The following is a 57,671-nucleotide window of genomic DNA, read 5'->3' as shown; positions in this document are numbered from 1 at the left end:
ATTATTGTTCCGCTTTATGACCTAAGTGATTATACCACCTTATTTTTACAGGTAGTTTTAGGTATGGGGGTTATCTTCCTTTTCCCGATTCTGATCTATTTCCTTACCAGCATCGGAATTCTTACTCCAGCATTTATGAAGACATACCGTCGCCACGCTATTGTTTTGATTATGGTAGTTGCTGCGATCATTACACCTGCAGACGTTTTAAGTATGCTGATGGCTGCATTCCCACTCCTTATTTTGTATGAATTCAGTATCATGATGTGTACATTCACATATAAGAGGGTACAGAAAAGCAACGGAAATCTTCCGGCAGTACAGAAATAATTTAAATTAATCAACTATCATAAAAAAGAGCTGGTTTTCAATTGTGAAAACCAGCTCTTTTTTATGATATGATGCCAAATATGTCCTGTATTTTTTTCTTTGATTATCAAAATTAATTAAAAAAAATTTCTTAAATAAGAATAATTAAGATTATTAATTTCTAAATTGAATTAAAATTAAAAATTAAATACTTTTAATGAATTTTTCATATTTAATTAATTAACTTTATCCGAAATTCACAAAACCAAATCAATTTAATATATTATTTTATGAAAAAGAAAATTATTTTCGTCTTTGCTTTAGCAATTGGGCTAACGAGTTTACAGGCGCAGCGTTGGGAACCCGTATCCCAAAAGATTACTCCAATAAGGAAAGAAGTTAATGTTATTTACGCTTACAAATTTGATCTTAATTCACTGAGAGAGCTTTTAAAAAATGCTCCGGAAGCTGGAAAAGGCAGTCCGGTAGTAATTTCTTTACCTACTACTGAAGGAAGAGTCGAAAGATTCTCGGTATATAGCTCGCCTGTTGTTGAAAAATCAATGGCAGAGAGATACCAGCTGGGAGCTTATTCTGGTGTAGGCCTGGATAATCCTAACAAACAGGTTAGATTCAGTACAGCACCTAACGATTTCCAATCTATGCTTTTTGATACCCAAACAGGTAAATATGAGTTTATAGAACCTATTAATAAAGAAAAGGATGTATTTGGGGTTTTCTTTAAATCTAACAAAGTATCAGACGGCAGTCCGTTTGAATGTAAAGTAACAGAGTCTGAGCAATCAAAAAAGGAAATGAAAAAGCTGCTCAATTCCAAGAGCGTTTTGGAAAAAGCCGGAAGTCAAAAAAAAAGTAATGATCAGAAATACAGAACCTATAGATTAGCAGTTTCTGTTAATGGTGAATATACCCAATTGGCAGGAGGAGTTCCGGGGGCAGCAACCCGTATTAATGCTACTATAAACAGAGTAAATGGTGTATATGAAAAGGATCTGGGAATTCATTTGATTGTACAGGATTTACCGCAACTGATTTTTACGGATCCTGCAACGGACCCTTATTCAGATGTTGTCCAAAATCCTAACGGTTCTTATTCTGCACCTAACGCATGGAACCTGCAGGTTCAGCAAACTTTAACAAATACTGCCGGTGTAGGGAATGGCGCTTATGATGTTGGCCATTTTTTCGGACATAGAGGTGGTGGCGGATCAGCGGGTGATATCGGAAACGTATGTAGAAATCCCGCCAATAATAGCGATGCCACTTCAAAAGGAGCAGGGATCACCTCTCCAAGTATAAATGATCAACCTTTTGGTGATACTTTTGATATTGATTATGTAGCCCACGAGCTGGGACATCAGTTTGGAGGACGTCATACGATGTCTGTGGTTCATCCTCAGACAGACCGCCCAATAGAACCTGGGTCAGGATCTACCATTATGGGGTACGCCGGAATTACTGCAGCAAATGTTCAAATGAATTCTGACGCTTATTTCCATGTACTCAATATTGAACAAATACAACAATATGTAAACTCTCAAAACTGTGCTATTACCACTCCGGTTGCCAATACTCCACCGGTAATACAGCCAATTCCTACGAAAACAATTCCTAAGGGAACCGCTTTCGTCCTGACTGCCAGCGCTGCTGATACTCAAAATGATCCTATGACCTATACCTGGGAACAATATGATATCGCAACTACTAAATTTAATAATGTAGATGCCAATCGTACTAATGGGGCAAACTTCAGATCGCTGATGCCTACCAATTCTCCAACACGTTACTTCCCAAAGCTGTCCAGTGTTCTTAATGGAAACCTTACCAATGCCCAAGACTGGGAAACAGTGTCTAATGTAAGCAGGGAAATGAACTTTAAAGTAACTGTAAGGGATAATAATCCTGATGTTACTCAACAGCAGACTCAGAGCAGTTTAGTCAAAATAAATGTAGGGAATGACGGGCCATTTAAACTAACTTCATCTACAGTATATAATAATACACCCGGAGCCGTTACCTGGGATGTAGCGAACACAAATAATACTACTTATAATGTAGCAAACGTTAAAATAGATTATACAACAGATAATGGAAATACATGGACAGTTATTGCAGCATCAACACCTAATGACGCAGTAGAACCCTATTCTTTCTCAACTCTTGCGGCAGGTACCAATGTAAAGATAAGAGTAAGTGCTATTGATAATGTATTTTATGCTATTGGCAATGCTACTGTTTCAGCAGCTTCCGCCTGCTCTTCAACCGCACCAACGGGAGTTTCTGTTTCAGGGATAACAAAATCTTCTGCAACTGTCAGCTGGCCTGCGGTACAAGGAGCTACTTATTCTTTACAATACAGAAAAACAGGAAGCACGATATGGACTACAACTCCGGTTACTACAAATTCTTATCCTATCACAGGATTAGAAGAAGCCACGCAGTATGAAGTACAAGTAGCCAATGTCTGCGGGTCTGCAGCGGGAACTTATTCTACATCTGTTAATTTCACAACACTTTCGTTTAGTGTATGTGCTGTTTCTTCAGATCCTTCGGACGAATTCATATCCAATGTTACCGTAACTCCTATTGGTATGGCAGCTGTTTCGAATAACAGTGCCGCATCAGCTTACACCAATTACACTACGGATGCTACAAAACTAATTACTCTTAAAAAAGGTTCTTCGGGTAACATCATCAGCATAGCAAAACAATGGTCAGGTACTAAATACAATGAAGGAGTAACGGCATGGATAGATTTCAATAAAGATGGCGTATTCTCAAGCTCTGAACAGATCTATACGAGTGTACCTAACAAAATAACTCCTGTCTCAGGATCATTCTCTGTTCCTAATGATGCATATACCGGAGGAAATGTCATCATGAGAGTAATGATGGCTTACAGCACTCAGCCTGTAGATGCCTGCACCAGCCCGGAATATGGTGAAACTGAAGACTATCCTATCCTTATACAGGATGCCCTTGGTACAAAAGATTTAACTCAAAACAACAGCACCATTCAGATTTTCCCTAACCCGGCAACTGATGTTCTGAATGTCCTTAAAGTTTCATCTAAAGCCCAGTTTATCATTACTAATACAGCAGGGCAAACTGTAATGAATGGTCAGATTACAGACAATAAAATTTCTGTTTCAAAACTGATTACGGGAGCTTATATCATTTCAATTGACGATAAAGGAACCACTATAAACCTGAAATTCATCAAAAAATAAAACCATCAAAGTTTTACAGCCCGGCAATGACCGGGCTTTTTTTATATCTTCTTAAAATCTGTACTTAATTTGAGCTCCGGTACGCTGCTATTAATTTAATTTTATACTTTTGAAAAGATTATTAATAAAAGTTTAAATGAAAAAGTTGTCATATACGCTCTTATTTGCATCAGGACTGGTTTTCGGACAGTTCTTTGAAAAGGGTAAGGTTTTCACCAAACAGGATACTTTAAAGGGCTCCAATACTGAGTTCAGAAATTTTTGGGATGTCAAAAAATATGATCTTTCCGTAGAACCGGATTTTGAGCAGAAAAGCATTAAAGGAAATAATATAATCAGCTTTGAGATTATAAAAGATGTTACCAATCCTGTTTTCCAGATAGACCTTCAACAGCCGATGAAAGCTGATAAGGTGGAAGGAAATTTTCCTGTTGCCAATTATAAACAGGACGGAGATTTCATTTTTGTTACAGCGAATAAAAAATTCAAAAAAGGCGAAAAATATACTATCAATGTTACTTATTCCGGAAAACCTACGATTGCTAAAAACGCCCCATGGGACGGAGGCTGGGTCTTTACTAAGGATGAAAAAGGAAATCCATGGATGACTGCTGCTGACGAAGGAATAGGTGCTTCCATATGGCTTCCTACCAAAGATATCTGGAGCGATGAACCTGATAACGGAATTATTATGAAAATTATCACACCTAATGATCTGGTAGGTGTGGGTAACGGCAGACTAACTGATAAAAAAACAACCGGCAGTAAAACTACTTATACCTGGGAGGTTAAAAATCCTATCAACGCCTACTCCATTATCCCGAGTATAGGAAAATATGTAAATTTTAAAGATATATTTGAGGGTGAAAAAGGAAAACTGGACCTGGATTATTGGGTACTTGACTATAATCTGGACAAGGCAAAAAAACAATTTCAGCAGGTAAAACCTATGCTCTCAGCTTTTGAATACTGGTTTGGTCCGTATCCGTTTTATGAAGATTCATACAAACTTGTAGAGTCTCCTCACCTTGGCATGGAACATCAGAGCAATGTAGCCTATGGAAACAAATATCAGAACGGCTATCTTGGAAGAGATCTTTCAGGGACAGGAGTTGGATTAAAATGGGATTTCATTATTATTCATGAAAGTGGCCATGAATGGTTCGCCAATAATATTACCGCAAAAGACCAGGCTGATATGTGGATCCATGAAAGTTTCACCAACTATTCCGAGACTCTTTTCACGGAAAAATATATGGACAAAAAATCTGCTGAAATCTATGTTCAGGGGATCAGGAAATTGATAGACAATGACGTTCCTATTATTGGCCAATACGGAGTAAGAAATGAAGGCAGCGGAGATATGTATCCAAAGGGAGCCAACATGATTCACACCATAAGACAGGTCATCAATAATGATGAAAAATTCAGACAGATTTTAAGAGGCTTGAATAAAGATTTTTATCATCAGACGGTTACCACCCAGCAGATTGAGAATTATATTTCATCAAAATCAGGCATTGATTTCTCAACTGTTTTTGATCAGTATCTGAGAACGATAAAAATACCAACTCTTGAGTATACTCAAAATGGTGATACTTTAAAATTCCGTTATACAGATGTGGTGAAAAACCTGAAGTTACCTGTAATCATTAATGGTGATCAAACGATTAATCCTACGGAAGAATGGCAGACTGTGAAGCTTAAAAAGAGTACTCCGATTGAGCTAAACCCTAACTATTATATTAATTATTACAATAATAAATAAAAGAAAAAGGCAAATTTGCACATCAGCAGATTTGCCTTTTCACTTTTTACTTTAAAATTTTAAGAAAAGTTTAATACTTCTTCCGTAACAAAATGACAAAAAGAGCAACTATTTAACTATTAATGTAAACCTAATGAGAAAAACAGTACTTAGTCTCGGTATTTTTGCTTCTTTTTTAGCAAATGCTCAGTCTATAAAAACAACCATTGATCTAGTCAATGTAAAAGATGATAAAGTAGCCGTTACCATGGAGTTTCCGAAAATGAAATCAGGAGATGTTAAATTTCATTTCCCCAAAACAGTTCCGGGTACTTATTCTGTAGACGACTATGGAAGATTCATCGAAGGGATCAAATTTTACGATAATAAAGGCAAAGAACTTACTTTCACTAAAGTAAATGACAATACCTATTCACTGAAAAACGCTCAGGGGCTTTCCAAGATCTCTTATCTTGTGAATGACAGCTTTGATGATGAGCTTGATACATCAAAACATAAAGCAGTATTTTCTCCATCAGGAACTGATATTGAAGCCGGGAAAGTATACATGATCAATACCCACGGATTTATCGGCTATATTGATAATATGCAGGATGTTCCTTATCAGCTGATTGTTCAAAAACCAACAGATTTCTACGGAACAACAGCATTGGTAGACCAGGACAAATCTGATGCTACAGATACCTATACCCTTGCGAACTACGCTAAGGTAACAGATTCACCACTGATGTATACAAAACCGGATTATATTACCTTCAATGCAGGAGGAATGGATCTTGTACTGGGTGTATATTCTCCAACAGGAAAATACAAAGCTGCAGATTTCAAAGAGAATCTGGAAAAAATGGTGGTTGCTCAGAAGAAATTCCTGGGTGATATGAATACCAATAAAAAGTATGCAATCATGCTTTATCTTTCCGGAGGAGACGGACCTAGAGTAAAAGGTTTCGGAGCACTGGAACATCATGAATCTACAAGCGTAGTACTTCCGGAAGCAATGCCGAAAGATGCTATTGACAATACCATTACAGATGTGGTTTCCCACGAGTTTTTCCATACTGTAAATCCTCTGAAAACACATTCTGAAGAGATTCACTATTTCGATTATGCAGATCCGAAGATGTCTCAGCACTTATGGATGTATGAAGGTGGAACGGAGTATTTTGCCAATCTTTTCCAAATTCAGCAAGGTCTTATCAATAAAGATCAGTTCCTTCAAAGAATTGGTGAGAAGATTGCCAACTCTAAAAGCTATGACGACACAATGCCATTCACGGTAATGAGCAAAAATGTATTGGTAGAGCCTTATAAAGATCAGTACAGAAATGTGTATGAAAAAGGAGCTCTTTTGGCAATGTGTCTAGATATTGAGCTTAGAAAACTTTCCAACGGAGAGATGGGATACCGTGATATGATCAGAAAACTGTCTCAGAGATTTGGGGAAAACAAGCCTTTCAAAGATGATAAGCTGATTGACGAGTTGGTAACAGTAACCGGATATCCTCAGGTGAAAGATTTCTATAACAAATATATTGCAGGAAACCAGCCAACGCCTTATGCACAATATCTGAGTATGGTAGGTATAGATCTTAAAAAGCAGGAAAGCCAGCCTCTTTTCTGGTTCATCAAAGACCCGAATCAGACAGGGTTTGATGAAAAGACCAATGCTTTTGCTTTCGATGATCATTCAGCTCTGTCTCCATTTGCAAAAAGTATAGGATTTAAAATCACAGACCAGGTACTTGCTTTGGATGGGAAAACAGTAGACATTAAAAAGGTACAGGATTTTATCGGGTATACCCGAACCATCAAAGACGGACAGGATGTTACGGTAACTATTTTAAGAGATAATGCCGGTAAAAAAGAAAAAATGACTCTGAAAGGAAAGGCTATTCTGGATAAAATGACAATGGAAACCCCTTCATTTAAGGCGAATCCAACTCCGGAAGAACTGAAACTACAGACACAGTGGCTCACTGGTAAAAAATAATAAGAAAAGCGGGGAAAGTTTCCCCGCTTTTTGCTTTATTCAATTTGAGCTTTTATACAAACCTAAGATTACTTGGTACAAACCTAACAGGTTTTGAAAACCTGTTAGGTTTCCCATTTGTCTTAATTTCAACGAGAATCAATCCCCCTTTCTGATTGTTATTCTAAAGGTACTTCCTTTTCCTACTTCAGTCTGGGAAATTTTGATATCTCCGTTATGATATTCATGAATTACTCTTCTCGCCAATGACAGTCCTAATCCCCAGCCTCTTTTTTTAGTAGAATATCCGGGATTGAATGCATTCCTTGCCTGCTGCTTTGTCATTCCGCTTCCATTGTCTTTCACTTCGATCAGAATATTTTTGTTCCTTTCAAAAACAGACATTGTAATAGCTCCTTCTCCTTTCATGGCATCCACAGCATTTTTTACCAGATTTTCAATCACCCAGCTCATCAGAATTTTATTATGTGGAACCAAAACTGTGTAAGTAGGAAGATTCAGTGTAAAATTGATTTTTCTGGAAATTCTAGTTTTTAAATAATCATAATTCTCCTGAATCGTTTCATTGAAATTTCTGTCATTCAGTTCAGGAACAGAACCTATTTTTGAGAATCGTTCTGAGATCGTCCTGAGTCTTTCGATGTCTTTTTCTATTTCATGCACCCCTTCCGATTCGGGATTATCCAGCTTCATAATTTCCATCCACCCAATCATGGAAGATAGAGGGGTTCCGATCTGATGAGCCGTTTCTTTAGCCAGACCTGCCCAAAGATATCCCTCATCCGTCTTTTTGATTGTCCTGAAAAACCAGAAAGAAAAACCAAAATACAGTAAGATAAACAATCCTAAAATATAAGGCGAATACCGAAGATTATTAAGCATACGTGAGTTGTCATAGTAGACAAACTGATTATTTCCATCCGGTACTTTGATCTCAATAGGATCATAATTTTTCTCCATATTCCGGATCACGTCCTGAAGTTTTTCAGGATTTTTTATGGTAGCTTCAGGGATATTTCTGTAGTATCCGAGATCAAGAATCGGGTTTTTGTACTTATCTGTTACAATGAAAGGAATGGTATTATTGATATTAAGGATATCGGGCAGCAGATCCAGAACATCCGTATCCGGAGTCTTTACCTCCTGCTGTATTCTTATCGCTTTGGAAAGAAGACTGATCCTTTTGATCTCCTCTTTTCTGAGAAAATTAATGAGTGATGTTGAAGCCACTACAATAGCAATAACCAAAATAGTCATGACAACAAAAATAATCCAGTTATTCAATCTGGTAAGTATGGATTTTCTCAAAGTTATTTTATTTTAAAACATTCAGAATTTTCTGTAGTTCTGCATTTCCACTTCCTTGGTAGTTGTTGATAATGATCGAAAATACATACTTTTTGCCATCTTTTGCGGTGTGGTATCCTGCAAAAGATTTGGTATCTCTCATCGTTCCGCTTTTCATCTTCATTCCATTTTCCTGTACCGGGAATCCATCATAGTACGCTTCAAACCAGGATTGTTTTTTAGCATATAAAAGTGCCTGTACTTCAGCTTTTGCCGCCACATAATTTTGTGGTGAAAGTCCGCTTCCGTCTGCGAAATTGATCATATTAGGATTGATTCCTTTTGATTTCCAGAATTCTTTCAGATAGGTTACCCCGCTTTTAAAACTTGGATTTCCTTTTTTCTCTTTTCCTAAGGTCTTAATCAATGTTTCTCCATACAGATTGATGCTTTTCCTTAAAAACCAATAGACAATCTTATCCAGAGTCGGAGACTGATAAGTCAAAAGAATATTATTTTTGGGTGCTTCCAATACCTGCTTTCCTTCTATTTCAAGCTGTGAATTTGTAATTGCTTTTCCTGAAATCTCAATTCCCGATTCTTTCAGCCATTGCTTTACTTCTGCTGCCAGCTGTAAAGGTGGATTAGGAGTAGAACCGGAAACTGTAACCGTTTTTCCTGCTGGAAGCATCCCGTTAATTAACGCTACATCAGAATGAGGTGCGGTGAAGATAAGACTCTGATCAGAACTGCCACCAGCTTTCAGATCATTCAGCCATTTCACTCCTTCCAAAGGATAAGAAAAGTTTTTAAAATCTGTTCCGTTAATATTGATGTCAAACTGGTTTTCTTTCCAGTTGATTCCCCAGACACCCGCTCCGTAATAATTTCCAAGATCATCCCACGGCCAGCCTCCGGGAATCGTCTGATGGTCAAAATAAGAATCATCAATCACCAGATCTCCTGATATTTTTGTAATTCCTGAATTTTTAATTGCCTCAATCAGCTTCTTTTTAAAATTTTCAGGTTTATAGGAATCATACCTCCAGCTTCCCAGGGTAGGATCACCATTGGAACTGATGAAAAGGTTTCCGTTCAGCGTTCCTCCGGATATGTTTCCGGAATAGCTTGAAGTGGTTGTAAAAGTATAATTTTTACCTAAAGTTTCCAGTGCGGCACCAGCGGTAAAAATTTTCTGTGTAGAAGCAGTAGAAAGCCCTTTACTTCCCTGATACTCGTATATGAAGTTGCCATTTTCATCTGAAACATAAAATGATAAGCTGGAAGAAACCGTTCCTGAAGAATCCATAAGATCCTTAGTTACTTTATCTAGTTTCTGTGCAATATTCTGCGCAGCAACCATCTGTACAGAGAGTGTGAGAACAGCAAATGTTTTTTTCATTAAATTGTTTATTTGGGTCTAAATCAAATATTCATATACAGTTCACAACCCGTATATGAACCTTTTTTATTGTTTAAAATTCTAATCAAATATAGTTAAAATAAAAACTTTTCATATTCTCTGAGGTCATCGGAACTGAAAAGAATCTGATGGTCAGGAGATTTTTCAAACGACCGGTCATGTTTAAAATATTTCTCGTAGTCATCTTCATCTATGAAAATGTCCATCTGACATTCTTTTATATAGTTTGATTTTTCTCCGTAATCTTCAATAAAATATCCGGAATCATTCCACGACTCATTATGACAACGCAGACAATTTCTTTGATGCACAGCCTTATATCCACATATTTCGCAATCCTGTAAGTCTTGAAATAATGTTGAAATTTCACTTCTTCTGTCTTCCGGAAAAAACGAAAGAGGAATTGTTTTTAAAAGCAGATAATAATTAGGCTCCTGCCATGAAAAATAAAATTCTTCTTCTTGATTAGTATAAAGACATAATTTCTGAAGGTCATATTCAACCTCGGCTTTGATAATATTTTTAATATTCAGAACTGTGTTATTATTTCTTCTGATATTCTGTTTGTTATTAATTTCAATAACAGGCTGCTGTTCCAGAAAATGGCTCAAGCATAATGTTGTCTGCCAGGAACCTATTGTTCTTATTTTACCTTCACTCCCACAGATTTCACAAGTCTTCACAGATAATTCTGAATATTTGTCTTTGATAATTTTAAGCTTGTTATTAAGTGCTTCATCCTCAGAATACGTGTAGCACCTCAACCCACCGAATTTTTCCTTTCCAAAAACACGGTGTTCCCTATTCCAGCCTGCAATGGCAAATTCAAAGAGCAGTTTCCGGATCAGGCTATCCCATCCGGTACTGTTTACTGAAAAATTGGTCAGATTACGTTCTACAAAATGATTAATTTCTTCTTTGTTCATTAAAGAGTACTTCCTGCTTCTATTTCGTAAGGTTCTTTACCTTTCTCAAAAATTCTTGTCAGTTCACTTCCTTCTACTGTAATTGAATCTGCTGTTCTTCTGATCCAGTTTCCTTCTCTAAGGCCTACTACTTTAATATCGTTTTGGGTAAGGAACTCCTGAATACGGGTTTCTCTGGTTTCTCCATTATGCTTCAAATCCGGGTTAGGATCAAGATAGTGCGGATTGATATTGAAAGGAACCAGCCCCATACAGTCAAAACTTGGAGGATATACGATCGGCATGTCATTCGTCGTTTTCATATTCTGACCTCCAATATTACTTCCTGCACTGCATCCAAGATATGCTTTTCCTCCTGATACATTTTCTTTTAAAACAGACATCAACCCTTCTTCATGTAATGTTTTAACCAATAAAAAGGTATTTCCACCACCGGTAAAGTATCCTTTTGCCTGATGAATGGCTTCTTTTTTATCTTCAAATTCATGAAGTCCTTTTACTTTTATATCAATGGTTTCAAAGAAAGAACGTGCTTTTGCTGTATAATCATCATGAGAAATTCCGCCTGGTCTTGCGAAAGGAATAAACACAATTTCGTCAACTCCTTTATAGAGTTGGATTAATTCTTCTCTTAAGTATTCCAGATATTCTCCACCAAAAAGAGTGGATGTTGAAGCTAATATGATATTCATACCACGAAATTATATGTATTAATAAAAAATGAATGACAAAGATAACCTCAAAGATGAACGAATCAAAAATTAAACTAAAAAAAACACGTTTCCCGTTAATATTTTCTAAAAAACCTTAAAGCTTCTAAAATTTAAGATTTTATGGAATTATTATTGAATTTTAGATTTCCGAATTTAAAATATAAGATTATGAAAATGAGTACAATTAATAGTAGAAATCTATTTTTAGGTTTGATACTGGCAGGAAGTGTAAGTCTTGTAAACGCGCAAACGACTCAACCGGAAACTTCGGCAGCAACGAGTCAAACAAGCAATCCAACAATTGATGGTCTTAAAAAACAGATTGAGGCCAATCCAAAGGATACTGAATCCTTAGCAAAATTAGCAGCAGCTTATCAGGAAGCATCAGACTGGCCGAATGCCATCGATACCTGGAAGAAAATCTCTGCTTTATTACCGGACTGGGCTCCATCATATTACAGTCAGGCTTATGCTTATCAGTCTGCAAAAGATGATGCCAATGCAAAACTGGCTTATGAAAAGTATATTGCAACCGTAAAACCGGAAGAGGTAGAGCAAAATAAGAAAAATCTGGCCTATGCCTATTTCTATATTGCCTTTGCAGAACAACAGACAGATCCTAATAAGGCGAAAGAACATATTGCCAAATCTTTACAGTATGACCCTAGCAATCAGGACGCCGTGAAGCTTAGCAAAGCTTTAAATTCTTAGTAAAAAAAGAAAATGCCGGAAAAATTTTCCGGCATTTTTTGTTTATATCTAACTTAATTTAACGCAAAGATTTATTTACCATTTATTTTAAGGGAGCTAAGAAATGCAACATTGTCGCTGAAAAAGCTTTATGGAGAATGCACTTCCTTGAAAAATACTGAATAATACTATTTACTCTAACTCTTCTTCTTTATTCAATCATCTTTCCAAAAAAATCTGTTTCACCATGCAAATGCCTGATGATTTTCTCAATATTCCGCTGGATGCTGGCTTCGGTTTTTAAATTGTTGATATAGCGAACCAGTTCGAGCCTTCTTGAAGGAATCAGATTTTCGAAATTTTCTGTTGCCAGAGGACTTTCTTTAATTGCTTTTTCCAGATGGGGATGAATAGAAATACTTCTGTCTGAATCATCATATTCCAATACAACGTCAATAATTTCTCCAATTCTCTTCGGGGAATTTTTCAACATTATGAGGTTGACATACAGCCTCCATTCTCCCAGATATTTCATCAGGTTTTGTTTAAATTCCTTTCCGTTCACTGTTCCTTTTACCGGAATCGGACTTTTATTTCTTCCTGATTCATCAAAAATCCTCTCCAAAATCTCTTCCGGAACAAATACAAAAGGATTAATCCCGATGATTTCCAATGTGGCTGTAAAACTGTTGCTTTTCATGGAGAATATATTAGGTGTTAGGTGTTAGGTGTTAGGTGTTAGGTGTTAGGTGTTAGTACAAAATTAACTATTTGGTTTAAGATCAGCATAAAATTTATTTTTTTCATCCTCTATAACGCTCCCACTCTCTCACCCTCAATGCCCCCTCTCACTCTATCACTCTCAAACCCTCAAACTCTACCACCCCGTAACTCAAAATTCATATCCCAGAACCCAATTAATTCCCTATCTTTGTATCAATAAATCTATTTAACAAAATGAAATTTTTTATTGACACAGCTAATTTAGAGCAAATCAAGGAAGCGAGAGATCTTGGAATTTTAGATGGTGTAACAACCAATCCTTCGTTAATGGCAAAGGAAGGTATCCAGGGGGCTGAAGCAATCAAAAACCATTACAAAACGATCTGCGAACTTGTAGACGGAGATATTTCTGCGGAAGTTCTTTCTACAACGTATGAAGAAATGATTAAAGAAGGAGACGAGTTGGCTGCTATTCACCCTAATATCGTTGTAAAGATTCCAATGATTAAAGACGGAATCAAAGCTTTAAAATATTTTTCTGATAAAGGAATCAAAACTAACTGTACATTGATCTTCTCTGCAGGCCAGGCACTTTTGGCAGCAAAAGCAGGAGCTACTTATGTATCTCCATTCTTAGGAAGATTGGATGACATTTCTACAGACGGTCTTAACCTTATTCAGGAAATCAGATTGATTTTCGATAATTATATGTTTGAAACTGAAATTTTAGCAGCTTCTATCCGTCACTCAATGCATATCATTGACTGTGCTAAAATCGGAGCGGATGTTATTACATCTCCACTGCCTCCGATCTTGAGCTTACTAAAGCACCCACTTACAGACAGCGGATTGGCTCAGTTCATTGCAGATTCTCAGAAATTAGCATAATAACTGATTCTTATTCAGATATAAAAAATCCCGGAACAATGTTTCGGGATTTTATTTTTATTTCAGCAGATCCAGCTCAAGAATATTATTTTGCTTTTTCAGATCATTCTTCCTTTTTATTTCTTTCTCTTTTTGTGCTTTATCTGCAGGAATCAATTTCCCTGACTCATCTATTTCCTGCATTTCAATGCCCTGAGCCAGCATCTGTTTTTCACTTTTCATAGGATCGGCAAGGTAGTCTTTAAAAGCTTTTTTATATTTTGTTTCATTCACTGTAACGAGAGCATTAAATCGTTCTTTTTCTTTGGTACTTTTCCATTCATAGCCTTCAGGAAGTTTTTTATTTCCTTTTAATTCAAATGAATGGGTATGGGAAGCGTCTTCAAGCTTTACAATTAATCCTGGAAGTCCATGAAATTTATATGGACCATCTTGAATGGGGAGATCTGTTGTAAACCAGGCTGTCCATTTTCTTCCGGCGAAATTACATATTGCTTTTTGTACTTTAAATCCACCAATCTCTGCTTTATCTGAATATATTTTCCATTCTTGTTTTCTGCCATCCTGTATCATATATTCATCAGCAGCAAGATTATTGAAAAAATTCACTGCATAATCCGGATACATTTTTTCAACACTATAGTTTATTTTACCTTTGAATTTGATCCCTGAAAAATCTAATTCTTTAACTCCCATCTGCAGCTGTTTTTCCATAGCAGATGTCATAAGGGAATCTGACTCAAAAGAATCTTTACTGTAAAATTTTGAACCTTTTGATGCAACATCTAAAAGCATAATTTCAACTTCCGGTTTATCTTTAGCCGTAGAATCCAGGGTATATTTGTATTCATACATAAATCTTTGATTCTGGGCACAAGTGGTTACAGCCAAAATAAGACTCAATAAAATGATCAGTTTTCTCATGGTTAGTTGGATATAGTTTTTTAATTCTGTTCTGTAATTTTTTTAACAACTTTACACGGATTTCCCACTGCAACTACATCATCCGGAATATCTTTTGTAACAACACTTCCTGCACCAATCACCGAGTTATTTCCGATAGAAACTCCGGGAAGCACAACAACATTTCCGCCCAGCCAAACATTATCTCCTACTTTGATCGGATGCGCATATTCAAGACCTTCGTTTCTTTGTTTAGCATCAAGCGGATGGCCTGCTGTATAAAAACTACAATTGGGACCTATAAAGACATTATCACCAAATTCTACTCTGGCACAATCTAAAATAACAAGGTTATGATTGGCATAGAAGTTCTCTCCTGCTTTGATATTGTATCCGTAATCACACCAGAAATTAGGCTCTATACAGATATTTTCTTTTATATTTCCAATTATTCTCCCGAGCAGTTCATATCTCCTTTCTGCATCTGAGTTTTTCAATCCGTTATATTCCTGGCACAGATCTTTGCAGGCAATACGTTCCTGAATCAGCTCATTGTCATAATTAGCATTGTATAAAAGTCCTGCTGCACACTTTTCCTTTTCTGTCATAATATGGAATTTTAAGTCCCGGATAAAGATACATAATACAAAAAAAATACAGTAAGATTATGATAACCTTACTGCATTTAATTCAATAGAAACTGCTACTTATAAAGCTCCGGTTCTATTTTATTGTTATTTTTTAACTGGTCTTCTTTTGCCCTTTTTTCGATATTCCTGTACATTTCATTGACATCAATACTTTTTCCGTCCTGATTTTTCATCTGTACCACAGCTCCTGCAGGAAGAGTACTCATGGTTTGTTTCATATCTTTTGTAGGATCAGTAAGATAATCTTTCCATGCTTTTTTAAACTGCTTTTTGTTGATCTCTATTTCTTTTCCTCCTAAGCCAATGGTAGTAAGACCCGGTATTTGGACATCTTCTTCTGATGCAGCTTCCGTTTTCTTGTTACCGATTAAAGTCATGATATGGGATCCTGTTTTATCTTCAATTTTAACGATAAGCCCTGGAAGTCCATAAAATTTATAAGGACCATCCTGAAACGGGATATCTGTAGAAAACCATGCAATCCAGCTTCTTCCTCCGTAATTTGTGGTGGCTTTCTGGGTATTATACTCTCCAATTTTTTGTTTTTCGGGAAGAATTTTCCATTCAGGTTTTTGGTCTTCCGGCATTTTATACGTTGTATTTCCAATGTTTTCAGAAAATGAAACCCTATAATCCGGGTATTTCTTTGTGACCGTTGAAAAAGTTGTTCCCGGCTTTATATTTCTCTTGATGTTAATACTGCCTCCGAATCCTCCTTTCATCTGCTTGGCAATATCAGCTTTCATTGTTGAATCAGAAACAAACTTTTCGCGGCTGTAATATTTGGATCCATTTTTATCAATATCCAAAAGCATAACATCGCTTTTCACGTCTGCTTTATTGGTAGAATCAGAAATATATTTATAGTCATAAAAGAATCTGTTCACCTGTGCATTCACAGTCACGCTTAAAAATGCTAATAAAATCAAATATTTTTTTCCCATAATCTATTTTAATAAAAAGGCTTTGCCAAACTGATATTGACAAAGCCTGATGGAACTTTATTTCTTTGTCTCGATTCTTACTTCTCCCTGCTTAAAATCACCTTTTTTCTGAGTATTTACATTGACTTTCGAGATCTTATTTGTATCTAATGAATTTACATCATCTTTAGAAACTTCTCTCCCATCAATATAATACTTGTATTTTGCATCATCAGTACCACTGATGCTAAAATTTTTCACCCCGTTCATTGCGATATTTCCGTTGCCGTCTTTTTTGATAAAATCAGCATTCATTACGATAACATCTGGTGAACCACTGCTAATTTTAACAAAAGTTCTGTCTTTAAAATTAATTGATCTTTTTTCAGCTTCCGCACGGGCTTTTTCAACGTCTCTTCGGATTCTGTCTCCATCAATTCTGATTCTTTCTCCTTCTGCTCTGGCTCTGTCGCCTTCCATTCTTGCTTTTTCTCCTTCTACTCTGGCTTTAGCGGCTTCTTTCAGTGCTTTTTTAGCTTCAGCCATTGCTTTACGTACTTCTTCTTTTTCCTGAGCGCTTAAATCTTTATAATTAACAATTCTATTTGTTTTAAAATAGGCTATTTTCGGTGCTTTTGGCGCTTCAGGCGGTACTGGAGGAAGTACTATTTTTCCTATTTTTGCAGCCTCTCTTCCCGCTTTTTTTGCAGCCCTTTCTATTTTACGAAGCTCTTTTTTACTAAGAGGTTCCATATTCTCAAGCTCCTTCATCTGATTTTTCCATTCCGCAGAATTGAAATACTGATCAACTTCAACTTTTGAGGCAATTTCTCCTATCTCTGACGCCAGATTGCTTATTTCTTCAATTTTATCACTGAAGAGATCACTTTCCGGATCCAACCCTTTCAGTTCTTTCTCTTTTTCTTTTATCTTATTCTCAAGCTCAGCCAATTTTGTATCATCTTCCGGAGAGAGAGGTTTCTGATCTGTAATTTTTCCCTGAACAGATTTTTCAGGTCTTACCGTATCTTTTTTAATTTCCGAAACCGCTTCTTTAATGGAAAGATTGGTTTCTTCAATTTCTTTGTTCTTCGCATTTACCAGATAAGCAAAAGCTACGGTAAATAACACCGGCAATGCAAGAATTCTTCGCGCATATCCGAACTTGGTTTTTGGTTTTTGTAACATTTTAAGTCTTTTTTTAAGGTTTGAACTTAGAAACGGACTGGCAGCAGGCAACTGTGTTCCGGAAAAGTAGCTTGCTAAAAGCATCTGCGCAAATGCTTTGGTGTCCGATTGTTGTACGGCTTTTTTATCAGCCAGGTACTCGTGGATGAGATTAATTTCTTTTTTGATGATATGAAAAAACGGATTGAACCAGAAAACAGAAGTAATAATCTCAATAAAAATTTTATCAAAGGAATGTTTCTGTTCAATATGTACCATCTCATGCTTTAAAATCTGTTTTCCGATATCAGAATGCAATGTGATGGCATTCTTCCAGAAAAGGTTTTTAAAGTATGAAAACGGAGCTTCACTAAGGTCTGTACGGTAAAAGTTGATCCCGTCAAAACTTTCTTTCTGAAACTGTTTTTTAAACTGCTGGATTTTGAAAATCCCATAGATAAGTTTCCCTAAAAAATAGAGAGAAACCAGTCCCAGAGCTGAAAAAATAATGTTAAAATAAAGGTTACCATTGTCTATGTTTTTTTGTGTGTTAAAATTCTGAATCTTGTCAAGAAGCATATACATATCATTATTTACCTCTATCGTAAAATCATCTACTGTGATGAGTGGCAGCAAAAGTGATATCATGATTGCGGCCAACAGATAAAATCTGTTATAATGATGGAATGTCTTGTCTTTTAAAGACAACTGATAGTACAAGAATGTTACACCCGAACATAAAATTGTTTTCCCAAAGTATAAAAGTATTGTTTCCATAGGTATAGGTACTAGTCTTTCTTTTTAAGTTCATCCAATAACATCTCAAGATCTTCTACAGTCATTTCGTTTTTTTCTACCAGAAATGAAACGGCACTTTTGTAGGAGCCTTTAAAATAGTTTTTCACAAGACTTTTCATAGTTTTCCCTGAGTACTGTTCTTTTGAAACAAGCGGAAAATACTCATGCTGTCTTCCGTGTACACGATAGTCTACAAATTCTTTGTCTTTCAATACTTTTAAAATGGTAGAAACCGTATTGGTATGCGGTTTAGGGTCCGGAAAAAGATCAAGAACATCCTTTAGGAATCCTTTTTCTATTTTCCATAAATACTGCATTACCTGCTCCTCTGCTTTTGTTAAAGTCTGAATTTTCATATCCTGCTTATTTGTCAATTATCGTGATATAAGTCATCCAATTTTATATCACTAAGAAATTAGTTATACAAATGTAGAAATAAAAATGAACCAAACAACTATTTTTTTAGTGATAAACATAAGTAAAAACATAATCATTTGAAAATCAATGATATAAAATTAGTTAAAATATATTAAATTTTTAAAGGAGTGAAATCTTCATCTGCTTAATCCACAGAAAAAGATTCATTTCAAGTATAAATTCTTAAAACTTGTTAAATTTTATTAAATAAAATTAAAATGGATTTGTTTTAAACGGGAAATTATATTTATTTTAGTGCTTTAAAAATTTCTCATGAAAAGATATAATTTATTGATTGTACTATTACTGCTTATTTTTAACGTTACTACAGCACAAAAGAAGGGTTCTCCTGCTGCTGATCTCAGCATATTAAAGGATACAAAATCAAAAATCGAAGCTACCGTTCCATTGGTTATTCAGCATCTTCAGACGATCTCCACAAAAGAAGGGGATAATAATATTGTGAATAACGGGAAAATTGCTTTAGGTAAAGAATATGGTATTTTGGAATCTGAGTGGTTTTTATACAGAAACAATATGAAAAACTGTATCCTGAATAATTCTTCTAAAAAAGCTAAGAAATGTATGGAATACCATAACAATATGCTAAGAGGTACAATGATCAACTACAACAATTATATTACCAACCTTACAAGAAAGAACGGATATCTGGGTGTAGAAGGTGATACTAAATTTGATTTCAAACCTGCTGATATTGCTACAAAATTGAGCGAAGCTTACTTCAATGCCAACGATGCTGCAGGAAGAATGAAGGCGGATCAGAAAAGAGACTTTTTGGGACAGACAATGTCTGATGACAACAAGCTTACTCCTTACGCTCAACTGGCACAATAATATCTAAAACATATTAAAAACATAAAAAAGAGAACTGCAATTGCAGTTCTCTTTTTATTTAAAAGCAAAAAATCTCCGCCGGAAAAAGCAGTTTTGTGGTACTAATCATAAAACCCTTGGGGAAAAAGTAGAAAATGAGGCAGAGATTTTTTTGCATACACTCTACAGATCAACTGTCCTACCCATGATCTGTAAGAGCTTTACAAAAATAGTACTATGGCCTCTTCTGTTAACAAAATGCCTGTAGAATTAAACGTGCACAACTGTAGAACTAATACTACTTTTAAGAAAAGAAGCTGAATGTTTCCCACTCCCGGCCTACAGCCAAAAATTACCCTTCGCTTTTGCGCCTATTTCCACCAATGATAGTAATTGTGCAACCCATCATACTCAAATCCACAACGCGGGTACAACGTATTTCCAATGTCATTTGTTTTTTCTGTTTCAAGCATCAATCCGCATGCTCCTGTTTCTTCGCACCATTGTTTACTGCGGTCAATTAATGCTACAGAAAGACCTTTCCCTCTGTAATCCGGATGAACAAACAGATCGCTTAGCAGCCATTGCTTCTGTAGTTTGGTATAATGAAACAGCTTATAAAGCTGAACAAATCCTACAGCTCTTCCTTCAGCCATCACAAGAAAGATATCTGATTCACTGTTTAAAAACCGTTCTTTGAGAAAAGCTTTTCCTTTTTCAATATCTGGTTCCTGTCTGTAAAAAACACGGTAAAGGCTGAATAATTCTGCCGTTTCATCAAGATCCTCAAGGCTAGCCTTTTTAATAATGTAATTCATAGTTATACTTATTTATTAACAGCACAAAAGTAGCCTTAAACAGGACCAGTCACATAATCCAGATTAATATTATACTAATAGTCCAGAAGATTCATTCTGAAGATAATACCGCATGTTTCGGATTTTCTTATTCTGAACAACTTCGGATTTTTGTAGTATAAAATAAAACCAATGACAGACATCATCCATAAAATCAAAAATTCAGATTGGCAGCACCTTACGGAAACAATGCATGAAAACGGATATGCAGTAATTTCTAATCTGCTATCAGAGGACGAATGCGAAATATTAAAATCAAACTATGACAATTCCGCTCTTTACCGAAAAACGGTTATCATGGCCAGACATCGTTTTGGCCTTGGTGAATATAAATATTTTGATTATCCGCTGCATGAAATTATTCAGACCATACGAACAGGTATTTATCCATATCTGGCTCCTATTGCCAACTCTTGGTTTAAAGCCCTACATATTGACACTCAATTTCCCTTAGATCATCAGGAATTTTTACAACAATGTCATACTAATGGCCAGCAAAAAGCTACTGTTTTAATTTTGAAATATAAAGAAGGTGGTTTTAATACTTTACACCAGGATTTATATGGTGATATGTATTTTCCTATCCAAATCGTATTAATGCTCAGCGAACCTGACAAAGACTTTACAGGTGGAGAGTTTGTACTCACTCAGCAAATCCCGAGGGCACAGTCAAAAGCTATTGTTTTAAAACCTAAAAAAGGAGATGTACTCATTTTCACTACTCAATTTAAGCCCGAAAAAGGAACCAAAGGATACTACAGAGTCAATATGAAGCATGGAATAAGTGAAGTTCAGACAGGAAACCGATATGCTTTGGGAATTATTTTCCATGATGCAACCAATTGATTATTAAATTTTACTCAAACATATACATCATGATTCAGCATTCTCAGATATCAACTGAAAACCTTAGAAGCAAAATCCATAACAGAGACATTCGTTTCGGGGGAAATATGAAACTGAAGATTTATGGATTGCTTGGTTGTAGTTCAGGAAAAAGAATGAAACTAGAAAACAGAATTTTCTTTAAGGATGAAAAAGAGGCATTACAAAACAATTACCGCCCCTGTGGACATTGTATGAAAGAAGCATATAAAAAATGGAAGGAGGGAATATTGATGTCAAGGTAATTCAAATTTCTTGCGAACTATACTTTGTCTGCAGTCAGTGAAAATAAAAAAGAGAAGCAATAGTATTGCTTCTCTCGTTTAGTAGCGGGAACCGGACTCGAACCGATGACCTTCGGGTTATGAGCCCGACGAGCTACCTACTGCTCCATCCCGCGGTGTATTTTTAGAGTGCTTACCGAAAGCACTTGCTTAGTAGCGGGAACCGGACTCGAACCGATGACCTTCGGGTTATGAGCCCGACGAGCTACCTACTGCTCCATCCCGCGGTGTATTTTTAGAGTGCTTACCGAAAGCACTTGCTTAGTAGCGGGAACCGGACTCGAACCGATGACCTTCGGGTTATGAGCCCGACGAGCTACCTACTGCTCCATCCCGCGGTGTATTTTTAGAGTGCTTACCGAAAGCACTTGCTTAGTAGCGGGAACCGGACTCGAACCGATGACCTTCGGGTTATGAGCCCGACGAGCTACCTACTGCTCCATCCCGCGGTGTATTTTTAGAGTGTTTACCGAAAACACTTACTTAGTAGCGGGAACCGGACTCGAACCGATGACCTTCGGGTTATGAGCCCGACGAGCTACCTACTGCTCCATCCCGCGATATTGGATTGCAAAGGTACGAATATTTTTCACAAATCCTAATTTTTCTTTTAAATAAAGGACTTTTATGAAAACTATTTTATTATTTGTATCTTTGTTTTATGGCAAAAATATTAAAAATTTATCCAGACAACCCACAGGAAAATCTTGTGAATGAGGTTATTAAAACATTAAATAATGGCGGGCTGATTATCTATCCTTCTGATACGATATATGCTTTAGGCTGTAATATTTTTGATATAAAAGCCATGGAAAAACTGGCTCAGCTCAAAAAAATGAAGCTTGAGAAGTCAAAATTCTCGATTATCTGTAATGATCTCAGCCATCTTTCCGACTTTACAAGACCTATTGACACTTCAGTTTTCAGATTTCTGAAAAGTCATCTTCCCGGACCATTTACTTTTATCCTTGAAGCGAACAAAAGTTTGCCTTTGGCGTATAAAGGTCATAAAACAATTGGTATCCGTGTTCCGGATCACCCGATTCCTCAGCTGATCGTTGAAAAATTAGGACACCCTATTGCTTCCACTTCCATTAAAGATGATGATGAAATCATTGAATATTCTACCGATCCGGAGCTGATCGCAGAGAAATATGACCATCTGGTAGATATTGTGATTGATTCTGGATATGGAGATAATGTGGCATCCACTATTGTAGACCTTACTTCCGGAGAACCGGAGATTATCCGTCAGGGAAAAGGAATTATTTAATTCAAAATATAAAGTTCAAGGTTTACGGTTATTTGGGTTATGGGAATTAATGGGAAATATTCTATAGGAATTTTACTCACTTTCGTGCTTTTGGTTGCAGCAATGCTTTATTCTTTCCCGGTTATCACTCTGATTACAGGAATAAGAGGAATTACTGCAGACAGCTTTTTTCTCAGTAGGATTGTGATCTGGATCGTTTTGATCATTATATTTCTGTACAATATATTAGTTGAAAAAGGTTCATTTTTACTAAAAAAAGAAACTTCGTATTCTATCCTGTTTTATAGTAAGGCTGTTTTGAGCTTATATTTTATCTGCATGATTGGTGGAACAATTCTGAATGCAATAATCCTTTTTTTTATCCCTGAAAAAATAAGTGATAAACTTCTTAACCTTGTACCTATTTTTAAAAATAATTACTTTTTAATTATTTTCATGTGCCTTACAGCTGCTATTGTAGAAGAGTTCCTGATGCGCGGTTATATACAGCCCAGGATTGAAAAAATCTATAATAATCCAACTGCAGGAATTATTATTTCAGCCGTTTTATTTGGAATTCTGCACAGCACATACGGTACCATAGGCCAGGTTCTCGGACCTTTCTTTATTGGAATTGTTTTTGCCCTGTTTTATAAACGCTATTCAAATATTAAAATTCTGATCATCTGCCATTTTATGATTGATTTTATTTCTCTGATGGCTCTGAACTTTATGAATATTAAACATTTATCTGTATTTTAACATTATGAAAATTATAACATCTCCTGCAAAATTAATGAACGTGGAAAACTCAACAGACCTGTTGAAATCTTCTACTCCCAGATTCATTGAAGAAGCAGCATTTATACAGTCTTATTTAAAAGAAAAATCTCCAAAATATCTTTCCGAACTGATGGAAATATCACCCAAACTGGCTGATGAAAACTGGGAAAGAAATCAAAAATGGAAATCCAAACCTACTGCAAAGGAATCTGCTCCGGCCATGTTTGCTTTTACAGGAGAAGTGTATAGAGGACTGGATGCCAAAACTCTGGATAAAAATGCTGTAGACTACCTGCAGAAAAACTACAGAATGCTTTCCGGACTTTACGGCCTGCTGAAACCATCTGATAAAGTAATGCTTTACAGACTTGAAATGGGGCGTCCTTTTGAGTTTGAACAATACAAAAACCTGTATGGATTCTGGAGAGAAAAGATTACAGAACAATTGAATTCTGAAATGAAAAAAGGAGAAATACTTCTTCACCTTGCCAGCAATGAATACGGGAAAGTAATCGACAGAAAAAAACTGAACCATAAAGTGATCGATTTTGATTTTTATGAATTAAAAGACGGAAAACTGAAAACTATTGTTGTGTACACCAAGCATGCAAGAGGTCTTGTGGTAAGATTCTGTGCTGAGACTAACGCCAAGACACTTGAAGATGTAAAAGCGTTCAACTATGAAGGTTACAGAATTGATGAAGAAAAGTCTACGGATACTAAACTGGTTTTTACAAGATAAATGACAATTTCAGCATTTAAAAAATATTTCAAAACAGAACTTTCCGATCTTTATACTGAATCGGAAAGTGTCTTTTTATCTTCTCTATTCATCCATCAGATAGTAGGTTTCGATCATTTTCAGCAAAGAAGATTTTCTGAACAGGAACTTCTGACAGATGATGAAGAAAAACTTGACCACCTGATTTCAGAACTCAAAACCGGAAGACCTTATCAGCAGATTCTTGGTGAAACTGAATTTTATGGCATGAAGTTCTTTGTAGATGAAAATGTACTGATTCCCCGCCCTGAAACGGAAGAGCTGCTTGAGATTGCCATCAGAGAGATTCAAAGTTTAAAGTTTAAGGTTCAAGGTTTAAAAATTCTGGATATCGGAACAGGAAGTGGCGTGATTCCTTTGGTTTTAAAGAAACATTTTCCTGGAGCTGAAGTCTCATCAGTAGATTTTTCTGAAAAAGCATTGAAGACCGCCCAAAGAAATGCAGATTATCATCAGCTGGAAATACACTTCATTCATGCTGATTATCTCAATTCTGAGCTGATGGAAAGCTATGATATCATTATTTCAAATCCTCCTTATATAGGCATTGAGGAAGAGATTGAAATTGCAGACTCTGTGAAAGAATTTGAGCCTAAAATGGCCCTTTTCTCCCCTACTGCCGATGCATTGATCTTTTACAAAAAAATAGCAGAAGATGCTAAAAGGTGCCTGAATGAAAATGGACTTTTGTTCTTAGAAATCAATCAGAAATTAGGCCCGGAAACCCTGGAACTGTATCAATATTTCTCTAATGTTCAATTATTGAAGGATTTATCTGAAAATGACAGGTTTATTTACGGAAGGAAATAAGTAATTTTGTTTCCAGACACCTAACTTATGAAAACTTTGATTTGGAATACCTTCATAGGTATTTCGCTGATTCTACAATTAGCATCCTGCAAACAGCATCCACAGGATATTGTGAATGAATACTACAGGAAAGGAGAATTTAGCGGCTCTGTTCTGATCGTGAAAAACGGCCGGGTTGTATGTGATACAGCTCTGGGATTCCGTAATATTGAAAAAGGGCTCCAATCTGATAAAAACACCTCTTTTTATATTGCTTCTCTCAGCAAATCTTTTACTGCTGCAGCGATTATAATTTTAGAGCAAAAAGGTCTGCTGAGGCTAGATGATAAGGCTTCTCAGTTCATTGAACTTCCTGAATATGCTAAAAACATCACTATCAGACAGCTTTTGCATCATACATCGGGAATCAGAGACTATGAGAATTTATTTTCGAAAAAAGGATTGACTAATCAGGAAGTGATTGAATGGCTGTTTAGTCTTAAAAATCTTGATTTCGAGCCAGACAGCAGATTTAAATACAGCAACAGCGGATATATCATTCTTTCTCAGATTATTGAAAAGGTTTCTAGAAAATCTTATGGTGCTTTGATCAATGAACAGATTATCACCCCTTTGAAGATGCCCCATACTTATGTATATGAATCTTCTACAACTATTCAAAATAAAGCATTAGGGTATAATGAACAGAAGAAACCTGATGATTATTCAATCTTAACAACGGGGGACGGCGGAATCTATTCTACTCCCGGAGATCTGTATAAATTTGATCAGGCCCTGCGGAATTATACCCTGATCAGTAAAGAAAATACAGTTCTTATGTATACTCCTGCAAAACTATCAGGCGGTCAGATTTCAAACTACGGATTTGCCTGGTTTACAGAAAATGAAAAGGGTGGAAAAACTGCAATGCATACAGGGGGGCTGAATGGCTTCAAAGCTTTATTCTGGAGAGACCTTCAGCACAACAGCTGTATTATAGCACTTACCAATCAAGGGGAAACATTTCCTTTGGGGAACTTTTTAAATGATATTAAAAAAACAATTCAATAAAGAAAATGACTATTCAATCTCACGAAATTAATACGATAAAAATTGCAGAAGTTATTGCTGATGATATTATTATCCAATCTGCACAGGACGGACTGGATCTCATGGGGAATGTTTATTATCAAGGTTTTGATAAAGTCATCCTTTATGAAAAAAACATCACTCCTGAATTTTTCGATTTAAAAACAAAAATAGCAGGTGAAATTCTCCAAAAATTCTCCAACTATCGTATTGCACTGGCCATTGTAGGAGATTTCGACAAATATGAAAGTAAGAGCCTGAAGGATTTCATTTTTGAAAGTAACAAAACAAAACACGTAAATTTTCTGAAATCGCTTGAAAATGCGTTAAACAATTTATCAAAATAAATTCTTTTTCAGATAATTACGTCCACAAACATATCGCTTAGTGTATTTTTAACATGAATGTTTTTTTACAAAACAGCATGTTAAAAAAAAATACAGTGATTGAATGTTAAAAATAATCTGTTTATATTACCATATTCGCAAATAAAATAATTCAACAAGCAATGATTTAACCAATAAATAAAGTTAAATTAAAATTAATCTCATAAAACACACATAATAAGTAGATTATTCGTATATTTGCAAAAACACAAAGGATTATGATTATTACTATTCTAAAAGCTTATTATAAATAAGGCTACTTAAACTCAATTCTCTTTTTTGCTCTTTCAGATAAAGCATAGATGGATCTCTATGACACATATTTGTTGTATCTGTTATTTTGGGAACCTAAGGTCTCCTCGTACTATTCTATATAGTATAATTCATTGTTTGAATTCATTGTTTGAATGAATTGCAAGAGTATTTATTTCCAGTAAATTAAGCAGGCAGAAAAGTATTTTCATAAAACACAACACAAAAAAACATACAATACACAGATTAAAAATTATTAGAAACATCATGATTAAAAAATTATTTCTACCAATCGTTTTAGTAAGTTCTTCTTTTTATGCGCAGATAGGGATTAATACATCAATGCCAGACGAAAGCGCCATCCTGGATGTTTACAGTCAAAACAAAGGAATGCTGATACCAAGACTAACTACTGCAAAAAGAGATGCTATTTCCAATCCTGCCAACTCACTTCTTATTTATGATACTGATAAGAAATGTTTAAGCCAGAATATTGGAACACCTACCAAACCAGATTGGCTTTGTATCAGTAGTAATGCAGTAAAAATGTTTTATATGCCGAGTGTTTCTTTTGACACTTCCACCAATGCCAACGGCCGAACCAAAGATTTATATACACTCTATAAAACTCAGTTTGGTTCTCCAAAAGCGAAAAGTACCAGCGCTCCAGCCGCGATTCCTTTTTTCCCGTCAAGCAAAGATCTTTACTATTATGTGACTGATGCTGACCCTAATGTATTCAGTAATATTTCTATTTCTGATGATGGCGTAATGACGTATGATGTAAAAGCTGCAGCCACAGACTGTTCTTTTATTAATATTGTTTTTGTTGTTAAATAACTGAGCGATGATAAAAAATACCTCAGTTTTACAATACAAAAGGCTTTTGTTTATTTTTTTATTATGCATTTTCTCTCAGAATAGTAAAGCACAGAATGAACAGGGAACCGGCTATCCTTATTTTGTAAACTTCACACAGGGATTACAGCCTCAGGAAGCCTATAAAGTAGCAACCAGTGGAGTCCAGAATGACGCCACTTTTACTACAGATGGATTACGGCTTACCCGAAGTGTAAATAATATTTCGGGAGGAGTGATACTTGCTGATAAAATATTCAAAAGTGATCAGGGAATCAAATTCGAGTTTGAATTTGCTATTTATGGGGGAAACACCAACGGAGGAGACGGTATTTCTATATTCTTAGTTGACGGATCTATCCCTAAGGAACAGCTTAATCTCGGATATTTTGGTGGAGGATTAGGCTATAGCTTTGTACGTGGAGGTGAGTCTACAGAAGGGCTTAGAGGAGCCTATCTTGGGATAGGTCTGGATGAATACGGAAATTTTAAAACCAGCTTTAACCAGGGTGAAAGAGTCAGAAATGGAATTTTTGGCGTAGGATTAGCCGATGGGCGAAGCAATGTTTCTTTAAGAGGTAAACGTGGAAACCAATACCTTTCTTCAGCTGAACCTGCAGGATACAATGGTTATCCATTGCTTTACAGTACAGCTACTAATGCATTACCTTCCAGCAATAACAGATCTGCTTATCTGGATACAGCAACCGGAAAATACATAGGTATTAAAAATACAACTCTTCAGCAATTCAGCATTGAAAGTGGGGGAACTACTTTTGCTCTCAATGAAAATGATGCAAGATTCCGTAAAGCATATGTTACATTAGTACCCAATCCGGCTGGTGGTTACAATATAACCCTGGAAATACAACACGGAACGGTAAAAGAAACAGTGATTGATAATTATTATTATCCAACCTCTCTGAAATATACAGAAACTACAATATCCAACAGTACGGTAAGAACTCTGGATACTTCAGCTCCTTCAACTTTCAGAATTGGATTTGCGGCTTCTACAGGAGCTGCTAAAAATATACATTTATTAAGAAACCTAGGGGTTACAAGACCTTATGCAGCTGAAGTAACAGATGATTTGTTTGCAGGATGCCCGGGGGTAAAGTCAATTTATTACCCCTTGCTTAATGATGCGGCTTATTCTTCAGCAAACGGTCAAAACCCGCCAACACTTTCCTACAATAACCTTGATTTTAATTCATTCCGTTTTTTGGATAACAATGGAGCTGTTATTCCGAATATAACTGGTGGTGTTTACACTAACAGTCAAGGAACATGGACGTATTTCCCTACCACCGGAGCGCTTTCTTTCAGACCTGCGGTAGGATTCACAGGAGTGGCCAAAATACAATATGATATTAAAGGCGGTGGTAGCAATGGTACTGAAGCTCCTTATAATAAGGAAGAATACAGGTCATTGCCTGCACTGGTACAGGTTAATATTTCAAATGCAAATAACTGCAGCAAAGCCTGCGTTGTTTCCAATAAAAATGTAACTCAAAAAATAACAAGATAATTTGATAAAAAACCAGCTTTTACTTTTAAAGGCTGGTTTTTTTATTATTAATGGGATTTTCAATAAAATACTGAAGAGCATCTCTGATTGCTTTATCAACGGGTTGATATTGAATTCCCAACTCTTCTACTGATTTCTGATTGGAATAATAATTACAGATCTGCAGTGCCTTCATATTCGATGTACTGAGGTTTGTTTTTATGTTTAATTTTCTCAAGCCATCACCTATCAATCCAAAGAAACTCAAAACTCTGTTTGGAATGGCCACCATGATTGGATTCTGATCGGTAATCCGGTTTACTTTCTTAAAAAATTCCTTATAGCTCAAGTTTTCATTGGCTAAAAGATATTTTTCACCATTTCTTCCTTTTTCAATAGCATTTAATATTCCGTTGGCTGCATCTTCTGCATGTACAAAGTTCTTCCCTCCTTTCGGATAGAAAATCAGTTTCTTTTTCCAGGCCCAGAAGATAATTTTCCCGGAACTCGGTTTACTGTCATAGGCTCCAATCATAAATGTTGGATTAACAATAATAACGTCTGTATTTTTACGGTTCTTTAAAAGATAATCTTCAGCTTCCAGTTTACTTTGTGCATACAATGAATGGGTAAAAGGATAACGCTGCGGAGCTTTTTCACTTCCCCAAAAAGCCGTATTCCCATGCCCTAAGGTGTTTGCCGTACTTACAAACAAAAACTTTTTTACATTCATTAATTCTGCATGAGTAAACAGATTTACGGTTGTCTCATAATTCACTTTTCTATATTCATCATAGTGGATGAGATTCTGACGTGTTTCCGCAGCAATATGAATGATACAGTCAACTTCTTTGAGTAATAATGAGAGATTGGATGAAAGATCTGCTTCCATTAGTTTCAGATTCTCGTTTTCTTCGCCCAGCCAGCCGCTTTTCTTGCGCACCAGAGCAATAACAGAATAACCATTTTGTAATAATTTAATAATAACATTAGTTCCCAGAAGCCCTGTCGCTCCGGTTACACATACTTTTTTCATGCTTCGATCTCTCTTTTTATAGCCTGGGTCATCAACGGAAGTTTGATCCATATGGGTAAAATTTTCATCATCAGCCAGCTGATTGGGTTCACCATAATTACGGAATCTTTTTTAAACAGCTGACGGATACAGTATGATGCTACTTTATCTGGGTTTAAAAGTGTCAATCTTCCTATAAAACCTTGTTTTTCTATTCTTTTACAGACATCTGTATTAGTTTTCATCGCACCTGGATTCACAACGCTTACAAAGACATTGGTATCTTTCAACTCTTCATGCAGTCCTCTGGAAAATGAATGGATAAAGCTTTTGGAAGCAGGATATACGGTTTTAAAACCTATGGGAGAAAAGGCAGCCATACTGGATACATTTAAAATATAGGCTTTGGGCTGTTTCAAAAGATTGGGAAGCAGCTGATGGGTAATCAGAGAAGTTGCCGTTACATTGACCTGCAGAATGGTATTGATATAATGCGGAGATGCTTCTGTGAATTTTTTAGTTCCCCCAAGCCCCGCATTGTTAATCAGAATATGAATCTCAAAAGAACGGTTAAGCCATTCTGTGAGCCTCATGACATTGTCATTAACAGAAAGATCTGTTTCATAGTAGTGAACTTTTACATCATACAACTCTTGCAGTTCCTGAGAAAACTCTTTGAGCTTCTGATCCGGAAGGCTTACAAGAATAACATTGATCTTTTTCCTGGCCAGATTTTCAGCAAATGATTTACCCAGTCCCTGGCTTGCTCCTGTGACTACAGCATATGATTCCTTGCTATCCATATTTTTAAATTTTATGGTACAAAGCTATCATGAAACACATCCTTAAATGTTCCGGATTATCTGAACGAACTGATTTTCGGGAAAGAAAAAGAAAATACACAAAACACTACTAATCAATATTATAATCCAATAAAAAAGTAAAACTTTATAAACCTGAACTTATTTTTTAAATTCAGAAGGGGTCTGCCCTGTTACCTTTTTAAACGTAGTATTAAATGAGGTCTTGGAATTGAATCCGGATTCGTATGCAATCCCCAGAATTGATAATTTACTGTCTGATTTCTTCAGAAGCTTTTGGGCATATTCTACTCTGAATTCATTCACATATTGGAAGAAATTCTTTCCAAAGCCTGTATTGATGACATAAGACAGATGATGGGTAGAAACAGACAGCATTTCAGCCAGCCGGATCAGATTAAGTTCACTGTCAAGATAGGGTTTCTGGGTTTCCATAAGTCCTTCAAGTGAGGTTTTAATCTTCATTAATTCTTCATCAGAGATTAGTTTTCTCTTTATTTCTTCTGAATCGGAATCTTCATTGATAGAGATCAGCTCTTCTCTCTGTTTTTCTTCTAAAGGATAGATTTCCCTTTGTTTCAAAGAGTAATATCCCACACAGTAAATAACAGATAAAAAGACAGCATTAATAAAGAAATTCAATGACTTGGGATCATAGAACAGATTGTATATCACGTAGATGATATTCACAATAAGAAGTACCAGAATGATATATTCAAGCCAATTCAGATTGATTCCTTCGGTATTGGAAGAAAACTGCTGGATCTTCCGCTGGTGCTTTCTGATGGTAATATAAGAAAGTCCGGTATAGAACAGTGCCTGAATCAGGATCAAAATGACACTCAGATATTCAAACGGTGCGGCATATCCCGATTTGATCAATATAAGACACAACAGAAAAGCCGCCGGAAGTAATAAAAACTTCAGATCAGTGATTTTAAAGGTAAAAGAAGGATTGGTAAAAAACAGCACACTAAAGTAAAAAACAATAGGTGTGAAAAACTGAATAAACCTTACCCAAAACAGGGAATGAAACTCAACCGTGGTACCTGTGATAAGAAACAAAACCTCATCCAGCCAAAAGGTAGACCACAGAAAAAGAAATATACCAAACCAGAAATTGGCTTTATGGTTTACTTTTAAAGGATTGGCGAGCTTCAGCAAAGAAAGCAAAACCAATGAACCATAGATAAGTATCACGATGAAACTGTTTAACTCTGATGTGTTCATTGGTTTTAATATTTTAATTAAAAATAGTCTTTTATCCTATTCGTTTCCTTACAAAAATTTCATATCCCAGATAAATTAATGGAAGAGACATGATTCCAATATAAATTCCGTTTTGCATGGCATGTTCCGGTGCATTTATCACAGCATATATTAATCCCAGAAAAGCTCCTCCCAAATGAGCTGCATGTCCGATATTATCGTGTGCTCTCGGATTCAGCATCATATAAACAGAATAACCAAAATAGACCAGCCCGAAAATGTATCCGGGAATGCCAATCGGAATAAAGAAGAGATAGATTTTGAGATCAGGAATCAGTGCTATGGAAGCAAAAAGAATTCCTGAAACACCACCACTCGCTCCTACCGCAGAGTACCAGGGCTGCTTTTGATAGATGTATAATGACAGGAAGTTTCCCAGCAATATGGCTCCCAGATATACAATGATAAATCCTATATTCCCAAAGCCCTGAATAACAATAGGTGCAAAGAAATATAATGTCAGCATATTGAATACCAGATGCATGATATCAGCATGTAAAAATCCTGATGAAAGCAAACGGATATATTCTTTTTTATGAAGAATAGCGCCAACACTAAATTTATATTTTTCAGTAATAGCAGGATTATTAAAAGCTATGAAGCTTATAATAGCCGTAATTGCAATAAATAATATTAAAATATTCATTTCTTTTTAATTTTCAGGTTCGTCACCTTGAAACAGATCCCCGATAACTCCTCCGTCTTCGTCTGCATCTCCTGTGGGTTCCGGCTCTTCATAGACTTCGGGTTCTTCTTCCACAGGTTCAGGAATGGTAATATTGATTGCTTTTACTTTAAACTTTGTAAACTGGTTTCCTATTGCCTTTATTCCTTTTACCGCAATAAATTCATCAATATTTATTGTTTCAGGTTCACGTTCTTTGCCTTTATCTTTCGCAAAAATAATTTCTGCCGTTACGTCATTGGCAACGATTACATTTTCAATGAATGATTTCGGGTGTTCAGAAGGCATGAAAGTCTGGAGATTTACCGTATTTTCCAGTAAGAATCTTTTGATGAAGTAAATATCTTTTTCTCCATCGTAATAAATACAGGTAATAGGCTGTGCAGGTCTCCATTTTTCCAGCACCAGATATTCATCATCAAAACGGTTTCCAAGATCAAAAGATACCAGCTTTACTTCGCCGTTTGTATTAATGGTCAGAATTTTATCATCTCCTTTGAAGCTTCCCAGTAATGTTCCTCTTGCATCTGCGTTCAGTCTTCTTACGGTATCATCAAACCAGATCTTTCTAGGCGCCAGGGTAGAAACTCCTTCTTCCTTCATATCCACTTTCTTAACCGCATATTTTGTTACCAGGTTTCCTTTGGAATCACGTCCTTTGATGGCAAGTTCGGAGAAATTGATCTCCATTTTGTTCTTTCTGATTCTTGGATTTGGTTTTAAAAGCACTGTTACTGTTTCTGCTTCACCATTAGGGTTTGCTGAAAAATAGAGTGTTTCCGAACCTTTTTTATCTGAAGCTAACGGATAATCTGTATTTCTTGTCACTCCGGTTACAGAGAAACGTTTCATATAATATGGTCCTTCTCTTCCCTCTCGGTAGATCATATTATACACTGTTCTTTTATCGTTTTTCTTCCATATGGCAACGTGCAGGATATCCTTTCCAACAAATGTTTTTGCCTCTACTTTTACCACTTTCATGCTTCCGTCTTTTCTGAAAATGATAATATCATCAATATCAGAGCAGTCAAACAGATACTGGTCTTTCTTCAGGGAAGTTCCGATAAAGCCTTCTTCAAAATTAGCATAGAACTTTTCATTAGCTACCGCTACTTTTGTAGCATCAATGGTATCAAAAATTCTAAGTTCTGTCTTTCTCTGTTTGTCTTTACCGTACTTTTTCTGAATATTTAAATAATAATCTATAGCATAAGCGATCAGGTTCGCCAGGTGGTATTTTACCTGTTCTATTTTACCTTCCAGCGATGCAATATTTTCTTTAAATTTATCTAAATCGAATCTTGAAATTCTCTTGATTCTGATTTCGGTCAGTTTTAAGATATCCTCTTCAGTAATGGCTCTTAAAAGATGTTTGGTATGAGGTTTTAATCCTGCATCAATGGTCTTTAATACATCTTCCCAGGTTTTTACCTCTTCGATATCGTGATAGATTCTGTTTTCAATAAAAATTCTTTCCAGTGAAGAGAAATGCCAGCTTTCCTGAAGTTCGTGAAGTTCAATTTCAAGTTCCTTCTTCAATAATGATACGGTATGGTCCGTATTCATTTTCAGAATATCGGAAACATTCATGAACATAGGTTTGTCACCTACAATCACACAGGCATTCGGAGAGATTGTCACCTGGCAGTCTGTGAATGCATACAGAGCATCAATGGTCTTATCCGGAGAAACATCATTATGAATATGAATCAGGATTTCTACTTTGTCTGAAGTATTATCCTCAATCTTTTTAATTTTGATCTTCCCTTTCTCATTGGCTTTTAATATAGAATCAATAAGATCGGTTGTGGTTTTCGAGTAAGGAAGTTCGGAAATCACCAATGTGTGCTTATCTGTTTGCGTAATTTTGGCTCTGGCCCTTACTTTTCCACCTCTGTGGCCGTCATTATATTCTGAAACATCCAGGTAACCGGCTGTTAAAAAGTCCGGATACAGCTCAAACCTCTTCCCTTTCAGATAAGCTACCGATGCATTGATAAGCTCATTGAAGTTATGCGGAAGTATTTTTGTAGAAAGTCCTACTCCAATACCTTCTACTCCCTGTGCTAGAAGCAAAGGAAACTTTACCGGCAGGTCGATAGGTTCATTATTTCTTCCATCGTAAGACTTGGTCCATTCTGTAGTTTTAGGATTAAAGACTACTTCCAGCGCAAAAGGAGTCAGTCTTGCTTCAATATACCTTGCCGCCGCTGCAGAGTCTCCTGTATAAATATTACCCCAGTTTCCCTGAGTATCTATCAGTAGCTCTTTCTGTCCTACCTGCACCATAGCATCCGTAATGGAAGCATCTCCGTGTGGGTGGTATTTCATGGTATTACCCACAATGTTAGCCACTTTATTGTAACGGCCATCTTCCAGTTCCCGCATAGAGTGCATAATTCTTCGCTGAACGGGTTTTAAACCGTCATACACCGAAGGGATAGCTCTGTCCAAAATTACATAGGAAGCATAATCCAGAAACCAGTCTTTATACAGACCGGAAACCTTCTTTAAACTTTCACCCTCATGCGAATATTCTTCTGTCGTCATCTGTTTTTTTGTCTTTTTTCTCTTTATTAGCTTTTACTACTTTATTCAGAGAGAGTTTTAAATCGTTTACTTCTTTTCTGTTCAAATAAGAGATCTGATATTTCAGTATCGTAGATCCGTTATTCTTACTTGAAACGGTGATGTATAATCTTTTGATAAATAAAATACTGACTACATCATATTTTATCAGCTTATATTTTGGAAATTCATCGTGAAGAGGCTTGTCTAAAAAAGGAATAATATTCCTGTTTTTAAAGTTCAGAGCTTCTCCGTCGCTGTCATATTCAAAAATCTGCCGTCCACAAATATAAAAGCTAATCAGCATCATAATAGGAACAATAATCAATAAATAACTTTCATCTTCCAGCGCATTAAATCTATATTTATTAGCTATAAATGCAATTATCCCAAGCACCATTATCATAAGAAGTAGGGTGCTTAAAAAGTTATAAACTGATGCTTTATTACGGTTACTTAGTCTCATTATTATTTTTTTGGCTGTGTAAGTTTTATAATTTCCTACTTCATCCAAAATTGTGTTTTTTTCAGTCTTAGTTAATAGTTTCTACAAATAGTTTTTTTAAGTTTCTAATTTTCTATTTCATTCAGAATTTCTTTTTTAGCAATATCAGTATCATCTTCCACAACAAGGTTTTCAAGAATGAAAGTTTGTCTGTCCGGAGTATTTTTTCCCATATAAAACTCCAGAAGCTGTTCAATGGTTTGGTCTTTCCCTAGTACCACAGGTTCCAATCTGATATCCTGACCTATAAAATGCTTGAATTCATCCGGAGAAATTTCTCCCAATCCTTTAAATCGTGTGATTTCAGGATTCTTTCCCAGATCATTCAATGCTTTTACTCTTTCGGCTTCTGAATAGCAGTATCTTGTTTCTTTCTTGTTTCTTACTCTGAATAAAGGAGTTTGAAGAATATAAAGGTGTCCGTTTTTAATCAGATCCGGGAAGAATTGCAGGAAGAAAGTAATCATCAGCAAACGAATGTGCATTCCATCAACATCGGCATCGGTAGCAATAATCACTTGGTTGTATCTCAGGTCTTCCAGACTTTCTTCAATATTTAAAGCAGCCTGAAGAAGGTTAAATTCTTCATTTTCATATACTACCTTCTTAGTAAGACCATAGCAGTTCAATGGTTTACCTTTCAGTGAGAATACTGCTTGTGTTTCCACATCTCTGGATTTTGTGATAGATCCTGATGCAGAATCTCCCTCGGTAATGAAGATCTGAGTATCTCCTTTTCTTTCGGCTTTCTGATCGTTATAATGCTGTCTGCAGTCACGAAGCTTTTTGTTGTGAAGAGAAACTTTTTTAGCTCTTTCTCTAGCCAGTTTCTGAATTCCGGAAAGTTCTTTTCTTTCTCTCTCGGAAATCAAAATTTTTCTTTGGATAGCTTCTGCAATTTCCGGGTTCTTGTGTAAGAAATTATCCAGTTTGCTTTTCAGGAAATCAATGATGAATGTTCTTACGGTAGGTCCGTTCGGTCCCATATCATTAGATCCTAATTTTGTTTTGGTCTGAGATTCAAAAACGGGTTCTTCTACGTTGATGGAAATCGCAGCAATGATAGACTTTCTGATATCAGAAGCTTCAAAGCTTTTATTAAAAAACTCACGGATTGTCTTCACATAAGCTTCACGAAATGCATTAAGGTGGGTCCCCCCCTGTGTTGTATTTTGTCCATTTACGAATGAAAAGTAGGTTTCCATCTGAGATTTGTCAGTATGGGTGATTGCCACTTCAATATCATCATCCTTCAAATGAACAATAGGATAAAGTGTCTCACTTTCCAGTTCTTCTTCAAGGAGATCTTTAAGACCGTTTTCAGAGAAATAGGTTTCTCCGTTGAAAAGAATTTTAAGCCCTGGATTCAGGTATGCATAATTCCGAAGCATTCTTTCGATATACTCTTTTCTGTATTTGAAATGCAGGAATATATCACCATCCGGAATGAAAGAAATTTCAGTACCATTTCTGTCAGAGGTCTCCTTTTCTTCAAAGTTCTCTTTGATAAGTCCCTGAGAGAATTCTGCAGCTTTCATTTTACCGTCACGGAAAGAACGTACTCTAAAATACTCAGAAAGTGCATTTACCGCTTTGGTACCGACCCCATTTAATCCTACAGATTTTTTGAACGCCTTACTGTCGTATTTACCTCCGGTATTCATTTTGGAAACAGCATCTACTACTTTCCCCAATGGAATTCCACGTCCAAAGTCACGAACTGTAACTTTTCCGTCATCTACTTTTATTTCGATTCTTTTACCTGATCTCATCCTGAACTCATCAATGGAGTTATCCAGGATTTCTTTAAGCAGAATATAAATACCGTCATCAGCGGAAGACCCGTCACCAAGCTTCCCGATGTACATGCCGGGACGCAGACGGATATGTTCCTGCCAATCGAGGGTTCTGATATTATCTTCTGAATAGGTTGGATTTATTTCTTGTGACATATATGATTTCAGCAAACATACAAAAGTACAAAATTGTATAAAATTATCCGAATTTTTCAGTTTGTTTTTTAAAGATTTTCCCAAAAAAATTGCAGTATTATCAATCAAATTATATAATTTTCACAATTATTCTACTAAATGTGAAAAAAATTACAATCTATTATTTATTTTTCTTCATTTTACTGGCTGTTTCATTATGTAATGCTCAAATTCCAGGAATGGTACATTATCATGAAGGAGACGGGCTAAACAGCTCTTATACTTACGGATTGAATCAGGATGAAGACGGGTTCATCTATATAGGAAGTGACAATGGTTTTTTCAGGTTTGACGGAACAGAATTTAAGCAGTTCGGAAGTAAGAACGGATTAAAAAACATTGAAATCCTGAATTGTTTTCCAATTCCCGGCAACAGAATGTTTATTATTTCTTTCCTGAATGATTTCGCCTATCTGAAGAAAGGCAGAATCATCAATTCAGATCTCAACCCGGAGTTAAAAAAAATAAAATTTACTTATACCACAAACATTCATACCAAAGGGAATACAGTTTACCTGTATGAAGGAAACAATCCCCAAAACATCTTTGTTTACAAAAACGAAAAAATCACAACAATCCCTATTTCTCTCAATCAGACTGCTTCGGATTCTTATTTTGCTTTCGGATTGGATATGACAAACGGACTTCTTTACATTTCTGACAGATATAAAAAAAAGAATATGGAAGTCTACAATGTTTTTACCGGAAAAAAAACAGTCTGTAATATTTCGATCGAAACCAATACAACGGTAGCAAGGAAGGGAGATTTTTTTATTTTTAAAAATGGAAGAAAGGTTGATCTATATAAACTCTATCATCAGTCCTATTTCAAAAAAATTGCTTCCTATACGGCTCACGAGAATATACACCGTCTGGCTATTGATAAAAATTCCAGGATCTGGGCATGCTTCGAAAATGGTGGCGTACTTTACTTCAAAAACCCTTTCATGGAAACAAAGGGCTTATCAGATCCTATCAGATTGATGGATGGCTACATCATCCATGATGTACTGACAGATAGAGACAACAATCTTTGGTTTTCTACCAGAAACAATGGTCTCTTCTTTATTTCGGATCTGTTTTTCAGAAATTATATTCATTTTCCTGTAAAGAACAGCTTATCCCATATTACTGCTATTACTAAAAACGGAAGCAGAATCTATCTCGGCTATAATGAAGCCAAGGGTGGTATTTATCATAACGGAATCATCACTGATCTCCATTTGGGAGGAAATTCAAAACTGGAAAACAAAGCTATTTTCTCTGATGGAAATACAACCATCTTCGGACTTTCCAGAGATCCGGTCCAATATAATACTAAAACGGGTGAAAAGCGTGTTCTACAAGGAAAGGTTATTAAAAATATGGTACCTTATACCTCAGGATCTGTACTTTTCTGTACGTTAGAAGGCCTTGTTGCTTACAATCATCATACAGGATCCTACAAAAAGCTGATGATGGGAGACCGTATTTATACAGCATTACCCTACACCAAAGACAGCATCTTTGCCGGAACATTTAAAGATCTCTATAAGCTGAATACTGCTACAAAAAAGAAAAAGCTGTTTCTGGAAGGGTATTATTTTACAGATATTAAAAAACTTAGTAATAACCTTTATGCAGGTGCTACCAATCTTAACGGAGTCATCTTGTTTAATAATTCCGGGGTGATCAAAAAAATCACAGAAAGCAATGGACTTCCAACAAGACAGATCAAAAAAATAGAAATAGAAAATGAAAAAATTTTCTGGGTAAGTACCAATTATGGTCTTAGCAGAATAGAGTTTAAAGATAAAAAATTTAAAATCAATAATTTCACCCATACAGACGGCCTCCCCTCCAATGTTGTTGCCGGATGTGTTATTTCCGGAGATACCGTTTATGCAGGTACATCAAAAGGGCTGGGTATTCTTTCCATCAAAAGCCTGCTGAGCCAGCAGAAGTCTGTTCATAAAAAAGTAATCATTAATTCTGTAAAGATTGGAAATAACCATTTTTTTGATCTTGACAAACCATTGGCAGGCAAGACTCCGGATAACAGCCTGACCTTCAATGTAAGTTTTCCTGATTTTGCTTCACAGGGGAAAATCAGTTATCGATATAAAGTTGAAGGACTAAGTGAAGACTGGCAGACCGGCAGTTCCCCGAATATTACTTTCAATTCTATTCCTCCGGGAGATTATACTTTTAAAATTTTCGGATTGGGTTATAACGGAAGAAAGTCGTATGTCTCTACCGACCTGCATTTTGAGATTAAACCTGCATTCTGGCAAACGTGGTGGTTTAAACTGCTTCTTGTCTTCATTGGAGCTGCTGTATTATCTATGCTAATTACACTTTATTTTCAGAAAAAGAGAAATAAAAAACTGGAGACTTTATATTACGAAAAGAAAATTGCAGAACTGGAGCTTCAGGCCATTAAAGCACAGATTAACCCTCATTTCATTTATAACTGTCTCAATTCTATTCATTTTTTACTTTATAAAAAAGATTATAATGAAGCAGAGAACTATCTTAATACCTTTTCTGTAATGATCAGGAAAACGCTTCATTATTCCGAAAAAACCTTTATGCCCATAAAAGAAGAAGCAGAATATCTGTCCTTATATCTGAATATGGAAAAACTGCGTCTGAAAGATCTTTTCGATTATAAAATTACTGTTTCTGAAAATGTAAATGAAAGCTGGACCGTTCCTTCACTCCTCATACAGCCTTTTGTAGAGAATGCCATAAAACACGGTGTAGCGAACCTTCAGGACAGAAAAGGAAACATTGAAGTATTGTTTCGATATACAGGAACCGCTCTCTGTGTAATTATTGAAGACAATGGTACAGGTATTGGAAAAAAGCGCCATGCCAGTGCAAATTCTTTTGGAGTAAAATTATCTGAAAAGAGAATTGAAACATTCAGACAGCTTTTTGCTACTAATATCATATTAGAAATAACCGATCTTCAGGAGAAAGAAAAAAGACCGGGAACTCAAATCACACTTTATATTACACCTTATGAAAACCAAAATACAGGCATGCATCATTGATGACGAGCAGGATGGAAGAGATTATATCTCCCTGCTGCTGGAGAATGAATTCCCAGAAATAGAGAACACCCACCAGGCAGCCAGTGTAGAGGAAGCTTATATTTATCTTTCTAAAAATACACCTGACATTCTTTTTCTGGATGTTCAGCTGAAAGATGGAACTGCATTTGATCTTCTTTCAAAATTCAGAGAAGTTGATTCCAAGATTATTTTTATTACAGCGTTTGAAAATTTTGCAATTCAGGCCATTAAAAACGGAGCTGCCGATTACCTTCTGAAGCCAATCAAAAAAATGGAATTTATCATCGCCGTGAATAAAGTTCTGGAAAGCATCAGAAAAAGTAAAAGTACAGTAAGTCTTCAAAATAATAAGATCAGCCTTCCGACCCTGCAGGGGTTTAAACTCACAGATATCAGTGAAATCATCCGCTGTGAGGCAGATTCCAGCTATACTACATTTTATTTCACAGATAAAACCAAGATTATTGTTTCCAAAACACTCCACGAATTTGAGGAACAGCTTTCAAAATATAGTTTTTTCAGGATCCATCATAAGCACCTGATCAACTTGTCTCATCTTAAAGAATATATCAAAGGAAAAGGTGGCCAGGTAGTAATGGCTGACCATTCTGTGCTGGATGTTTCTGTCCGCAAAAAAAATGATTTCCTTCACCGGATAGGATATCTGGATTAAAGAATGACTGCCACCCAATGGGAAACCAAAATCATCATCTAACTACAATTAAAAGCAACTTACTGACACTTATTAAGATAACAAATACACTTATCAACCCGTATTACCGAATGCTTTAATATCATAATACCTTTATCAGAAGTCAATACACAAAATTTAACACTAAAGTTTTTTGTTGATTTTTGATCTATAAAATCAATACTGTATTATGATAAAAGCATACATTTTTACCATCTGCATTTTTCTGGGTGGTCTGCTTTTCAAAGCACAAGCACCCTGCTCAGACTTTAATTCGCCTACCTTTCCGGCTGGAAACTGGGTTCACGCTCCTTATCCTAATGGCAATGTAACCATTTCAAGCGGCACACCCAACACTCTGGATGGTTCTCAGTTTCTAAAACTAATTGATGATTCCGGAGGTTCACGGCTCATCAATACAATAGATTTTAAAAATCTGGGGCAACGGTTTCCGGGACAATGCTTATTTTTTGATTTCTATCTTGAAAATGACGGAACATTTAATGGGTCTCCACCCATACATCCATCCATTCACATCATGTCCGGCAGCAAGATAATCACGTTTGTTGCCAATATCACCGTAACTGAAGGAAGCGGATGGGTGCGGGTGCGCGCTCCTATTGCCAACTGTAGCGGCTCTGTTCTCCCCTCCAATTCTGAAGGAACGTGGACTATGGATCCCAGCAGTGGTACAACCTGTACAGATTTCGACAACATCATCAATAATTCAACTGCTGTAATGATAACTCCTGATTATACATCAAATCCATCTGAAATAGTATGGTATGACAACATCTGTGTAAAACCATGTGCTGACTGTGACCCGAATTTCAAACTGGAAACCTCATTCAGCTCTACAAGCAATACTGCAACAGCTAAAGTACTTTTAGACAGTTATAATCCTCCCAACAACTACTCTGTAAACTGGGGAGATGGAACACCACTTACCGATCACATGACTTCACACACTTATAATACCCCCGGTTCATACACAGTATGTGTAATTCAATCCGACAGTAAAGGTTTAAAAAAATGTAGTACCTGCATTACATTTTGCTATTCAAGAAAAGTCATTTTAAAAGAAACTGACAACACGGGTCTCCGCAGTGAACGTCCTGATCTGGAAGCCATTTCAAAAGAGGAACTTCAGACGAGCAGAAAAAGAGATATTTCTCTGGTTCCGAATCCTGCCAAAAACTATGTGGATATACAAACATCACTTTCAAAGAAGGAAAAAGCCGATGTGAAAATTATTGACAGCTCAGGAAAAACAGTATTCGAAAAATCTGAAAATCTCAATAGTGGACGCCAAAGCATCAGATTGAATATTGAGAAGCTTATTCAGGGAACTTATATTGTTGAACTCACAGCTGAAGGAAAAACCGGTTCACAAAAACTAATGATCTCCCAATAAATAATCAAGAAAACAATAACCATAATGCAGTTTCAAAAGTTGGACAATCTTTGAGACTGCATTTTTCATATCCAATTAATAATGAAGGGTAAATATTTATCTTTTTTCTAATTGTCCGATCATATTTTTCAACATAACAGGCACAATCAACTTATGAAAAGGGCGAACAGGAAGAAAATATAATACACCCAGCCAATTATGAAACTTTACTGTAGTTGATATAGTAATGGATTTTTCGTCAAGATATTCTTTATTTTCACCAAACAAAAGGGAAACTCTGAAATCCAGATGTTTATCATCTTCCCCAATAATAATTTCATTATCTGTTTTATCAAACACCCTAAAAATACCCATACGCTCTCCCACTTCACATTTAAAGTCCTTTTCCATCTGATGCTTTTCTGTTTCAGATCCGGTCTTCAGCCCCAATACCCCTACTACTTTATTTCTGAAAGCAAACATTTTCTTTCCCCATTTCGGTCCGCTTGTAAAGAAAGCTTTTCCGATTTCTGAAATATCAATATTCCGGCTGCTATGTGACAATTCTCCTTTAAAACTATCAATATAATCAAAATCTTTTTTTCCCTGGGATAAAACTGATTTTTCAGGAAACTCTGTCTTCTTAATCTTCATTGTCATTGTTTTTAATAGTTGTGTGTTTAACAAATGTAGGTATCTTTCTGTACATTAAAAAGGAGAAAACCAAACATATGTTTAAAATCATATTTATTCAAAAATTTATCATTTAAACTATTAAATATCTCAAAATCAGCCTTAAACCTATCTCTATTTAATTTTTATTTTTATAAGTTGAGTCTGTTTTAAATATTTCATTAAATTCGATGAACAAAACTGTTTTTATGATACAACTTCCTTTATCAAAACTTTCCAATGTAGGAACTACTATTTTCAGTCAGATGACTCAACTTGCCAACGAAAATGAAGCGATCAATCTTTCTCAGGGATTTCCGGATTTCATGCCTGATCCGGAATTATTAAATCATGTAGATCACTTTATTAAAAAAGGCTTTAATCAGTACGCTCCTCTGGGAGGAATGATTGGTCTGAAGGAAGAAATTGCCAGAAAAATTGAGAACAGCCACCAAACAATTTATCATCCAGACTCTGAAATAACAATTACAGCAGGTGGAACGCAGGCTATTTTCACAGCTATTGCCGCTTTTATCAAGAAAGATGATGAAGTAATTATTTTTGAGCCGGCCTATGATTGTTATGAACCTACCGTAGAGCTTTTTGGTGGTATTGTAAAACGTTTTGAAATGAAAGCTCCGGATTATAAAATCGACTGGACTGCTGTAAAAAATCTTGTCAGCAACAAAACAAGAATGATTATTCTCAATAATCCAAACAACCCATCCGGAAAAATACTTACAGAAAATGATATACAAGAACTTATTCAACTGGTAAAAGGAACTTCCATTCTTATTTTAAGTGATGAAGTGTATGAAAATATTGTTTTTGACGGAAAACAGCATGTAAGCATCTGTAAATATCCGGAGTTGAAAGAAAGGAGTCTTCTTATTGCTTCTTTCGGGAAGCTTTTTCACGTTACCGGCTGGAAAGTAGGTTACTGTGCAGCTCCCAAAATCTTAACGGATGAATTCAGAAAAGTGCACCAGTTCAACGTTTTCTGTGTGAATACTCCTATTCAGCTTGCACTGGCAGAATACATGAAAAACGATGAACATTACACCCATCTGAGTCAGTTTTTCCAGGAAAAAAGAGACTTTCTAAGAAAAGGTCTTACAGGAACATCTTTTGAACTGTTAGATTGCGAGGGAACCTATTTTCAGGCAGTGAAGTATGATAAGATTTCGGATAAAAATGATTTTGATTTTGCATCTGAGCTTACGATCAATCATAAGGTGGCCAGTGTTCCTTTTTCTTCGTTTTATAAAAATAAGCTGAATGAGAATGTGATCAGGCTATGTTTTGCCAAGAAACAGGAAACATTGGAAAGAGCTATTGAGAATTTATCAAGGATATCGTAATACTTTTTTGTGCTTTTGTTAGGAAAGGCTAAAAACAGATGGCTTATTGTTATTGATTTTCATATATTTATAAAATAACTAATCCATTAAATATCAAAATCATGAAAAAAGGAATCATCTCACAAGGAAAAAAATTAAACAAAGAAGAATTAAGTAGAATCAGTGGAGGTCTAGGCAATATAAGATGTACCAATTCTTCAGGATATTGCATATACATTGGACCCGGATGCAGAGAGCTCAAATGCCAGCTGCCTGAACCTCTTGAAGCCATTGAGTAATAAAAACAGCAAAATAATAACCCGGCCGGCTCAAAATGAGCCGGCCGGGTTATTTTAATGAAATCTCACAAAATGTTATAAAAACATTCCTCCAGAAACTTCAATTCTTTGTGCATTGATCCATCTTGCATCTTCCGTACACAAAAATGCCACTACGCCACCAATATCATCAGGAAGCCCTACTCTTCCTAAAGCTGTTGCACCTGCTATTGCAGTATTAATATCTTCATTATCTCTTACTCTTCCTCCGCCGAAATCTGTCTCAATAGCTCCCGGAGCCACTACATTGGCTTTGATTTTCCTTGATCCTAATTCTTTGGCCATATATTTTGTGAGCATTTCCACCCCTGCTTTTATAGATCCATAAACAGAAGATCCCGGTGTTGCAAATCTTGCCAATCCTGAAGATATATTGATAATTCCTCCCCCATCATTGATAAATGGCAAAAATTTCTGAGTCAGGAAAAACACTCCTTTGAAATGGATATCTACCACATCATCAAGCTGTTCTTCAGTCACTTCCGTAATGGGTGAATATAAAGCCGTTCCTGCATTATTAATCAGGTAATCAATATGAGTGCTACCTGTATTTTCCTTTAAGTGATCTGTAACGCTTTTTACAAAAGCATCAAAGCTTGTAATGTCTTTTGTATCCAGTTGGAAAGCCACCGCATTCTGTCCTAGTGCTTTAATTTCATTCACAACAGCTTCGGCTTCTTCTTTATTGCTTCTGTAGGTAATGATAACATCTAATCCCTTTTTAGCAATTTTTAGTGCTGAGTTCTTTCCCAATCCACGGTTACCTCCGGTTACCAATGCGATATTTGTTTTTGTGTTCATTGTATTTTGATTATTTTGATGGTACAAAGTTGAGACATTTTCAGACCGAAGTATTTGCTTGAATCAATCTGAAATTTGCAAAATTCAAATCAGGAGCGAAATTCCAATGGAGTAAAAGAAGTTTTCCTTTTAAAAAAATTAGAAAAATGGGCAATTTCTTCAAAACCCAGAACATAAGAGATTTCTGATACATTCCATCTGGTCTGCTTTAAGAGTATTTTCGCTTCCTGAATAATACGGTCCGAAATAAACTCTGTAGTTGTTTTCCCGGTACTTTCTTTTAATCTTTTATTTAAATAATTGACATGAACCGCCAATCTGTCCGCATAATCTTTCGCAGTCTTCAGCTGCAGTCTCTGATCCCAGGATTCAATAGGAAATTGTCTTTCCAACAGCTCTATAAATAGAGAAACCACTCTCATAGAAGCATCATTTGATGCGAAAATTTTGGTAGCAGGCTGTAGCTTCTGCCCATAATGAATGAGTTCAAGAACATAGTTTCTGATCAGGTCATATTTAAAAACATAATCCGAATCTATTTCTGTTTTTATTTTTTTAAAAAGGTTTTCTATTTCTTCTGCAAGTTCATCATCAATTTCAAATATAGGTACTCCTCCAGGCTGAAAAATAGGGAGATCTTCAAGGTTATAATAGGATTTATCTTTAATCAAAAAGTCTTCTGTAAATACACAGAAACTTCCTGACTGATCGGGATCTTCGGGCACCCAATGATAGGGAACTTTTGGAGTTGCAAATAATAAAGCATTCTGTTTAATCGAGATTACTTTGTCAGCATATTCTGCCCTGTTTTGTCCTCTTATAAAGCTTATCTTATAGTATTTCCTTCTGTTATAGGGCATTTCGGAAGTCGTCTTTGCTCTTTCTAGTGTCTGGGCAATATCAAAAACATTAAAGTGTCCGATATCTTTATGAAGTCCTTTTGGAAAAATACTTTCGAGATCTTTACCTAATTTGGCAGCCATCTCTTTGTAAAAATCTTCCAGTGAAGTATGTGTTATTTTTTCCATCGCAAATGATTTGTAAAATTCAAATATACGAACTTACCAAGCAACTTGTTTTTAAATGATTACAGGCTGCACGTCAGAGCTTCAAACTTCTGATATCCGGTAAGATAAATTGAAAAATTAATATACTATTAATTCATTGAAACTTCAACAGATTGGTTCATTTAATTTAAAATCCGGGAGTAGTATTATGAAATTTTATTTTTTAAAAAAACTTTATTTTTTCTAAATATAGTGATATAATCCATTTATTTTCTTTATTTTCGTCAGAACTAACCCATTAAAAATCAAATCAATGAAAAATCAAATCAATCAAATTGGAAAAAAATTAAACAAAAAACAATTAAAAATTATTAAGGGAGGTATGTTAGATTGTATGGAACCAAGACCATGTACAGAATTTCCATGTGAAACATATCCGCCTGATGATGTCAGAAATTGTACAAAGATCTCTGTTGGCTGTGCACAAAAAATATGCAGACCACAATTATAAAATTCTTATAGAGTAATTAACTAAACTTCAAATTAAACATTATGAAAAATCAAAACCTAACTAACGGAAAAAAATTGAACAAAAAACAATTAAGAGTAATAACTGGAGGAAAAGAAATGTGTCTGCTTCCGGACCTTACTTGTAAGAAATTTTCTTTTGCCTGTGCAGAATTACAATGTCAACCTGGTATTGAACTGTAATAAACAGAAAAAAAATAAATAATGAAATCGCTTCCACCCAGGAAGCGATTTCTATTTGAATCAAATTAAATTTTAAAATTTAACACATAAATGCAAAAAACGCTCCCAAATACATGGAAGCGTTTTTTATTATAAACGAACTTTAATATTTTCTTATACATTGAATCTAAAGTGCATGATGTCTCCATCCTGTACTATATATTCTTTACCTTCTACTGAAAGTTTTCCGGCTTCTTTGATCTTTACTTCAGAACCGTAATGGATATAATCGTTATACTTGATTACTTCTGCACGGATAAATCCTTTTTCAAAATCTGTGTGGATTACTCCTGCTGCCTGTGGAGCTGTCCAGCCCTGTCCGATAGTCCAAGCTCTTACTTCTTTCACTCCGGCAGTAAAATAAGTCTGAAGTTTCAAAAGATCGTAAGCTTTTCTGATCAAACGGTTAACACCTGGTTCTGTAAGCCCTAACTCATCAAGGAAAATTTCTCTTTCTTCAAAAGTTTCAAGCTCATTGATATCAGCTTCGATCTGTGCTGCTAGTACTACTACTTCAGCACCCTCACCTTTAGCCATTTCTTCAATCTTAGCAATCCAATCATTTCCGTTTTTGATAGAGTTTTCATCTACGTTACAAACGTAAAGTACAGGCTTATTCGTTAGCAATTGAACTTCTCCGATAATTGATTTTGTAAAATCATCTACAGCAAATTCTCTTGCATTTTTACCATCCTCAAGGAATTTCTGTAAGTTCTGAAGTGTTTCGTAAGTAAGAATATCTTCTTTTTTTCCTGACTTGATGAACTTTTTAGCTTTTTCAACTGCTTTTCCTACTGTTTCAAGGTCTTTCAGCTGAAGCTCTATATCAATAATTTCTTTATCTCTTAACGGGTCTACTGAACCTTCTACGTGAACGATATTTCCATTATCAAAACATCTTAAAACGTGAATAATTGCTTCACACTCACGGATATTAGCCAGGAACTGGTTCCCCAATCCTTCTCCTTTGCTGGCTCCTTTTACAAGACCTGCAATGTCAACAATCTCAACTACCGCTGGTAAAACTCTCTCAGGTTTTACAATTTTCTCCAGTTCAAATAATCTCTGATCTGGTACAGAAACCGTTCCAAGGTTCGGTTCAATAGTACAGAAAGGATAGTTTGCTGATTGAGCTTTTGCATTACTCAAACAGTTAAAAAGAGTTGATTTACCTACATTCGGCAGGCCTACGATTCCACATTTCATATTGTAAAATTCAAAGTTTAAGGTTTAGGGGCAACCCAAGGTTTCTCCAACTTTAAACATTGAACTCTGAACCTTGAATTACGAGTGTGCAAAGATAGTGATTTTTGAGGGAGTTTCATAATAAAAAAATCTGTCAATATTCTGACAGATTTTCAAAAGGTTCGGATTCACCGTTTGTTTTTATGGATTGTTTCCCGTAGCATTCTGAGCCAGCGGAACTTCATTCGGTGCTTCCTGTAAAGTTTTATCTAAGGTAAATAAAGATTCGTCAGTAGCCCTGTCACCACCTGCAATTTTCAATTTATCAATTAAGTTTTGAGCTAATGTCTCTTCTTCAATCTGTTCCTGTACAAACCACTGCATAAAGTTCCAGGTTGCCCAGTCTTTTTCTTCCATGGAAAGATCTACAATTTTGTAAATAGCAGTAGTATTGTCAACTTCATGTTTAAAAACACCATCAAAACAGGCCGTGAGTGTTTTAGGATCAGCTGGAGGTGCTGGAATAGCATTTACTTTAGGTTTTCCACCTCGGTTTAAAATATATTCCATGAATTTGATAGAATGATTTCTTTCTTCCTGAGAATGACGGTAAAGGAAGTTCGCTATTCCCTGATAACCTTTATCATCAGCCCAAATTCCATAAGATAAAAAAATGTGTGATGCATGAATCTCCTTATTCATCTGGTCACTAAGTGCTTTTTCCATTTTTGCGGAAAGTCTTTTAGTATTCATAATGTTATATTTTGGTGATTATGGGATAAATCATGCAAAAACGATTCCGATAAGGTTATTATTGTAAATACAAACTAATGACCAACCTTAAAATACATCTGATTTTCAATGATTTAAGCTAATAATTTATAGTTATTCTAAAATAAAACCAGCTCTTTTTGGAACTGGTTTTATTTTATTTTTTATGTAAGGTATTATTTAGATGTTGTAAAATACCATCTTTTAGATTGCTTCACCTAATGATTCGCAATGACAAACTGTTTGCTTTTTTGCTACAATATTATTTGATCTTTCTGGCGATATAATCACTTTCATTTCCTAATCTGTCAATAGCTTTTATAGCAACCGCACTCAGCTTTTTACCGTCTTTAAATTTAGGAATGTCTTTTGAAAGGGTATCCAGCGTTAAAATTTCGGTTTGCCATATTCCATTGTACTGCGTAAAAAGAACCCACTGAAAAACATCAGCGGCATTTTTTGTACTCCAGCTTGTTTGTGCAAAGCTTCCGTTGTCAGCAATAAACAATGTAGGAGTCTGCAGTGGAACGGCCTTTATCCATGGAGATTTTGGCACTAATGCTTTTTCACTGTATGGTCCGTTTTTCAAAGCAGGCAGCATATTTGGATTTTTAGTAAGCCCGGCAATACTCCAGTGAATTTCTCCGGCATCATTTTTCAGGATATTTCTTGAAATCGCAATCTGATTTTTGATTTCCGCGGGACGGTCTGATACTTTAATTTCAACAGTATTCAATCCTGGCCATAAGTGACGGTTCATTGTATTTTCGGACTGCCACCAGCTTAACAGAGCCTCAAAACTTTGTCCTTTGGAATCGACAGGCCAGTAAAGCTGCGGTGAAAAGTAATCTACCCAGCCTTTATTTAGCCATAATTTAGCATCTGCATATAACTCGTCATATTGTGAAGATCCCACCACTCCTGCAGGATATCCAGGCTTCCATATTCCAAACGGACTGATTCCGAATCTTACATTATTTTTTTCTGCGTGAATTTCTTTATAGATACGCTCAACAAATTTATTCACATTATCTCTTCTCCAGTCTGCTCTTGATAAAGTGCCACCACTGCTTACATAAGCATTCCAACTTGCATTATCAGGAAAATCTGCACCTTTATTGTAGGTGGCATAAGGATAAAAATAATCATCGAAATGCACTGCATCAATATCATATCTTTTAACAATATCTCTTACTACATTGGATACGTGACCTTGTGTTTTTGGATTGGCGGGATCAAACCAGTACATTCCATTTTTTAATCTTAAAACAATATCGGATAGCTTATTGACCATTGAGAGATTACTCACAGCTCCTCCATTGGTATGGTGAGCCCGGTAAGGATTTAACCAGACATGCAGTTCCAGGCCTCTTTTGTGGGCCTCTTCAATCCAAAACTGAAGTGGATCATAATTCGGAGAAGGAGCCTTTCCTGTTTCACCGGTCAGAAAGTAAGACCATGGTTCGAGATTACTTGTATAGAGAGCATCTGCGGAAGGTCTGATCTGAAAAATAGCAGCATTGAAATTGTTATCTCTCAGCATATCAAGCATACTTATTGCTTCTGCTTTCTGCTGTTCCACCGTAAGATCATTTCTTGAAGGCCAGTTGATATTGGCTACACTCGCAATCCATGCTCCACGGAATTCCCTTTTGATTTCCGGAAGATTGGTTCTGAAATTTTCTTCAGTTGGAGCTATAGTTCCTGTAGTAGGTTTTGTTGTTACGACAGGTACTTTGGGTGGGGTTGTATTGTTGGTGGGTTTTGTCGGATTCTTCGTTGAAGGTGTTTTTACAACATTGTTCTGAACGGAACATGAGGTAGTGTAAGATGCAAAAACGCCCAATAAAACGATAAGTTTTAATTTATTCATTCTCATAGTCACAAAACTACTTTAAAATTTATTTTCATTTTCAGAGATTATTATGCCAAAATAAGCATTTTAATGGGTTGACACAGAAAAAAAGCCTCGAAAATCGAGGCTTTGATTTTATGTATAAGATTTTTATTATGCTTTTGCAGATCTTTCTACTCTTTTTCTTTCTTCTTCAGAAAGGATTTTCTTTCTCATTCTGATGAAGTTTGGAGTTACCTCAATCGCTTCATCACCCTGGATGTATTCCATACACTCTTCAAGAGAGAATAAGATTTTCGGAGCAACACCAGTATCTTTATCTTTTCCAGAAGCTCTCATGTTGTTCAACTGTTTTGCTTCTACGATATTTACAACCAGGTCTCCAGGTTTGTTTTGTTCACCGATGATCATCCCTGTATAGATTTCCTCACCCGGATCAACGAAGAACTTACCTCTATCCTGTAGCTTAGCAATAGAATATTCTGTAGCAGGACCTGTAGTTTTGCTGATCAAAACTCCATTGTTTCTTCCAGGAATAGTTCCTTTGAAAGGCTTATATTCTGTGAAACGGTGTGCCATAATAGCTTCCCCTGCAGTAGCTGTCAACATTTGAGAACGTAGTCCGATCAAACCTCTTGAAGGAATTTCAAACTCCATGTGCTGCATTTCACCTTTAGTTTCCATGATGTGAAGGTCACCTTTTCTCTGAGTTGCCAAGTCGATTACTCTTGAAGCAAATTCTTCAGGAACGTCAACAACCAAAGATTCGTAAGGCTCACATTTTTCACCGTCAATTTCTTTGAAGATAACCTGTGGCTGACCAATTGTCATTTCATATCCTTCTCTTCTCATTGTTTCGATCAAAACTGATAGGTGAAGAATACCTCTACCGAATACCAGGAATGTATTAGCATCGTCAGTCTGCTGAACTCTTAATGCAAGGTTTTTCTCTAATTCTTTTGTTAATCTTTCTTTCAGGTGATTTGAAGTAACATATTTACCATCTTTACCGAAGAAAGGTGAATTGTTGATAGAGAACGTCATGTTCAACGTAGGCTCGTCAATTGCAGTTCTTTCCAATGGCTCAGGATTTTCAAGATCAACGAATGAATCACCAATCTGGAAAGCATCAAAACCTACTACAGCACAGATATCTCCTGCTTTTACTTCAGTTACTTTTTTCTTTCCTAATCCTTCGAAAACGTAAAGTTCTTTTACTTTTCCTTTTACAATTTTACCTTCTGCCTGTGCAAGACCAATCCACTGAGATTCTTTGATCTCACCTCTTGTCACTTTCCCGATTGCAATTCTTCCTAAGAAAGAAGAGAAGTCAAGAGAAGTAATCTGCATCTGAAGATTTCCTTCTGTTATTTTCGGTTCAGGAACATATTGTAAGATACCATCTAATAATGGTAAAATATCTTCAGTCTGCTCTAATGAAGTATTGAACCAACCTTGTTTTGAAGATCCGTAGAATGTAGGGAAATCCAATTGCTCTTCAGTAGCCTCAAGGTTGAAGAACAAATCAAATACTTTATCATGAACTTCGTCAGGACGGCAGTTTGGTTTATCTACTTTATTGATCACCACTAGTGGTCTCAATCCTAATTCCAATGCTTTCTGTAGTACGAATCTTGTTTGTGGCATTGGTCCTTCGAACGCATCTACCAACAAAATAACTCCATCAGCCATTTTCAATACTCTTTCTACTTCTCCACCAAAATCGGCGTGACCAGGAGTATCAATTACGTTAATTTTTGTGTCTTTATAAGTAACAGAAATATTCTTGGATAAGATTGTGATCCCTCTTTCTCTTTCAAGATCGTTGTTATCCATAATTAACTCCCCACTCTCCTGATTTTCTCTGAAAATGTTGGTAGCGTGAATGATCTTGTCAACCAAAGTCGTCTTTCCGTGGTCAACGTGTGCGATAATCGCAATATTTCTAATGTTTTGCATAAAAGATTTTTACGGGTGCAAAAGTAGTGATTTTTAATGAAAAAATATTTACTTATACAAATATTTAATATTATGTTTAAAATACTTATTTACAAGACAATAAAAAAAGAGTGTTCAAAAAACACTCTTTAATCTATCTATATACAGATCTGTACTTCACATGGATCTACTGCAGGCGGTTCTCCACATATAATGTCAAATTCGCCACAATTGCTGGAGAATCCGGTTCCCCAGCCCCATCTTACGGCACATGTATCGGCATCTTTACATCTTACCATTCCTTTAACAATTCCTCCCTGAACTGATTTCATTTCCGTTCTGGAAATTTTTCTAAGATTTCTCATGTTGTTTTATTTATTTGTTATTAGCTTGATAAAATTATAAAAAAAACTCAACACTCAGTATATTATTAAAATATTTAACATTTTCAATGTCAATGTCTTATCAACCTATAAAACAAAACCAGATCTATTAAGACAACAAGAATGAATTTCATTAGAAAGGATTTTTTAGAAACTTTATGGTTGAAAATAATCATTCCAGAGGCTGCTCCAATGATTCCACCCAGCAGAGAAATTCCCAAAAGAGTATTTTCAGAAATTCGCCATTGATGTTTTCTGGCTTGCCATTTATCAAAACCAAAAACACCAAATGTAATAAGGTTCATTACCAGCAGAAAAGGAATCATACTCAATTATTTTGATGCAAAAGTAAAGCTTAATCTTAATATGATCTTAATGTTTTAAATTTGCCTTCCATAAAAATAAATGAATGACAGTACACGATCTTGTGGGAACCTACTCTATTGAAGGAAGCAACCAAGAGGAGTCTTCCCTGCCAACTTATCATGGTATATTGACTTTATCTACTGATGAAAACAACCGAATTATTACCCAATGGATGATTGGTGATCATCTGCAAAATGGTACAGGATTTTACAAAGACCATATTTTAGTCATCAACTTCAATTACGAAGGAGACGATCATACAATCTATAAAGGAGTGGCTGTATACCGCTGTCTAAGTAAGGATATACTGGATGGTTTCTGGTCTGAGAAACATGGCAATCCTCTGTATCTCGGGAGTGAATATTGTGTGAGAATTCAAAATTCAAACATTTTGAACTGATTTCTTTTGGAATGACTAAAAAGAGACTCAAAATAAAAAGAGCTGCCTTGATGAGGGCAGCTCAATTGTTACTAAGATTTAAATAACTTATTTTTTTGCTTTTACGTCGATAGCGATCTCGATATCTTTGCTGATCATCCATTCTGCAGGATCTGCTTCTGAAGTACCGAATTTAAGTCCCCAATCTGCTCTGTTTACTGTAAATTTAGCCTGAATAGCCGCTGAGTTTTCAGTTGCATCTACTTTAGCAGGGAAAGTAACATTCATTGTTTTTCCTGATAATGTAAGGTTTCCGCTTACTGTTTTATTAGCTCCTGCTACAGCATCTTTTGGTGCTTCTTTCAGATCTGTAACGCTTGTAATTTTAAAATCTGAAGTTGGGTTTTTCGCTGTATCAAAGAAGTCAGCGCTTTTCAAGTGAGTTTCAAGTTCTGCAGGTTTTTTATCTTTTTCTGTTACTGAAGCCGGATCTACTTTGATAGAGTTCATATCGATTACAAAGTTTCCAGCAGAAACCTGACCTCCATCAATGCTAAGATCTCCAGACTTTACGGTAAGAGTCCCCCAACGTGGAGCCATTCCTCCTTTGTGGGTAGCCTTCCAGTTTACTACTGAACCTACTGTATCTACTGCAAGTGTTTCTCCTTTGCTTTCTGCTACGGTTTGTTCCTGAGCAGTAGCAGCAGTCTCTGCAGATTTTCCTTTATCACATGATGCTAAAAGCAATCCTACTCCTACTAATGCAATTACGCTAATTTTTTTCATATTGAACTGTTTTAAAAAAGTTTATTGAAATTTTGTTTTCGGGTACAAAAATAGAAAAACCTTCTTTGCATCATCTTAACATATATCAAGAAATGTAAAATTCTATCATTATTTGCAATCATACATCCATTTTCGATATACCTCATATCTATATTGAGAATCATAACTGCTCGAGAATTCCTTATTCTTCTGAGTCCCATTTCTAAAGCATTCAGCTGTATTATCTTTCTGAGGATCTCCTTTAGCCATCCAACCTGTATCTGAATAATCAACATAGGTTCCATCATGATCATTTTTTAAAATTACAGTCCTCTCATATTCCTGTACCATACAATTACATTTTTTAGGCTCTTCATAATTAGAATATGTACAAGATATTATAAAATAACAACAAATGAATAGGGTAAATATTTTTTTCATATTTATTACAGTGAGTTATTAGTTTTTTAATTCAACATAAGTAAGTAAATATTTAAATACAAAATTGCAATAAACATAGATTTAAAAATTAATTATTATATAGTTAAATCAGATTTGAGGAAATAAATGGAGAAGAATAATATAGTACTAAAAAAATAAAGAGATTAATCGATTCCGTATTTATTATTTCTCATTCCAAAACCCTATTTTAGCTATCCGAAAACAGAACAATGACGACCGTAGAATTTATACAGAAAGAGCTCAATATTTCTGAAAAGAGCATCAACAATACATTACAATTATTAGCAGAAGACTGCACCATTCCCTTTATTTCCCGTTATCGAAAAGACAAAACCGGAAATCTCGATGAAATACAAATCGAACAGATCTCAAAGATCAGTAAGCAGTTTGATGAAATCGTTAAGAGAAAAGAATCTATCTTAAAATCTATAGAAGAACAGAATGCCTTAACTCCTGAGCTTAAACTGAGAATTGAAGACAGCTTTGACATCCAGGAGCTGGAAGACCTTTATCTGCCTTTCAAAAAACGTAAAAAAACAAAGGCGGATACCGCCAAGGAAAAAGGGCTGGAACCTTTAGCAAGGATTATTATGAGTCAGAAAAATAATGACATTCAGTTTCTGGCTTCAAAATACCTGAACAATGAAGTTTCATCTGAAGAGGAAGCACTTCAGGGTGCAAGAGACATCATGGCAGAATGGATCAACGAGAATATGTACGTCCGCAAGAACCTCCGCAGACTGTTTCAACGTAAGGCAGTTATTACCTCCAAAGTTGTGAAAGCTAAAAAAGATGAGGAAGATGCCCAGAAATTCTCCCAATATTTTGAATGGGAAGAAAGTCTTAACAGAACACCTTCTCACAGACTTCTGGCGATGTTAAGAGCAGAAGCTGAAGGATTTGTAAAAACAAACGTAGGAATAGACAAAGAGGAAGCTATTGACTTCATTGAAAAGGCTATTATCAAATCTAATAATGAAAGCTCAGACCAAATTGCAGTGGCGATAAAAGACAGCTATAAAAGACTTCTGGAACCTGCTATCTCCAATGAAGCCCTACAGGAAGCCAAAGAAAAAGCAGATAAAAAAGCCATTGAAATTTTCTCTGAGAATTTAAGCCAACTTCTTCTTGCTCCTCCTTTGGGAGAGAAAAGGATTCTGGCGATTGATCCGGGATACCGAAGCGGATGTAAAGTAGTGTGCCTGGATGAAAAAGGAGATTTATTACACAACGAAACCTTATATCCTCATGCTCCGCAGAATGAAAGCGGAAT

At 35.9% G+C, this 57,671-nt stretch carries 55 protein-coding genes and 5 tRNA genes (2 of these 60 cut by a window edge); 26 read left to right on the top strand and 34 right to left on the bottom strand.

The genetic code is table 11. The features are described from left to right. The 4 genes from tatC to SFA27_RS09640 form a co-directional block, all read left to right on the top strand. Nucleotides 1-330 carry the final stretch of a twin-arginine translocase subunit TatC gene (gene tatC / locus SFA27_RS09655; RefSeq protein WP_185097806.1) on the top strand. 498 nt of this gene lie to the left of the window's left edge, so the window shows 330 of its 828 coding nt (coding positions 499-828); its start codon lies off the left edge, out of view; its stop codon occupies nt 328-330. A 269-nt stretch (nt 331-599) separates the two neighbouring features. Then, a complete protein-coding gene (locus tag SFA27_RS09650) occupies nt 600-3,560 on the top strand; it encodes a reprolysin-like metallopeptidase (RefSeq protein ID WP_407297916.1) in 2,961 nt (986 codons plus the stop codon). Between the two features lie 136 nt (nt 3,561-3,696). Next, the gene (locus SFA27_RS09645; RefSeq protein WP_407297915.1) at nt 3,697-5,328 is read left to right on the top strand and encodes a M1 family metallopeptidase; all 1,632 of its coding nucleotides are present in this window, start codon (nt 3,697-3,699) and stop codon (nt 5,326-5,328) included. Between the two features lie 133 nt (nt 5,329-5,461). Continuing rightward, nucleotides 5,462-7,318 (top strand): PDZ domain-containing protein, encoded by a 1,857-nt coding sequence (locus SFA27_RS09640; protein ID WP_407297914.1) that lies wholly within the window; start codon nt 5,462-5,464, stop codon nt 7,316-7,318. A gap of 138 nt (nt 7,319-7,456) precedes the next feature. Here SFA27_RS09640 and SFA27_RS09635 read toward each other — a convergent pair whose 3' ends face one another. The 4 genes from SFA27_RS09635 to pepE all read right to left on the bottom strand — a co-directional run bounded on the left by SFA27_RS09635 (nt 7,457) and on the right by pepE (nt 11,646). Continuing rightward, nucleotides 7,457-8,626, bottom strand: a complete 1,170-nt coding sequence (locus SFA27_RS09635) for a HAMP domain-containing sensor histidine kinase (protein WP_047374256.1) — start codon at nt 8,624-8,626, stop codon at nt 7,457-7,459. 7 nt (nt 8,627-8,633) lie between these two features. Further along, complete coding sequence (gene dacB, locus SFA27_RS09630; RefSeq protein ID WP_407297913.1) at nt 8,634-10,007, bottom strand: D-alanyl-D-alanine carboxypeptidase/D-alanyl-D-alanine-endopeptidase; 1,374 nt, start codon at nt 10,005-10,007, stop codon at nt 8,634-8,636. Nucleotides 10,008-10,102: 95 nt separating this feature from the next. Next, on the bottom strand, nt 10,103-10,954 hold the full coding sequence (locus SFA27_RS09625) for a hypothetical protein (protein WP_407297912.1): 852 nt from the start codon (nt 10,952-10,954) through the stop codon (nt 10,103-10,105). Continuing rightward, the gene (gene pepE / locus SFA27_RS09620; RefSeq protein ID WP_407297911.1) at nt 10,954-11,646 is read right to left on the bottom strand and encodes a dipeptidase PepE; all 693 of its coding nucleotides are present in this window, start codon (nt 11,644-11,646) and stop codon (nt 10,954-10,956) included. The genes SFA27_RS09625 and pepE overlap by 1 nt, the downstream gene beginning before the upstream one ends. 195 nt (nt 11,647-11,841) lie before the next feature. Between pepE and SFA27_RS09615 the strand changes: the two genes are divergently transcribed. Continuing rightward, nucleotides 11,842-12,378, top strand: coding sequence for a hypothetical protein (locus SFA27_RS09615; RefSeq protein WP_264517741.1), 537 nt, complete (start codon nt 11,842-11,844; stop codon nt 12,376-12,378). Between the two features lie 190 nt (nt 12,379-12,568). Here SFA27_RS09615 and SFA27_RS09610 read toward each other — a convergent pair whose 3' ends face one another. Next, the gene (locus SFA27_RS09610) at nt 12,569-13,057 is read right to left on the bottom strand and encodes a YdeI/OmpD-associated family protein (protein ID WP_047374244.1); all 489 of its coding nucleotides are present in this window, start codon (nt 13,055-13,057) and stop codon (nt 12,569-12,571) included. 257 nt (nt 13,058-13,314) lie between these two features. Between SFA27_RS09610 and fsa the strand changes: the two genes are divergently transcribed. Beyond that, entirely contained in the window at nt 13,315-13,968 is a 654-nt protein-coding gene (fsa, locus tag SFA27_RS09605) for a fructose-6-phosphate aldolase (RefSeq protein WP_047374243.1), read from the top strand. 57 nt (nt 13,969-14,025) lie between these two features. On the opposite strand, the gene SFA27_RS09600 is transcribed toward fsa, so the two are convergent. The 5 genes from SFA27_RS09600 to SFA27_RS09580 all read right to left on the bottom strand — a co-directional run bounded on the left by SFA27_RS09600 (nt 14,026) and on the right by SFA27_RS09580 (nt 18,765). Next, complete coding sequence (locus SFA27_RS09600; protein WP_047374242.1) at nt 14,026-14,892, bottom strand: GLPGLI family protein; 867 nt, start codon at nt 14,890-14,892, stop codon at nt 14,026-14,028. 20 nt (nt 14,893-14,912) lie between these two features. Continuing rightward, nucleotides 14,913-15,479: a sugar O-acetyltransferase gene (locus SFA27_RS09595; protein ID WP_407297910.1), complete on the bottom strand. Its 567-nt coding sequence runs from the start codon at nt 15,477-15,479 to the stop codon at nt 14,913-14,915. Between the two features lie 95 nt (nt 15,480-15,574). Beyond that, entirely contained in the window at nt 15,575-16,465 is an 891-nt protein-coding gene (locus tag SFA27_RS09590; RefSeq protein ID WP_264517739.1) for a GLPGLI family protein, read from the bottom strand. A 57-nt stretch (nt 16,466-16,522) separates the two neighbouring features. Next, nucleotides 16,523-18,388 carry a M56 family metallopeptidase gene (locus tag SFA27_RS09585; protein ID WP_407297909.1) on the bottom strand — a complete coding sequence of 622 codons (1,866 nt, stop codon included), beginning with the start codon at nt 18,386-18,388 and terminating at the stop codon, nt 16,523-16,525. 11 nt (nt 18,389-18,399) lie between these two features. After that, nucleotides 18,400-18,765, bottom strand: coding sequence for a BlaI/MecI/CopY family transcriptional regulator (locus SFA27_RS09580; RefSeq protein ID WP_047374233.1), 366 nt, complete (start codon nt 18,763-18,765; stop codon nt 18,400-18,402). A 334-nt stretch (nt 18,766-19,099) separates the two neighbouring features. Between SFA27_RS09580 and SFA27_RS09575 the strand changes: the two genes are divergently transcribed. Then, nucleotides 19,100-19,681, top strand: coding sequence for a hypothetical protein (locus SFA27_RS09575; RefSeq protein WP_264517737.1), 582 nt, complete (start codon nt 19,100-19,102; stop codon nt 19,679-19,681). A 350-nt stretch (nt 19,682-20,031) separates the two neighbouring features. Here the strand turns inward: SFA27_RS09575 and SFA27_RS09570 are convergent, their stop codons facing one another. Beyond that, complete coding sequence (locus tag SFA27_RS09570; RefSeq protein ID WP_407297908.1) at nt 20,032-20,478, bottom strand: GNAT family N-acetyltransferase; 447 nt, start codon at nt 20,476-20,478, stop codon at nt 20,032-20,034. A 171-nt stretch (nt 20,479-20,649) separates the two neighbouring features. On the opposite strand from SFA27_RS09570, the gene SFA27_RS09565 reads away from it, so the two are divergent. After that, a complete protein-coding gene (locus SFA27_RS09565; RefSeq protein WP_264517735.1) occupies nt 20,650-21,363 on the top strand; it encodes a 2OG-Fe(II) oxygenase in 714 nt (237 codons plus the stop codon). 29 nt (nt 21,364-21,392) lie between these two features. Then, complete coding sequence (locus tag SFA27_RS09560) at nt 21,393-21,647, top strand: Ada metal-binding domain-containing protein (protein ID WP_047374224.1); 255 nt, start codon at nt 21,393-21,395, stop codon at nt 21,645-21,647. A gap of 82 nt (nt 21,648-21,729) precedes the next feature. Here the strand turns inward: SFA27_RS09560 and SFA27_RS09555 are convergent. From SFA27_RS09555 to SFA27_RS09535, 5 genes are all read right to left on the bottom strand, one after another. Next, nucleotides 21,730-21,802: transfer RNA gene (locus SFA27_RS09555), tRNA-Met, on the bottom strand. Nucleotides 21,803-21,840: 38 nt separating this feature from the next. Then, a tRNA-Met gene (locus SFA27_RS09550) sits at nt 21,841-21,913 on the bottom strand. Nucleotides 21,914-21,951: 38 nt separating this feature from the next. Beyond that, nucleotides 21,952-22,024, bottom strand: a tRNA-Met gene (locus SFA27_RS09545). A 38-nt stretch (nt 22,025-22,062) separates the two neighbouring features. Then, nucleotides 22,063-22,135, bottom strand: a tRNA-Met gene (locus tag SFA27_RS09540). Between the two features lie 38 nt (nt 22,136-22,173). Beyond that, a tRNA-Met gene (locus tag SFA27_RS09535) sits at nt 22,174-22,246 on the bottom strand. Between the two features lie 101 nt (nt 22,247-22,347). Between SFA27_RS09535 and SFA27_RS09530 the strand changes: the two genes are divergently transcribed. From SFA27_RS09530 to SFA27_RS09495, 8 genes are all read left to right on the top strand, one after another. Further along, entirely contained in the window at nt 22,348-22,959 is a 612-nt protein-coding gene (locus SFA27_RS09530; protein WP_034696488.1) for an L-threonylcarbamoyladenylate synthase, read from the top strand. Nucleotides 22,960-22,998: 39 nt separating this feature from the next. Then, entirely contained in the window at nt 22,999-23,700 is a 702-nt protein-coding gene (locus SFA27_RS09525; protein ID WP_407297907.1) for a CPBP family intramembrane glutamic endopeptidase, read from the top strand. Between the two features lie 4 nt (nt 23,701-23,704). Next, entirely contained in the window at nt 23,705-24,463 is a 759-nt protein-coding gene (gene yaaA, locus SFA27_RS09520; protein WP_149832477.1) for a peroxide stress protein YaaA, read from the top strand. Further along, the gene (gene prmC / locus SFA27_RS09515) at nt 24,464-25,312 is read left to right on the top strand and encodes a peptide chain release factor N(5)-glutamine methyltransferase (RefSeq protein ID WP_407297906.1); all 849 of its coding nucleotides are present in this window, start codon (nt 24,464-24,466) and stop codon (nt 25,310-25,312) included. 27 nt (nt 25,313-25,339) lie between these two features. Next, a complete protein-coding gene (locus SFA27_RS09510) occupies nt 25,340-26,362 on the top strand; it encodes a serine hydrolase domain-containing protein (protein WP_407297905.1) in 1,023 nt (340 codons plus the stop codon). A 5-nt stretch (nt 26,363-26,367) separates the two neighbouring features. Beyond that, the gene (locus SFA27_RS09505) at nt 26,368-26,727 is read left to right on the top strand and encodes a DUF4180 domain-containing protein (protein WP_047377456.1); all 360 of its coding nucleotides are present in this window, start codon (nt 26,368-26,370) and stop codon (nt 26,725-26,727) included. Nucleotides 26,728-27,285: 558 nt separating this feature from the next. Beyond that, the gene (locus SFA27_RS09500) at nt 27,286-27,858 is read left to right on the top strand and encodes a hypothetical protein (protein WP_047377457.1); all 573 of its coding nucleotides are present in this window, start codon (nt 27,286-27,288) and stop codon (nt 27,856-27,858) included. A gap of 7 nt (nt 27,859-27,865) precedes the next feature. After that, nucleotides 27,866-29,407 carry a lectin-like domain-containing protein gene (locus SFA27_RS09495; protein ID WP_407297904.1) on the top strand — a complete coding sequence of 514 codons (1,542 nt, stop codon included), beginning with the start codon at nt 27,866-27,868 and terminating at the stop codon, nt 29,405-29,407. 25 nt (nt 29,408-29,432) lie between these two features. Here the strand turns inward: SFA27_RS09495 and SFA27_RS09490 are convergent, their stop codons facing one another. From SFA27_RS09490 to SFA27_RS09460, 7 genes are all read right to left on the bottom strand, one after another. Then, nucleotides 29,433-30,422 (bottom strand): NAD-dependent epimerase/dehydratase family protein, encoded by a 990-nt coding sequence (locus SFA27_RS09490; RefSeq protein ID WP_407297903.1) that lies wholly within the window; start codon nt 30,420-30,422, stop codon nt 29,433-29,435. Continuing rightward, on the bottom strand, nt 30,419-31,204 hold the full coding sequence (locus tag SFA27_RS09485; RefSeq protein ID WP_047377459.1) for an SDR family NAD(P)-dependent oxidoreductase: 786 nt from the start codon (nt 31,202-31,204) through the stop codon (nt 30,419-30,421). Before SFA27_RS09485 ends, SFA27_RS09490 begins: the two co-directional genes overlap by 4 nt. 159 nt (nt 31,205-31,363) lie before the next feature. Further along, nucleotides 31,364-32,452 (bottom strand): AraC family transcriptional regulator, encoded by a 1,089-nt coding sequence (locus SFA27_RS09480; RefSeq protein ID WP_047377461.1) that lies wholly within the window; start codon nt 32,450-32,452, stop codon nt 31,364-31,366. 31 nt (nt 32,453-32,483) lie between these two features. Beyond that, the gene (locus tag SFA27_RS09475; protein WP_047377462.1) at nt 32,484-33,137 is read right to left on the bottom strand and encodes a rhomboid family intramembrane serine protease; all 654 of its coding nucleotides are present in this window, start codon (nt 33,135-33,137) and stop codon (nt 32,484-32,486) included. A 6-nt stretch (nt 33,138-33,143) separates the two neighbouring features. Next, nucleotides 33,144-35,729, bottom strand: coding sequence for a DNA gyrase/topoisomerase IV subunit A (locus SFA27_RS09470; protein ID WP_407297902.1), 2,586 nt, complete (start codon nt 35,727-35,729; stop codon nt 33,144-33,146). Next, entirely contained in the window at nt 35,704-36,213 is a 510-nt protein-coding gene (locus SFA27_RS09465; protein WP_047377464.1) for a hypothetical protein, read from the bottom strand. Before SFA27_RS09465 ends, SFA27_RS09470 begins: the two co-directional genes overlap by 26 nt. A 104-nt stretch (nt 36,214-36,317) precedes the next feature. Continuing rightward, a complete protein-coding gene (locus tag SFA27_RS09460) occupies nt 36,318-38,204 on the bottom strand; it encodes a DNA topoisomerase IV subunit B (protein WP_264517726.1) in 1,887 nt (628 codons plus the stop codon). A gap of 140 nt (nt 38,205-38,344) precedes the next feature. Between SFA27_RS09460 and SFA27_RS09455 the strand changes: the two genes are divergently transcribed. From SFA27_RS09455 to SFA27_RS09445, 3 genes are all read left to right on the top strand, one after another. After that, complete coding sequence (locus SFA27_RS09455) at nt 38,345-41,281, top strand: histidine kinase (RefSeq protein WP_407297899.1); 2,937 nt, start codon at nt 38,345-38,347, stop codon at nt 41,279-41,281. Beyond that, entirely contained in the window at nt 41,250-41,975 is a 726-nt protein-coding gene (locus SFA27_RS09450; RefSeq protein ID WP_407297897.1) for a LytR/AlgR family response regulator transcription factor, read from the top strand. Before SFA27_RS09455 ends, SFA27_RS09450 begins: the two co-directional genes overlap by 32 nt. A gap of 208 nt (nt 41,976-42,183) precedes the next feature. After that, complete coding sequence (locus SFA27_RS09445; RefSeq protein ID WP_407297895.1) at nt 42,184-43,407, top strand: T9SS type A sorting domain-containing protein; 1,224 nt, start codon at nt 42,184-42,186, stop codon at nt 43,405-43,407. Nucleotides 43,408-43,503: 96 nt separating this feature from the next. On the opposite strand, the gene SFA27_RS09440 is transcribed toward SFA27_RS09445, so the two are convergent. Beyond that, the gene (locus SFA27_RS09440; protein WP_407297893.1) at nt 43,504-44,040 is read right to left on the bottom strand and encodes a DUF2867 domain-containing protein; all 537 of its coding nucleotides are present in this window, start codon (nt 44,038-44,040) and stop codon (nt 43,504-43,506) included. Nucleotides 44,041-44,267: 227 nt separating this feature from the next. Between SFA27_RS09440 and SFA27_RS09435 the strand changes: the two genes are divergently transcribed. Both SFA27_RS09435 and SFA27_RS09430 read left to right on the top strand, forming a co-directional pair. Then, complete coding sequence (locus SFA27_RS09435) at nt 44,268-45,419, top strand: methionine aminotransferase (protein ID WP_407297891.1); 1,152 nt, start codon at nt 44,268-44,270, stop codon at nt 45,417-45,419. A gap of 101 nt (nt 45,420-45,520) precedes the next feature. After that, nucleotides 45,521-45,697, top strand: a complete 177-nt coding sequence (locus SFA27_RS09430; protein ID WP_264517720.1) for a bacteriocin — start codon at nt 45,521-45,523, stop codon at nt 45,695-45,697. A 75-nt stretch (nt 45,698-45,772) separates the two neighbouring features. Here SFA27_RS09430 and SFA27_RS09425 read toward each other — a convergent pair whose 3' ends face one another. Both SFA27_RS09425 and SFA27_RS09420 read right to left on the bottom strand, forming a co-directional pair. Continuing rightward, nucleotides 45,773-46,537, bottom strand: a complete 765-nt coding sequence (locus tag SFA27_RS09425) for an SDR family NAD(P)-dependent oxidoreductase (RefSeq protein WP_407297889.1) — start codon at nt 46,535-46,537, stop codon at nt 45,773-45,775. An 89-nt stretch (nt 46,538-46,626) separates the two neighbouring features. After that, nucleotides 46,627-47,565, bottom strand: a complete 939-nt coding sequence (locus SFA27_RS09420; protein WP_407297887.1) for a helix-turn-helix domain-containing protein — start codon at nt 47,563-47,565, stop codon at nt 46,627-46,629. Between the two features lie 292 nt (nt 47,566-47,857). On the opposite strand from SFA27_RS09420, the gene SFA27_RS09415 reads away from it, so the two are divergent. Both SFA27_RS09415 and SFA27_RS09410 read left to right on the top strand, forming a co-directional pair. Then, nucleotides 47,858-48,055, top strand: a complete 198-nt coding sequence (locus tag SFA27_RS09415) for a hypothetical protein (RefSeq protein WP_264517717.1) — start codon at nt 47,858-47,860, stop codon at nt 48,053-48,055. Between the two features lie 41 nt (nt 48,056-48,096). After that, on the top strand, nt 48,097-48,255 hold the full coding sequence (locus SFA27_RS09410) for a hypothetical protein (protein ID WP_407297885.1): 159 nt from the start codon (nt 48,097-48,099) through the stop codon (nt 48,253-48,255). A gap of 153 nt (nt 48,256-48,408) precedes the next feature. Here SFA27_RS09410 and ychF read toward each other — a convergent pair whose 3' ends face one another. The 6 genes from ychF to SFA27_RS09380 form a co-directional block, all read right to left on the bottom strand. Beyond that, nucleotides 48,409-49,500 carry a redox-regulated ATPase YchF gene (gene ychF / locus SFA27_RS09405; protein ID WP_047377472.1) on the bottom strand — a complete coding sequence of 364 codons (1,092 nt, stop codon included), beginning with the start codon at nt 49,498-49,500 and terminating at the stop codon, nt 48,409-48,411. 180 nt (nt 49,501-49,680) lie between these two features. Next, complete coding sequence (locus SFA27_RS09400) at nt 49,681-50,232, bottom strand: ferritin (protein WP_047377473.1); 552 nt, start codon at nt 50,230-50,232, stop codon at nt 49,681-49,683. A 280-nt stretch (nt 50,233-50,512) separates the two neighbouring features. Further along, a complete protein-coding gene (locus SFA27_RS09395) occupies nt 50,513-52,129 on the bottom strand; it encodes a glycoside hydrolase family 10 protein (RefSeq protein WP_407297882.1) in 1,617 nt (538 codons plus the stop codon). 129 nt (nt 52,130-52,258) lie between these two features. Beyond that, entirely contained in the window at nt 52,259-54,064 is a 1,806-nt protein-coding gene (gene typA, locus SFA27_RS09390; protein ID WP_264517714.1) for a translational GTPase TypA, read from the bottom strand. A gap of 137 nt (nt 54,065-54,201) precedes the next feature. Continuing rightward, a complete protein-coding gene (locus SFA27_RS09385) occupies nt 54,202-54,408 on the bottom strand; it encodes a bacteriocin-like protein (RefSeq protein ID WP_047377476.1) in 207 nt (68 codons plus the stop codon). Nucleotides 54,409-54,497: 89 nt separating this feature from the next. Then, nucleotides 54,498-54,752: a DUF1294 domain-containing protein gene (locus tag SFA27_RS09380; RefSeq protein ID WP_047377477.1), complete on the bottom strand. Its 255-nt coding sequence runs from the start codon at nt 54,750-54,752 to the stop codon at nt 54,498-54,500. Nucleotides 54,753-54,835: 83 nt separating this feature from the next. On the opposite strand from SFA27_RS09380, the gene SFA27_RS09375 reads away from it, so the two are divergent. After that, nucleotides 54,836-55,192, top strand: coding sequence for a hypothetical protein (locus SFA27_RS09375; protein WP_407297879.1), 357 nt, complete (start codon nt 54,836-54,838; stop codon nt 55,190-55,192). A gap of 87 nt (nt 55,193-55,279) precedes the next feature. Here SFA27_RS09375 and SFA27_RS09370 read toward each other — a convergent pair whose 3' ends face one another. After that, nucleotides 55,280-55,957, bottom strand: a complete 678-nt coding sequence (locus SFA27_RS09370; RefSeq protein WP_407297877.1) for a YceI family protein — start codon at nt 55,955-55,957, stop codon at nt 55,280-55,282. A 108-nt stretch (nt 55,958-56,065) separates the two neighbouring features. After that, entirely contained in the window at nt 56,066-56,287 is a 222-nt protein-coding gene (locus SFA27_RS09365; RefSeq protein WP_407297875.1) for a hypothetical protein, read from the bottom strand. A gap of 320 nt (nt 56,288-56,607) precedes the next feature. On the opposite strand from SFA27_RS09365, the gene SFA27_RS09360 reads away from it, so the two are divergent. Next, on the top strand, nt 56,608-57,671 hold the 5' portion of the coding sequence (locus tag SFA27_RS09360) for a Tex family protein (protein WP_407297873.1). It continues 1,060 nt past the right edge of the window; 1,064 of the gene's 2,124 nt are visible here — the first part of the coding sequence; its start codon is at nt 56,608-56,610; the stop codon falls past the right edge of the window.

The sequence above is a fragment of the Chryseobacterium sp. HR92 genome, from assembly GCF_045689405.1.
GTDB lineage: Bacteria > Bacteroidota > Bacteroidia > Flavobacteriales > Weeksellaceae > Chryseobacterium > Chryseobacterium viscerum_A.
Note: the sequence above shows the minus strand (reverse complement) of the source record. Positions and strands in the feature narration are given on the sequence as shown.

Bases quoted from the DNA above. Each gene is read 5' to 3' on its own strand.
- dacB (WP_407297913.1), bottom strand. From the start codon at position 10,007: ATGAAAAAAACATTTGCTGTTCTCACACTCTCTGTACAGATGGTTGCT.
- fsa (WP_047374243.1), top strand. From the start codon at position 13,315: ATGAAATTTTTTATTGACACAGCTAATTTAGAGCAAATCAAGGAAGCG.
- SFA27_RS09595 (WP_407297910.1), bottom strand. From the start codon at position 15,479: ATGACAGAAAAGGAAAAGTGTGCAGCAGGACTTTTATACAATGCTAAT.
- SFA27_RS09625 (WP_407297912.1), bottom strand. From the start codon at position 10,954: ATGAACAAAGAAGAAATTAATCATTTTGTAGAACGTAATCTGACCAAT.
- SFA27_RS09530 (WP_034696488.1), top strand. From the start codon at position 22,348: ATGGCAAAAATATTAAAAATTTATCCAGACAACCCACAGGAAAATCTT.
- SFA27_RS09460 (WP_264517726.1), bottom strand. From the start codon at position 38,204: ATGTCACAAGAAATAAATCCAACCTATTCAGAAGATAATATCAGAACC.
- SFA27_RS09610 (WP_047374244.1), bottom strand. From the start codon at position 13,057: ATGAAAAGCAACAGTTTTACAGCCACATTGGAAATCATCGGGATTAAT.
- SFA27_RS09585 (WP_407297909.1), bottom strand. From the start codon at position 18,388: ATGGAAACAATACTTTTATACTTTGGGAAAACAATTTTATGTTCGGGT.
- SFA27_RS09400 (WP_047377473.1), bottom strand. From the start codon at position 50,232: ATGAATACTAAAAGACTTTCCGCAAAAATGGAAAAAGCACTTAGTGAC.
- SFA27_RS09575 (WP_264517737.1), top strand. From the start codon at position 19,100: ATGAAAAGATATAATTTATTGATTGTACTATTACTGCTTATTTTTAAC.
- SFA27_RS09385 (WP_047377476.1), bottom strand. From the start codon at position 54,408: ATGAGAAATCTTAGAAAAATTTCCAGAACGGAAATGAAATCAGTTCAG.
- SFA27_RS09475 (WP_047377462.1), bottom strand. From the start codon at position 33,137: ATGAATATTTTAATATTATTTATTGCAATTACGGCTATTATAAGCTTC.
- SFA27_RS09465 (WP_047377464.1), bottom strand. From the start codon at position 36,213: ATGAGACTAAGTAACCGTAATAAAGCATCAGTTTATAACTTTTTAAGC.
- SFA27_RS09370 (WP_407297877.1), bottom strand. From the start codon at position 55,957: ATGAAAAAAATTAGCGTAATTGCATTAGTAGGAGTAGGATTGCTTTTA.
- SFA27_RS09440 (WP_407297893.1), bottom strand. From the start codon at position 44,040: ATGAAGATTAAGAAGACAGAGTTTCCTGAAAAATCAGTTTTATCCCAG.
- SFA27_RS09490 (WP_407297903.1), bottom strand. From the start codon at position 30,422: ATGAAAAAAGTATGTGTAACCGGAGCGACAGGGCTTCTGGGAACTAAT.
- ychF (WP_047377472.1), bottom strand. From the start codon at position 49,500: ATGAAATGTGGAATCGTAGGCCTGCCGAATGTAGGTAAATCAACTCTT.
- SFA27_RS09600 (WP_047374242.1), bottom strand. From the start codon at position 14,892: ATGAGAAAACTGATCATTTTATTGAGTCTTATTTTGGCTGTAACCACT.
- SFA27_RS09500 (WP_047377457.1), top strand. From the start codon at position 27,286: ATGATTAAAAAATTATTTCTACCAATCGTTTTAGTAAGTTCTTCTTTT.
- SFA27_RS09580 (WP_047374233.1), bottom strand. From the start codon at position 18,765: ATGAAAATTCAGACTTTAACAAAAGCAGAGGAGCAGGTAATGCAGTAT.
- SFA27_RS09430 (WP_264517720.1), top strand. From the start codon at position 45,521: ATGAAAAAAGGAATCATCTCACAAGGAAAAAAATTAAACAAAGAAGAA.
- SFA27_RS09640 (WP_407297914.1), top strand. From the start codon at position 5,462: ATGAGAAAAACAGTACTTAGTCTCGGTATTTTTGCTTCTTTTTTAGCA.
- SFA27_RS09485 (WP_047377459.1), bottom strand. From the start codon at position 31,204: ATGGATAGCAAGGAATCATATGCTGTAGTCACAGGAGCAAGCCAGGGA.
- SFA27_RS09590 (WP_264517739.1), bottom strand. From the start codon at position 16,465: ATGGGAAAAAAATATTTGATTTTATTAGCATTTTTAAGCGTGACTGTG.
- SFA27_RS09645 (WP_407297915.1), top strand. From the start codon at position 3,697: ATGAAAAAGTTGTCATATACGCTCTTATTTGCATCAGGACTGGTTTTC.
- SFA27_RS09615 (WP_264517741.1), top strand. From the start codon at position 11,842: ATGAGTACAATTAATAGTAGAAATCTATTTTTAGGTTTGATACTGGCA.
- SFA27_RS09420 (WP_407297887.1), bottom strand. From the start codon at position 47,565: ATGGAAAAAATAACACATACTTCACTGGAAGATTTTTACAAAGAGATG.
- SFA27_RS09525 (WP_407297907.1), top strand. From the start codon at position 22,999: ATGGGAATTAATGGGAAATATTCTATAGGAATTTTACTCACTTTCGTG.
- SFA27_RS09570 (WP_407297908.1), bottom strand. From the start codon at position 20,478: ATGAATTACATTATTAAAAAGGCTAGCCTTGAGGATCTTGATGAAACG.
- SFA27_RS09365 (WP_407297875.1), bottom strand. From the start codon at position 56,287: ATGGTACAGGAATATGAGAGGACTGTAATTTTAAAAAATGATCATGAT.
- SFA27_RS09435 (WP_407297891.1), top strand. From the start codon at position 44,268: ATGATACAACTTCCTTTATCAAAACTTTCCAATGTAGGAACTACTATT.
- SFA27_RS09505 (WP_047377456.1), top strand. From the start codon at position 26,368: ATGACTATTCAATCTCACGAAATTAATACGATAAAAATTGCAGAAGTT.
- SFA27_RS09470 (WP_407297902.1), bottom strand. From the start codon at position 35,729: ATGACGACAGAAGAATATTCGCATGAGGGTGAAAGTTTAAAGAAGGTT.
- SFA27_RS09650 (WP_407297916.1), top strand. From the start codon at position 600: ATGAAAAAGAAAATTATTTTCGTCTTTGCTTTAGCAATTGGGCTAACG.
- SFA27_RS09510 (WP_407297905.1), top strand. From the start codon at position 25,340: ATGAAAACTTTGATTTGGAATACCTTCATAGGTATTTCGCTGATTCTA.
- SFA27_RS09425 (WP_407297889.1), bottom strand. From the start codon at position 46,537: ATGAACACAAAAACAAATATCGCATTGGTAACCGGAGGTAACCGTGGA.
- prmC (WP_407297906.1), top strand. From the start codon at position 24,464: ATGACAATTTCAGCATTTAAAAAATATTTCAAAACAGAACTTTCCGAT.
- SFA27_RS09450 (WP_407297897.1), top strand. From the start codon at position 41,250: ATGAAAACCAAAATACAGGCATGCATCATTGATGACGAGCAGGATGGA.
- SFA27_RS09375 (WP_407297879.1), top strand. From the start codon at position 54,836: ATGACAGTACACGATCTTGTGGGAACCTACTCTATTGAAGGAAGCAAC.
- SFA27_RS09445 (WP_407297895.1), top strand. From the start codon at position 42,184: ATGATAAAAGCATACATTTTTACCATCTGCATTTTTCTGGGTGGTCTG.
- pepE (WP_407297911.1), bottom strand. From the start codon at position 11,646: ATGAATATCATATTAGCTTCAACATCCACTCTTTTTGGTGGAGAATAT.
- typA (WP_264517714.1), bottom strand. From the start codon at position 54,064: ATGCAAAACATTAGAAATATTGCGATTATCGCACACGTTGACCACGGA.
- SFA27_RS09410 (WP_407297885.1), top strand. From the start codon at position 48,097: ATGAAAAATCAAAACCTAACTAACGGAAAAAAATTGAACAAAAAACAA.
- SFA27_RS09565 (WP_264517735.1), top strand. From the start codon at position 20,650: ATGACAGACATCATCCATAAAATCAAAAATTCAGATTGGCAGCACCTT.
- SFA27_RS09480 (WP_047377461.1), bottom strand. From the start codon at position 32,452: ATGAACACATCAGAGTTAAACAGTTTCATCGTGATACTTATCTATGGT.
- SFA27_RS09495 (WP_407297904.1), top strand. From the start codon at position 27,866: ATGATAAAAAATACCTCAGTTTTACAATACAAAAGGCTTTTGTTTATT.
- SFA27_RS09415 (WP_264517717.1), top strand. From the start codon at position 47,858: ATGAAAAATCAAATCAATCAAATTGGAAAAAAATTAAACAAAAAACAA.
- yaaA (WP_149832477.1), top strand. From the start codon at position 23,705: ATGAAAATTATAACATCTCCTGCAAAATTAATGAACGTGGAAAACTCA.
- SFA27_RS09560 (WP_047374224.1), top strand. From the start codon at position 21,393: ATGATTCAGCATTCTCAGATATCAACTGAAAACCTTAGAAGCAAAATC.
- SFA27_RS09380 (WP_047377477.1), bottom strand. From the start codon at position 54,752: ATGATTCCTTTTCTGCTGGTAATGAACCTTATTACATTTGGTGTTTTT.
- SFA27_RS09395 (WP_407297882.1), bottom strand. From the start codon at position 52,129: ATGAGAATGAATAAATTAAAACTTATCGTTTTATTGGGCGTTTTTGCA.